The following is a 53,358-nucleotide window of genomic DNA, read 5'->3' as shown; positions in this document are numbered from 1 at the left end:
GCCGGCTTCGGCTTGTTTGAGGATCGCCATGATCTGGCTGTCGGTAAATCGGGATTGCTTCATTGCTCGAATTTCCTTGTTGTGGAAATTCTACTTCAGCTCACTGCGGTTCTATGGGGGGATTACCCAACAAACCCTCATCTTGCTCAAAAGAGACTTACCCGATCATTCGGTCAACAAAGAGGCAAAGGAAACAATACGAGCGCGGCCCATCAGGCTCGTACGCGCCTCTTACTAAAAGACTGGACGCCTGCATTATCGATATAATTCAGGCGCTTCACAGGGGCATTCACGTTGGATCCGCCCATTTCACCCCTCGGAGCAGCGGCTTCTAACATGACTAAAGAGAAAGATGAGCTTACGACTCGAACGATGATTGCACTGCTCAGGCTAATCGAGCAAAGAAACTACGCGCCCGGCGAGCGCCTACCGTCGGAAAGAGAACTCGCCGAACGCTTTGGCGTAGGACGAGGAGTGCTGCGGGAAGTACTATCAAAACTGGAAGGCCTACGCTACCTGGAACGCCGGCCTAATTCAGGCATTTACCTGAATATTACCCCGGAATGCATCAGCCTCGAAACCCTCAGTCTGTTCTCGGGGCTGGAGCTGGCGCTCTCCGACGAGCGTCTAGCGCAAGCCATTGAAGTGCGCCGGATTATCGAAATTCAAGCCGTCATACTGGCTGCACAACGCCGCACTGAGCAAGACATTGCCAACATTGAACTGATTATTCAACGCTTTGACAATGCCATAGAGAACTCGAACGAGCCTGTGGGCAACCTGGATTATGAATTCCACATGGCAATATTCCGCGCGACCCACAACTTGGTGCTTATGCAACTGGTCAACCCTTTCTACATAATGTCAGAAAGCCGGAGAAAACATTTCTTCCGAGATAAAGAACGCAGCCGTACATCGAACGCTGAACATAAATTAATCTTTTCTGCTTTAGTAGACCAAGACACAAAGCTTGCTGAAGAGCTCATGACAGAGCACATAGGGAGGGTGCAACGCCATTATGGGCTCTAACCTCCCAAATCGCCTCTAGATTCCCTACGTCTAAGGAGAAGCCGCTGTCGAGATGTCGGAATCTTGCAGGCAGCGGTCATTGAGGGAAAAAAGATCGGGTTTAACGGAAGAGTTGCCCAAGCGAGCGTCTATAACCCGTTGTTGCATGCGCTCGTAGTTCCGTTGAGGCAGTCGGCCATATTGCCGACTACCGCATACACGCGCTCAGCCATTCGGCGAGCTACCGACTTAAGCCATATAACGCATTTGATGCCTAGGCGTTCCTCTCTATCATTCATCCATGCGTGTCTGTATCCAGACATGAAAAATCCTGACAAGCTCGAGCTCTCCGCCAGATTTCCATAACTGGTGGTGGAGCCCTCGTTGCCTTCAAATTCAGAGAAAAATCCAGGGAAAGGAATGCCATGTGCCCATCCGCAAGACGAATGATGCTGTCCGCTCAAGGCTGAATGGATCATCATGAAGACAGCTTTTACTTGCCTTTTTTCATTGATACTGTCCACGACAGCCAACGTCGCCGACGCGAGAATATCGCGCGCTGATTATGATGCACTGATACATGGCGCGCGCGCCGGAGAGTATGAACCGGCGCTGATCATGCTGCGCCAGCATAGCGCCGAACATCCTAGGGATTGGCGCGCGGCCTACGACCGTATCCTTATCGCCGGCTGGGCCGGCGCCCCCGACGAGGTGATACTCGTCTACGAAGGCCTGGATCCCCCCCCCAACAGGCTACCCGCCGACGTACTAAGGACAATCGCCCAGGCCTATCGCGACACGCAGCGTTGGGATGACGCCTTGGCGCGATACCGCCAAGGCAGACAGCTGTATCCACGCCAGACGTCGTTTGTCGTAGGCGAGATCATGGTCTTGACGGATGCGGGAAATATCGACGCTGCTGTCTTGCTCGGCCAGCAACAGGTGGAACAGCATCCGGGAGACGTCGACCTGCGGCTGGCCCTCGGCTATGCCTATAGAGGGACGAACTCCCCTTACGCCGCCCTTCAACTGGCAGACCAGGCCAGATCCATTGCCCCTGGCAAGAACTATGTCACCCGCGAATATATCAAGAGCCTTGAGCGAGCCGGGATGCCGCTGGCCGCCTTGAACGCGGCTCGCGGGCATCCGGGGCTGCTCAATGACAAGGAGATCCGCAATTTGCAGGCAGACTATGCCGCCGAACTGGTGCGGCTGGCGGAGATGCCCAGCCGGCAAGAGTCCGAAAGGTTCGTTATTGTCGATCGCTCTTTGGCCGAGTACGACCGTCTGATCCAGGCCTGGGAAGCATTGGGGCCCGTGGCGAACGACGAGCTTTTGCGGGTCCGTATGGACAGATTACAGGCCCTGCAGATACGCATGCGCATGCCGGAAGTCGTCAGCGAATATGAGGCGATGAAAGCCCAGGGTGTCGAGGTGCCGCGCTACGTACTCAACGATGTTGCAAATGCCTACCTTTACTTGCGCCAGCCGGAAGTCGCGGCGCATCTTTACAAGCAGGTGTTGAGCGACAGTGCGAGCAAACTCGACAGTCCTGGAGAACATCTAAGCAATCAAACCAGGCTGTTCTATGCCTTGATTGAAAGCGAACAGTTCGACGAGGCGTCGCAGGTCATCGAGGCCGCGAGGAAAGAGCAGCCAATATGGCGCCGTATAAGGGGCGTCCCTCAATCGGTTCCCAACGACCTGCATCTCTATGCAGAGGAAACCGCAGCCCTGTCCTTGTATTACGCGGATGACACGCCTGCCGCGCAACGACGCCTGGAAGAGCTTGTCGACCAGGCTCCAAGAAACGTGGGCCTGCGTGCGGCGCTGGCCGGCGTGTATCGCGGGCGCAGCCTTCCGCGAGCGGCCGAAACGCAACTCAAAATGGCTGAGCCTCTGGAACCACGGGGTGTGGAAGTACAGGCTGGACAAGGCCTGACCGCGATCGACTTGCAGGAATGGCGTCAGGCCAACTCACTGGCTCTTGACCTGGCCGCCCGATTCCCCGAGGCAAAACCAACCGACACCCTGGCCCGCCGTTGGGCAATTCATAAAAAAGCTGAACTCAGGGTATCGGGCAACCGCGGTATTGCGTCCGACAGCCCAGTCGTCGGCAGTGGGGACTTCAATATCGAAACGGTGCTTTACTCGGCGCCGTTGGATTACAACTGGCGCGCGTTTGGCGGCGGCGGCTATGCCACCGGGGAGTTCGAAGAAGGAACCGCTCACTATCGGTGGCTGCGTACTGGCGTCGAATACCGTGCCCGCGACATTACCGCGGAGCTTGAAGTATCAAGTCACAACTACGGATACGGCACCAAACCAGGAGCCCGCGTAAGCGCCGCGTACGATCTCAATGATCATTGGCAAGTCGGAGGATCGGCCGAGCTGCGTTCACGGGAAACGCCTTTACGCGCATTGCGTAGCGATATCTCAGCGAACAGCCTGGGTGCCTATGTGCGCTGGCGCGCCAATGAGCGGCGCGAGTGGACGTTTTCCGTGGCGCCCTCCCACTTCAGCGACGGGAACAATCGGTGGACCGGGGTCATTTCCGGAACTGAGCGGATCTACACAACGCCGACGCTGAAGGCTGACCTGCAGATGAACATCGCCGCCTCACACAATTCGATTGAAGACGTGCCCTACTTCAATCCCCGGTCAGACCTTGAAGTGCTTCCCACGCTGAACCTCACCCATATCCTTCATCGCCGCTACGAGACGGTATGGGAACAGCGCTTTCTCTTCGGTGCGGGGCTGTATGCACAAAAAGGCTATGGCACCGGCGCGATTGGGGCGCTGGGGTATGGCATGCGCTACCAGTTCAACGATGCATTCGATATCGGCGCGACAGTAACCGGCGTGAGCCGGCCGTATGACGGCGTACGTGAACGTGAACTGCGCATCATGTTTGAAATGAATCTGCGTTTTTAGAGAGCCAACATGTTTGTCAACCTTACCTCCATACGTTCAATGGCCAGCCTCCTTTGTTCTCTTTTACTGTTGAGCGGATGCTCCAAGAATATCCCGGCATTCGTTCCGCCGGAACAACGTCCCAGCCATAATTTCAATGAACCCTGGCCCAAGAACAAGTACTTGGCACTGGGCTACCATGATGTCGAAGACAGTGATCCTGACCAGTCCTTCGTGAGTGTCACGACAGAGCGCCTGGAGGAGCAGTTCTCATGGCTGCGGGAAAATGGCTATCAGCCCATCACGGTTGACCAGATTCTGACGGCCAGCGAGGGAGGTGAGTCACTCCCCGAAAAAGCGGTACTCCTTACCTTCGATGATGGATACCGCAGCTTCTATACACGGGTATTTCCGCTACTGAAGGCTTATAACTGGCCGGCCGTCCTGGCGCCGGTAGGCAAATGGGTAGATACCCCGGAAAATGAGAAGGTGAATTTCGGCGGCCAGATGATCGAGCGCGAACGGTTCCTGACGTGGGACCAGATCAGCGAAGTGGCACGCTCGGGACTCGTGGAGATCGGGGCTCATACCGACGATCTGCACTACGGAATTCCCGGCAATCCCCAAGGAAATCTACTGCCCGCCGCCGCCACACGTGCGTACGATGCCGCCACGGGAAAGTATGAGACCGATGCCCAGTTCAAGACGCGTATTGCTGAAGATGTAAAGCGAATCACTGCAAAAATCACCCGGGTGACTGGCAAGAAGCCGCGGGTGTGGGTCTGGCCCTATGGCGCAGCGAACGGCGAAGCCTTGAAGATAGTCCAGGACCACGGTTACTCGCTGATCTTGTCACTGGACTCCGGCCTGGGCTCCATCGATAACCTCATCGACACACCCCGGGTACTGGTGTCCAACGACCCACAATTGCGCAATTTCGCCAATGTCAGCACGGTCATGGAAAACAACGAAGTCATGCGGGTTGCCCATGTCGACCTGGATTACGTCTATGACGCCGATCCGGAACAGATGGACCGAAATCTGGGTGATCTGGTTCAACGCATTGCCGACATGAAGATCACCACCGTCTTCCTGCAGGCATACGCCGACCCCACTGGTGACGGCCTGGTGAAGTCGGTGTACTTCCCCAACCGTCATTTGCCGGTAAGGGCCGACCTGTTCAGTCGCGCAGCATGGCAACTGAAAAGCCGGGCGTTTGTCAACGTGTACGCATGGATGCCGGTGCTCAGCTATGACCTGGCCGCCTCAATCCCGCGGGTGACGAGCTGGAATCCCGATACCGGGGAAACAGCGGTCGACAAAAACCAGTACCAGCGCCTTTCGCCATTCGACCCGGTAGCCCGCCAGCAGATCACGGAGATGTATGAGGATCTGGCCAAACACTCTTCTTTCAGCGGTATCCTTTTCCACGACGATGCCATCCTGTCCGACTTCGAGGATGCCGGCCCGCAAGCACTGGCGGCCTACCGGGCAGCCGGTCTACCGGGCAGTATCAAGGAGTTGCGCGCGGATCCGGACACCATGCAGCGCTGGACACGCTACAAAAGCCAGTATCTGGTCGACTTTACCAAGGAGTTGACCGAGCATGTCCACGCCATACGAGGCCCACAGATTAAGACGGCCCGCAATATCTTTGCGGAACCTATCCTGCATCCGGAAAGCGAGGCGTGGTATGCGCAGAACCTGGATGATTTCCTGGCTGCTTATGACTGGACCGCGCCCATGGCCATGCCATGGATGGAAAACGTCCCCGCCGACGAGGCTGATGCCTGGCTTGACACGCTCGTCTCCACCGTTGGCACCCGGCCGGGCGCCTTGAACAAAACGGTTTTTGAGATACAGGGCCGTGACTGGCGGCCGTCCAAAGGCCAGGAAGATTCGGGTCACATCGACTCCGCGTTGATGGCTCGCTGGTTAAAACGCCTGCAGTTGAGCGGCGCCCGAAGCTTTGGTTATTACCCCGATGACTTCACGAAGAACCAACCGGAATTGGACGTCATCCGGCCCGCAATCTCGAACGCCTGGTATCCCTTCCATGATTGATCGACTCATCGCCCTGTTAGTGTTGTGCATTGCACTTGGCGCCCCGTTTGGGCTCACTCTTGTGCTGACAAGCAGTGTCTTGCTCAACTTCGTATTTTTTTATCCCTTGTTCATGTCCGGGATCTGGATTGCCGGCGGGCTGTACTTCTGGTTCCAATGGGAACGGCACTGGAAGTGGCGGCCATACCGCTCGCCGGAGCTTGTCGGCCATCCGCTGATCACCGTAATCGTACCTTGCTATAACGAGGAGCATCACGGTGAAGAGACCATCCGGGCCGCGCTGAACCAGGACTACGCGAATATCGAGGTGATCGCGGTGAACGACGGCTCGTCCGACACAACGGCCGCCATCCTGGATAGGTTGACAGCCGAAAACCCCAGGCTGCGAGTCATACACCTGGCGCAAAACCAGGGCAAGGCGATGGCCCTGCGCATGGGAGCCATGGCGGCGCGCAGCGAATACCTTGTCTGCATTGACGGCGATGCGCATCTGGATCCGGACGCCATACGTTATCTGGTTGCTCCCATGCTCCAGGACCCGAATGTCGCAGCGGTGACGGGCAATCCGCGCATACGTACCCGGTCAACGTTGATCGGGCGCATACAAGTCGGGGAGTTCTCGTCCATTATCGGCCTGATTAAACGCACCCAGCGTGTCTATGGGCAGTTGTTTTCCGTATCCGGCGTCGTGGCTGCGTTCCGGCGCCAGGCACTGGACCAGGTTGACTATTGGAGCCTGGACATGATCACGGAAGACATCGACATCACGTGGAAACTGCAGCGCGAAAACTGGACCGTTCTTTATGAGCCTCGGGCACTTTGCTGGATCCTCATGCCGGAAACACTGCAAGGACTATGGAAGCAGCGAGTGCGCTGGGCCCAGGGGGGGGCAGAGGTATTCCTGAAAAATCTCGTCAGCATCTGGAACTGGAAGTATCGCCGGTTGTGGCTGTTGATGGCCGAATACTGCTTGTCTATTGCCTGGGCGTTTGCGCTGGCACTTTCAATCGTTCTCTGGGTCCTCGGACACATTACGACCTTACCGCCCAATGTACAGGTGTCGACCTTTCTCCCTCCGGCCTTTACCGGCATGGTGCTCGCGATGGTATGTCTGCTGCAATTCTGCGTCAGCACCCTGATTGACCGCCGCTACGAACCCGGTCTGTCCCGCTCGTTGTACTGGATCATCTGGTATCCATTTGCCTACTGGATCATCAACTTTTTCACCACCCTTTTCAGTTTCCCTAAAGTCATGCTTCGTATCCGGCGCCAGCGTGCTCGCTGGTCCAGTCCCGATCGCGGCATAAAGGAGTTGTCATGATTATTACGACGCAGCGCTCAAGTGTTTCCCTGGCTATTGACACCACACTTACGGCCATAGGCTGGATGGGCTTCTTTTACCTGTTTACCCGAGGCGTAGTCAGCGTGATGGACAAGGCCTCTTATGGAAGCGCGCAAGTATCCATGCTTGACCCCTATTTGCCTACCATGACGACTCTGGCCGCCTATCTGTTGGTCGGTGCAGCCAATGCCCTGGTGCTGGTGCTCTGGGCGCGCTACCACGACCTTTTTTTCAAGGATCTTGACGTTCCCAAAGCGCTGCCGCGTATCGATGAAGTCACGGTTGCGGACCACTTTCAATTGACGTTGAACCAGCTCAGGGAAATACAAAGCAGCCGCGTGACCGTCATCTATCACGCCACCGATGGCGCCATTGCGCATCTCGAAACCGACCAATTGCAGATGCAACCCGCACTCAACGGGTCGACATTGACACAGGTAAAAGTCGCCTGACGGCCTAGGCCGTTTGGCTACGGCCATAGAAATTCGTCCTATGACAAAAAGCCGGACACGGCTTACGCCATCTACCGCATGTTTCGCCCGGCCTACGCCTCTAAGATACATCCATGCAATTCGTTTCTTTAAGTTAAGAAGATTCGACATAAAGATACAAAGGTAGACGGGAAGAGGAATCAAAAGGGTACGCCCTATTGCGTCAGCCTCGCCCCGCAGCCTTACGAATAAAACCAAATCGTTGCAGGGAGAGGATTCGATGCGTTTGCTGACCTTACTGTGCCCACTGGCTCTTGCCCTGAATGGCGTCACTGCCTTCGCCGCCGTTACTTCTGTAACAAAAAACGCGGAAAAAGTGACACCAGTGGTATCAAAAGCCGGACTGCCTCAAGCTGCGGCGACCGGTTCGGACCAGCCCAGGCGCTCCGTATTCGACGACCCCTTGGGCGGCATAGTCGTAAACCGAACGGTCACGGTACTGGGCAAAGACTTCTATCAGTATTTCAGTTCGCGATGGCGCCAAAAAGACATCAGCGGCCAATACACGATATCCATACACGAGCGCCCCTCAGCTCGATTCGGCAGCGAAATATGGGTGCAGTTCCGGCAGAAAAGAATGTTCCACGCTTTTCTGCCGCCAGCGCGAGCTGCAACCAAGAAGATCAGCTGGTCAGCCGTTGAACTGGTCTACCAGAACATCAATGACAGTGAAATTGAACGGATCATGGTGAAAACACCAGATCTAGGACCCGAGGAGATGTAAATGAAAGGAGATATCGTGGCAAAAACAACAGAACACCGCATACGCACTGCGCTATTGATTGTGTCAGCCGCCCTGGCAGGCCAGGCTGCCGCCTCAGAGTTGGTGTATTACCCTCTCAACCCGTCATTTGGCGGCAACCCCCTGAACGGAGCGGTCCTGTTGAACTCCGCCCAGGTGACCAACAAGCACACTGATCCTACGGCAGATGCCTACGGCATTGAAGATAAAACACCCGCGCAGTTACTTAACGAGACCATTGAACGCACCGTGATAAATCGCATGGCCACCGCTGCCAGCGGCCAGATCATGGACGCAAACGGCAATTATGTACCGGGCACCCTGGAGACCAACAACTTCACCATCACGGTTGCCGTGTCCCCCAGCAACCCCAACAACCTGACCATTACGACGCTGGACAAGCTTACAGGCGCGACCACGGTCTTTAATGTGAGCAACCAAGGATGAATACTACAAAAAAAAATGGCGCTGCCTATAAGCGCATGGCCCTGGCTGGGGTGACAACAATTCTTTGCGGTGCATTGGGTGCGTGCGCCGTGCCAAGCACGCCGGTCCAGGTGACTACTGCAGCACAGTTGACACCCCCCACACCGACCTCACATGACTTGCGCAATCTTCCACCGCCAAAAGGCAAAGTCGTGGTGGCTGTCTATGGATTTCGCGACCAGACCGGGCAGTACAAACCCTCCCCGGACAGCTCATTCTCGACGTCGGTAACCCAAGGCGCGGCGTCGATGCTGGTGAAGGCGTTAAGGGAGTCCGGCTGGTTTACTCCCGTCGAACGTGAAAGCCTGCAGGAATTATTGACGGAACGCCGTATTGTCCGGGCTCTGGACGGGTCCCAGGCCAAGGATGCGCCGGAAATATACATCCCTGCCCTCGTTCCCGCCTCCATCCTGATAGACGGAGGAATCATTTCCTACGAAAGCAATGTACGGTCCGGCGGTTTGGGCGCCAAGTTCCTGGGCGTGGGATTGTCCACCCAGTATCGCATGGACCAGGTAACCATAGGCCTGCGCAGCGTCGACATTCGCACAGGCCAGGTACTGCAGACTGTCTCGACCACCAAGACGATTTTCTCGTACGAGGTACGCCCCAGCGTCTATAAGTTCGTGAATTTCAAAGATCTTCTTGAAATCGAGGGCGGCGTCACGACTAACGAACCTGCACAGTTGTGCGTCAAGGAAGCCATAGAAGCAGCCGTCGTGCACCTGACCGTCCAGGGCCTCAAAGACAGAAACTGGGTGCTCAAAAATGAGAACGACTGGAATTTGCCGGTCATCCAGAACTATTTGCGCGAAGCCACGAATTACGCATCAGTCCCGATCAGCATCCCCGGGGACTCCAATAACACAACTGTCTCATCGGCCCCAAAAGACCTGTGAAGATAGGACAACCGTAGCGTCGTACCGCAGTCCGGTATCAAAGACCGCCGGACTGGCTTGCAATATTTGGTCTTTATTCTGAGGAGAAATATATGAGTATCAAATTGTCTGCACTCGCCATTGGCATCACCCTGGCTTACGGCGCCACTGCGGCCATGGCAGCTGATGAAGCCAGCATCTACCAACAAGGCTGGTTCAACGACGCATCCGTTGAGCAGTACGATAACAGCGGTGCTGTCTCAACGATTTCACAAAGCGGCTTCGCCAATGAAGGCGTGATCCTGCAACAGCGTGTCACCAACTCGCTGGCTACCATCACGCAGGATGGCAGCGCCGGATCGGCCACCATAAACCAAGGAGGCCAGATGGGACAAGGCCAGTGGGTACGTACCGGTGGACGCCATGGTGGCGGCTGGCAGTATGTACCAGGACAGTGGTCGAATGGTGTAAACCAGACCGCGCATATCGAACAGGCAGGTGGTTATAACAACGATGCGTGGATCACCCAGACCGGCAGCAATGTCGACGCCAACATTTTCCAGGACGGCACGCGTAACACAGCCGGTATCGTACAACACGGCACGGGCGGCGCCCACAACGAGGCAAGTATCGCTCAACGTGGAAAGTATAACGACGCCTACATCACGCAAACCGGCAGCAATTTGGTAGCCACGGTCAGCCAGCGCGGCACGGGACATGAAGCTACCGTGATGCAGACCGGCTCCGACAAGATCGCGACGGTATCGCAGTCCAGCGGCTACCGCAACGTGGCGTATATCAACCAGCGTTAAATCAGTAGATCGGGACGGCCACAGGTTGGAACTAACCTGCCTGTGGCCCAGAGGAAAACCTCTCGCTACGCCGGGCTTCGTTGCGAATTTGACACAGATCAAAACTACTGGAGAAGTAAAATGGTAGGGGATAGCAATATACAGGTTTGGCTTGAAACGTTTGCCAAATCTCAACCTGCGATTGTTGTGCCGTATGTGCGCAGCAGCGCCGACATGACGTTACGCTACAAATTGCGTACCGTAAAGAAGAGCAATAGCGGGAAATCGGTGATAGGACAAGGCGGTGTCGTGACAGTGCTGGCAAATGTACCGGCCGCGTTGTCACAAATGTCATTAAGCCGGTCGCCCAACGATGAATGTGAAATAGATTTGGTGCTTTCGCAAGCCGGCGTGGCCGACCGAAACTACCATTTCAAGTGCCCAGACTAAAGGCATCCAGGGATTTTGTCTATTTAAAGTAATGACTTACAACGCTCTTTGCTTAGCGGATGCTTGCTTAATCAGCGCTGTGCCAATACCATAAAGAAACGATCCAGTTGGATATTCGTTTCGCTACCCGCGAAACTAGACAGATGGCTGCACCGCGATGGACCGTAATACCGGCTCCGCCTTGCCAGGTTGCAAATAGGAAAAGCCGGCCAACGATCCAAGTGCTTCAGCCTCTCGATCGACGCTCACAAAAGGGCGACGAGGAACCTAGGAAGAAGAAGAATGCCGACTATTATTGTCATCGAGCCCCACCCATTGCTACGGCTCGGTATCTTGCAGCTTTTGTCAGACGTCGTACCCGGCGTGAAACTGGAAGGCGGCGAATATGCCTCTCCTCCGCAAGAAGTTCACAAATCCGGCCAGTGCGCCCTTTTACTTCTATCAATATCGTCGCAAGACGATGTACACGACCTGGTGACGGCCGTCGATCGTTCTTATTCGCCCAAGACAGTACTCTTGCTGTCCGAAAGCAGCGATATGCCAACGTCTACAAAAGGTTTGCCAGCATCTGTAGCCGGCTATGTGCCCAAGAATGTCCCACCAGAAGTTTTGCAGGCATCGGTACGCCTGATTCTGGCTGGTGGCACTTGCTTTCCCTTGCGGCCCAATGTCAGCAAACCGCCCCAGGCCCTGACGCCATTATATGAGTCGGTCAAATGGCCTCCCCCGCCCGAAGCCAAGCCCAAGGTGTCCTCGGATGCCAATTCAGAATGCCAGATGTTGGGTCTCACCCCGCGCCAATACGAAGTGCTGGTATTGCTTGCCCGAGGCTACCCCATGAAAACGGTGGGCCGCTACCTAAATATCTCGGTCGCTACCGCCAAGGCCCATACCGAAACGCTATATCAGCGCCTCGATGTGCACAACCGGAACGCAGCGGTCTATGCCGCTGTGTCGCGGGGTGCCACGCTAGGTTGGGCGTCAATCAGCGGGCAACAGGAATCCGGCTCGGCGCCCGTCAAGCCCGAGCTTGAAGCGCACAGCACGGTCGAGTTCATGCCCGGCACGACCGCTCGGCAACGCGCAGGCATCCGACCTTGAAAATACTCCGGCCTGCACGCGTGCAGGCCGGAGTGAACAACATAACGACGAAACCAGAGATCAGGTTTCGAGTGTGGCGTCCATTGTTATCTTGGCATTCAGCACCTTGGATACCGGACAACCTGCCTTGGCCTGGTTTGCAATTTCGTCAAACTTGGCTTGGTCCGCGCCTGGTATGCGGGCGACGACGGTAAGATGACTGGCCGTAATGGCAAAGCCATCGCCTACCTTTTCCAGGGTAACGGCCGCACTGGTGTTTATGCTTTCGGGGGTCAGGCCGGCTTCGCCCAGCATCAACGATAAGGCCATGGAAAAGCAGCCTGCATGGGCGGCGCCAATGAGTTCTTCCGGATTTGTTCCAGGGCCGTCCTCAAACCGGGCTTTAAAGCCATACGGGGCGCTATTCAATACGCCGGTCTCGGTGGAAATTGTGCCGCCGCCTTCCTTGATACTTCCCTTCCAGACTGCCGATGCATGTTTAATCATCACTGCTCCTTATATGGATGGATGTAGCGTTACAACAAACCCATCTGCAAGCGCGCTGGCTCGCTGATCATTTCACGACTCCACGGTGGGTCCCAGACCAGATCAACCGTCGCCTCGTCCACACCGTGTATGGATAACAATTTGCTGCGGGCCTCGTCGGCAATCATGGTGCCCATGCCGCAGCCCGGCGCCGTAAGCGTCATTTGCGCTTCGATGCGGAACTTGTCTTCACCCACCGGCACGACCTTGCAGCCGTAGACCAGACCCAGGTTGACGATATCGACCGGAATCTCGGGATCGTAGCAAGTCGCCAGCAGGCTCCATGCCGCGTCTTCAATCGACTGGGCAGTTATTGGTCCTTCCGGCACATGCGACTGCGCCTCAATGGGATCGAACCCCAGCGCATCGCCATCTATGCCTTCAATACGGTATAGATTCCCTTCCACGACAACGGTGTAGCTTCCACCCAACTGCTGGGTAATGGTGGCCGAACACCCTTCCTCGATGGTGACGGGCGACCCGTAGGGGACGGTCACAGCGGGGCAGTCCCGATTTACTATCACTTCCTGGCGTGCATAACTCATGATGAACCTCTTTACTCGGTGCGGGCGATGTCTCGGGCCTGCGTAATGGCGTTGTGCAAGGTATGCCACGCCAACGTGGCGCATTTCACCCTGGCGGGAAACTCGCGAACGCCCGAAAGAACTTCCAGCTTGCCGAAATCGCGGCCCTCTGGATGTGCTTCGGTAAGCATGGCGTGCATATCGCGAAACAGCGACTCCACTTCGTCTATGGCCTTGCCCTTGACCGCTTCAGTCATGAGCGAGGCGGACGCCGTGGAAATGGCACAACCGTGTCCGACAAAGCTGGCTTCATTCACTACACCATCCTTGACTTGCGCATAGATGGTGAGCTGATCGCCGCACAAAGGGTTGTGGCCCACCGCGGTGTGGCTGGCATCGTCCATTGCGTGAAAGTTGCGTGGATGGCGGTTGTGATCGAAGATCACTTCCTGGTAAAGCTCGCGTAAATCGCCGTACTGTTCAGTCATCCCGGGGTCCTGTTCCAAACAATTTCTGTGCCTTGCGCAAGCCGGCGACCAGCGCGGCAACGTCGGCCTGCGTGTTATATAGGGCGAACGATGCACGCGCCGTGCCCGGTATGCCGAAACGGGTCATAAGCGGCATGGCGCAATGGTGTCCGGCCCGGATGGCGACCCCTTCCATATCGAGAATGGTGCCAAGATCGTGCGGATGTATGCCGTCAACCACAAACGATACGATGCCTGCCTTGCGCCGGGCGGTGCCGATCATGCGGATGCCTGGCAACGCGGCCAGCTCTGCCGTGGCAGCGTCCAGCAGGGACTGCTCATGGGCCGCGATAACATCGAGTCCGATTTCCTGCATGTAGCGTATGGCGGCATCCATACCGACGACTCCCGCTATATTCGGCGTACCTGCCTCAAAGCGCTGGGGCACATCCGCATAGGTGCTGCGTTCGAAGCTGACCGTATGGATCATGTCGCCACCGCCCTGCCACGGGGGCATCTTGGAGAGAATATCGTAACGCACGTACAGGGCGCCAATACCGGTAGGGCCATACAGCTTGTGCGCGGAAAAGGCATAGAAGTCGCAATCGAGCGCCTGGACGTCGACCACCTGATGCGCAACCGCCTGTGCGCCGTCGACCAATACTTTTGCGCCGACTTCGTGCGCCATCTTGATCATTTCGGCGACGGGATTGATGGTGCCCAGTGCGTTCGAAATATGAACCACGCCGACCAGGCGTGTGCGCGGGCCGAGCAAGGCGCGGTACGCGTCGAGATCGAGTTCGCCCGAATCCGTCACTGGAACAACGCGCAGGACTGCGCCTGTTCGCTCGCACAACAGTTGCCACGGCACGATATTGGAGTGATGCTCCATGCCGGTAATGACAATTTCGTCGCCCTGCTTCAATTCCGATTGTGCCCAACTCCAGCACACCAGGTTGATGCCCTCGGTCGTACCACGGGTGAAGACGATTTCTTCGCAACGTGCAGCGTTAAGCAATTGTCGGACGGACTCGCGGCCTTGCTCGTAGAGATCGGTGGCATGTTGCGAAAGCCAATGTACGCCCCGATGTATATTGGCGTTCGACTGTTCGTAGAACCGGGATTCGGCCTGGATGACCGCTGCGGGTTTCTGTGTCGTGGCGCCATTATCAAGGTACACGAGACGACGACCCTGAACCGGGCGCGACAGAATGGGGAAGTCGCCGGCGCGATCTAATACAGGCGCCTGGCTTGCAACGGACAAGGGCGCGTTCATGCGAGGACTCCCAGGCTGGCGCCGCCGGGCAACAAGGAACGAATGGCATGCGCCACCCGATGGCGCACGGACTCGAGCTCGATACGCTCAACGGCCTGTGCCGCAAACGCGTACGTCAATATATTGCGTGCATGGACTTCGTCCATACCGCGCGCACGTAGGTAAAACATGCTGTTCTCGTCGATCTGGCCGACTGTGGCGCCATGGGCGCACTTGACATCATCCGCATAGATTTCGAGCTCAGGACGGGCGTCGGCCTTGGCCATGCGAGACAGCAACAGGCTGTCGGATCGCTGGACGGCGTCGGTGCCATCGGCACCGGGCGAAACCAGAATACGGCCGCCAAACACACCCCGCGCCTTGTCGGCGAGTATGCCGCGGTAGTACTCACGGCTGACGCCATGCGGCTGGGCATGGCCGACCAGCGTATGGTGGTCGACGTGACGGCGTCCATCAACGTAGTACAAGCCGTTCAACAAGGTTTCGCAACGCTGTCCGCCAAATGTCGTGGCAATATCGTGGCGCGCCAGGCGTGCGCCGAACGACATGGAGTGGGAGTTGAATACGGAGCTCTTGGCCTGCTCGATATTCAAGGCGCCAAGGTGGAATGCCTCTTCGCTTTCCTGCTGCAGCTTGATGTGCGTGATGCGCGCATCTGTTGCAAGGTTCGCACGGGTTACCGTATTGGTAAGGGTCGCGCTGCTGCCCTGCCCGACGTAATGCTCGACGATGGTTGCCTGCGCATTGGCCTCGGCGCTGATCAAGTTGCGCGGGAAGCTGGCGGCCTGTTCGCTTGCGGCGATAAAAAGCAGGTGCACCGGTTCTTCGAGTGCGACGCCGCGCGCCAGATGAATGAAGGCGCCGTCCGAGGCCAACGCCACGTTCAGTGCCGTCGCGCTCGAACCCTGGATTTCAGTGCCAAAGGCGTCCTGGACCTGGTCCGGCGAATCGACCAAGGCCTGCGAAAGACTGCGCACGTCGGCGCCAGCCGGCAAAGCGCCAATTTTGGACAATTCGGGCGCATAGCGGCCATCGACAAAAACGAGCCAATGCCCAGTGTCGGTGCCGCGCACCTGGCTGGCCAGTTCGCGAACGGACACTTCGATAGCGGGCGCGAACGATTGCTGCTCGAGCGTCGCCAGCGACGTATGGCGCCAGCTTTCTTGCTTGGCGGTGGGCCAGCCTTCCTCGGCGAACCGTTGGATGGCGTTTTTCCGCATGGCGGCGAGCCAAGGCACGTTGGCGCCTGTCAAACCCTGCTCGCGAACCGCAAAGTCGGCCACCCAGGTTTGTACAGTGCTCATGCCGCGGCTCCTTTTGCGGTGGCGGGCGATTCGCCTATCCAGCTGTATCCGCGCTCCTCGAGCTCCAGGGCCAGTTCCCGCCCGCCGGAGCGGACGATCTGACCGCCGGAGAGCACGTGCACGAAATCGGGCACGATATAGTCAAGCAGTCGCTGGTAATGGGTGATGACGATCAGGGCCCGATCAGGCGAACGCAAGCGGTTCACTCCGTCAGCCACGACCTTCAAGGCATCGATATCGAGCCCCGAGTCGGTTTCGTCCAGAATGGCAAGCTTGGGTTCCAGCAAAGTCATTTGCAGGATCTCATTGCGTTTCTTCTCGCCGCCCGAAAAGCCTTCGTTTACGGAGCGATACAGGAATTCTTCCTTCATGCCCACGGCCTTCATTTCGCTTTTTACACGCTTGAGGAAGTCCATGGCGTCAAGCTCGGGCAGACCCTGATGACGACGTACGGCATTGACGGCCGCCTTGAGGAAATAGGCATTCGACACACCCGGAATCTCGATTGGATACTGGAAAGCCATGAACAAGCCCGAACGCGCGCGCTCTTCGATCGCCATTTCGAGCAGGTTCTGGCCCATCCAGTCGACCGAGCCACTTTCGACGGTGTAGCTTTCACGTCCGGCCAGCACTTGCGACAGGGTACTTTTTCCAGAGCCGTTGGGCCCCATGATGGCATGCACTTCGCCCGCGTTGACCGTTAAATTCAGGCCGCGCAGTATCGACTTGTTCTCGACCGAGGCGTGCAGATCTTTGATATTCAGCATTACGATTTCTCCTTAACCTACGCTGCCTTCCAGACTTACGCCGAGCAGGTTCTGAGCCTCGACTGCAAATTCCATTGGCAATTCCTTGAAAACTTCCTTGCAGAAACCATTGACGATCATGGAAACCGCATCTTCGGCCGTCAGGCCACGCTGCATGGCGTAAAACAATTGATCTTCCCCGATGCGCGAGGCAGTCGCTTCGTGTTCCACGCTGGCCGAGGGGTTCTGCACCTCGATGGTGGGAAACGTGTGTGCCGCGCACCGCTTGCCGATAAGCAGCGAGTCGCACTGTGTGTAGTTGCGCGCGTTTTCTGCCTTGGGCGTCATGCGTACCAGGCCTCGGAAGGTGTTGCTGCCATGGCCGGCGGAAATACCTTTGGAGATAATGGTGCTGCGTGTATTGCGGCCCATGTGTATCATTTTCGAGCCTGTATCGGCTTGCTGGCGATGATTGCTGAGTGCCACGGAGTAGAACTCGCCGGTGGAATCGTCGCCGCGCAGGATCACGCTGGGATACTTCCAGGTGATGGCCGAACCGGTTTCCACCTGCGTCCAGGAAATACGCGAGCGGGCTCCGCGACAGTCGCCGCGCTTGGTCACGAAGTTATAGATGCCGCCCTTGCCGTCTTTATCGCCGGGATACCAGTTCTGTACGGTGGAATACTTGATCTTGGCGTCGTCCAGCGCGACCAGTTCCACGACCGCGGCGTGCAACTGGTTTTCATCGCGCATGGGCGCCGTACAGCCTTCCAGGTAGCTGACCGATGCGCCCTCGTCGGCAATAATGAGGGTGCGCTCGAACTGCCCCGTATCCTGCGCATTGATGCGGAAATAGGTGGACAGCTCCATGGGGCACCGCACGCCCTTGGGTATGTACACGAACGACCCATCCGAAAACACGGCGGAGTTCAGGGCTGCGTAATAATTGTCGTTGGTCGGTACTACCGTACCCAGGTATTTGCGTATCAGTTCGGGGTGGTCTTTGACCGCCTCCGAGAACGAACAGAAGATGACACCGACTTCGGCCAGCTGCTTGCGAAACGTGGTGGCGACCGATACGGAGTCGAATACGGCATCCACCGCCACGCCGGCAAGGCGGGCTCGTTCGTGCAGGGGAACACCCAATTTCTCGTAGGTACGCAAAAGCTCGGGATCGACCTCGTCCATGCTTTTGAGGCCCTCTTTCTTCTTGGGCGCCGAGTAGTAGCTGATATCCTGGAAGTCGATGCGCGGAAAACTGACCTGCGCCCACTCGGGTAGCGTCATGGTGAGCCAGTGACGGTAGGCCGCGAGGCGCCATTCCAGCATGAATTCGGGTTCGCCTTTTTTTTCCGATAACAAACGTATCGTGTCTTCGGACAAGCCCTTCGGTATGGTGTCCGACTCTATCGACGTGACAAAACCGGCCGAATATTCACGGTCCAGAAATGAGTCGATGCTGTCGTTTACGGTATTCATTCGGGAAAACTCCATGTCGTGGCCTGGACGGCCCTTGTTCTTGCTTGCGTTTCGGGCAAATGGCGGGGTACCAGCGGAAATTCAATAGGTGTGGGACTGAGCATATCGGCTACGCTTACGTCTTCGAGCGTATGGCGGATAATGGAGTTGATGCGCTGCCAGTTGGTGCGTATGTGGCAGCCCGCCTCGACGCTGCAGGCACCCGGCATCGACGTGCATTCGGTCAGGCCGAATGGCTGATCCTCCAAAGCGTCTATAATGTGCGCGATGCTGATGGTGCCGGCGGGCCGGCCAAGCATATAACCACCCCGGGCGCCACGGCTGCTTTTGACCAGCTCGTGCTGGCCCAGCAGCTTGAGCACCTTGCTGACGGTAGGCTGACCAAGCCCCAGCGTAGCGGCCAGGTCGGCAGCGCTGAACACCCGTTCAGGCGCGCTAGCCATGTGGGTAAGCACCAAGGTGCCATAGTCGATAATCTTGCTGATACGCAGCATCTGCGTACTCTCCGATAATTTCTTGCGAGTCAATCCATATAGTACCGTTTCGGTACTATATTGTCAAATTGCGTCGCCGCCATCAGATGGTGGATCCGGATCCTGCCCGCTTTGTTGCAGCGCCCACATCTGTGCATACCGACCATCCTGCTGGATCAGTCCGCGGTGCGAGCCGCGTTCCAGAACCCGGCCGTGATCCATGACGATAATCTCGTCCGCATCTACGATCGTGGAGAGACGATGAGCGATGATCAGCGTGGTGCGGTCCCTGGCCACCAGACGCAACTCGTCCTGGATCACACGTTCGGTGCGTGTGTCGAGCGCGCTGGTCGCTTCGTCCAGGATCAGGATGGGCGGATTCTTAAGGATCGTACGGGCAATGGCCACACGCTGCTTTTCGCCGCCCGACAGTTTCAGGCCTCGCTCGCCCACCTGTGTCTGATAGCCGTCTGGCAAGCTCATGACAAAATCATGAATGCTTGCCGCCTTTGCGGCCTGGACAATTTCCTGTTCCGACGCATCCGGTTTGCCATAGGCAATGTTGTACAGGATGCTGTCATTGAACAGCACGGTGTCTTGTGGAACGATGCCGATATGCTGGCGCAGGCTGGCTTGGGTCAGGTCGCGTACGTCGGTGTCGTTGATCGTGATCGAGCCGGAATGAACGTCGTAGAATCGGAACAGCAGCCGGGATAAGGTTGACTTGCCCGCTCCAGACGAACCGACCACCGCCAAGGTCTTGCCCGCGGGTATCGAGAAACTGACATCGAACAGTATCTGGCGGTTGGACTCGTAGCCGAAATCCACATTATTGAAGCGGATCGCCGCCTGCGATGTTTGCAATGGCCGGGCATCAGCTCGATCGGCGACTTCCTCGCCCTGCTCCATCAAGCCAAACATGCGCTCCATATCGGCCAGCGCGTGCTTGATCTCGCGGTATACAAAGCCCAGGAAATTAAGCGGTGCGTAAAGTTGCGTCAGGTACGCCGAAACGAGGACCACATCACCCACCGACATGGTGTTGTTCACCACTCCTTCAGCCGATAGCCAAAGCAGCAAGGTGATGCCGGTCGTGATGATGACGCCCTGCCCCATGTTAAGGAAATTAAGCGAAACCTGATTCTTGACGGCGGAATCGACCCACTTTCCAAGGTTGGTGTCATAGCGATCCAGCTCGTAGCCTTCGTTACCGAAGTACTTCACGGTTTCGTAGTTGATCAAGGCATCGATGGCCTTGCTATTGGCCTTGCTGTCCAGATCGTTCATGCTGCGCCGGTAGACCATGCGCTTTTCGGTCACCAGCAGTGTGAATGCGATATAGGCGGCAATCGTACCGAGCGTCACAACAGCAAAGCGCCAATCGTAGCGCCACAACAAGATGGCAGTGACCATGCCGATTTCAAGCAGCGTCGGCAAGATATTGAAAACCATGAAGTTCAGCAGGAAGCCTATGCCTTTGGTCCCTCGTTCTATATCCCGGCTCAAACCTCCGGTTTGGCGCTGCATATGAAAGCGCAGCGACAATGCAAACAGGTGCTTGAACAATTGCGCCGCAATACGACGTATGGAACCTTGGGTTACCCGTGCAAACAGCGCATCGCGCAGTTCGCCAAAGACGCTGGAGGCCAGGCGCGCGAAACCATAACCCAGCAGAGCCGCCACGGGAAGCACCAGCAAAGTGCCCGGCAGGCTTAGCTTGTCGACAATGTCCTTCAAGAACAGCGGCAGGATCACGCTGGCGACCTTGGCAGCAATCAGGCAGGCCAAGGCGGCGGCGACACGCCGCTTGAATTGCCATACATAGGGCAGCAGCGACTTAATGGTCTTGATATCGTCGCGTCCGCCGGGCGCAGGCCCCTGGTGATGTATTCTCATTTAGCGGGTTCCTTCAAAAACCGGATGATCTGTTCCAGCCATTCCTGCGACACTTCCAGCGAACCGGCGACCGACAGGTGCGACGTATCGGAATATCGGACATTCTGGCCGCTCATGGCTGAACAAACGCCTTGCCGGCACAGGACATCGTACGGGTCCAGAAAAAGCACCTGGGGATTTGCCTGAAACGCACGTGCCAGTTGTCGGTTGATGTCGTATCCTAGCCCGCGTTCTGACGGTAGTTGCAATGATTGCAGGCACATCATGGTCACATAGTCCGGACGCTCCAGGCAGGCGCCGGCACCGCCCGCGGCGCGGATGCCGGGCTGATTGCCGATCACGACCAGCTTGCGCTCCGGATTATCGGCGACAAGGGCCATGACATTGTCAATCAGGAAGCGGCCATAGTCGGCGTCACTTGCGAATTCCAGTCGGGTGCCATCAGGGCGCGCCAACAGATGCCGGTACCCCGTCCAGCTCATGGCGTAAACCAGGGGAAGGTCATTATCGTCAAGCAGGCCCTGGAGCCGCCTGCTGGTGTCAAGGCAATCCTGACGCGGACGACCGGCCAGCAGACGCGTAACGTCATGGCCAAGTATGCAGCCATGATGGAACACACCCTGCATGCTCGCCTCGCTCTGCTTGAGCCAATAATCAAAGCCCGCCGCATACTGCAAGGCAAAGCTGTCGCCAGCGAAAATGGCCAGCGGCTTGCCGGTTGCGACATTGCCCAGCGTGGCGTCCAGTGCGTAGCCCTCGCCGCCGAAAAGACTGGCTTGCGTTATCGCTGGGTTGGCGACACGCTTTTCGTACTGATCATTGACCCTGAACGGCAGCCCTTGCTGAAAATAGACATAGGCGCCTGGCGCAAGCACCAGCGCAACAGCCCCGGCACAGGAAGCAGCCTTGATCCCGCTCCAGCTTATGAGATCGATTTTCCGGTATCTATGCTCCACCCATCGATACATGGGATACGCCAACACGAACGGGAAACTGAAAAGAAAGAGCTTGTCCCAGAATTCCAGCGGACGGTAGACGTGATATTTATAGAAAACGATGAGCGGCCAATGCACCAGATACAGGGAATAGGAAGTCAGGCCAATAAATACCGCGATACGGTTACGCAGCAGGACTCCCAGATATCGCGCCCGTCCGGCATAGATACACAGCGCCGCGCCAACCACGGGAACCAAGGCGTTTACCCCCGGAAAAACGGTGTTGCTGTCAAATGCCAATACGCTATAGATCAGCAACAGCAGACCGATGCCGAGCAGGCCTTCCTGCACCTTGTTGCCCGGCATGGACCGGCGTTCCAGCCAGGGCAGCAACCCACCCGCGGCAAACTCAAACATCCGGAACGGCATAAGGAAATAGTTGGCCGATGGATCGCGCACGGTGAACCACTGGGATGCCGCAAGCGACAATACACCCACAAACAGTATGGCCCAGGGCAACTGGCTTGGCCGCCATCGCCAGGCACCATAAATGATCAAAGGCCATACCAGGTAGAACTGCTGCTCGACCCCCAAGGACCACGTATGGAGCAAGGGATTCAACTCCGACGATGTATCGAAGTATCCAGCTACCTGCCAGAAAACAATGTTGGACGCCGACAAAAAGGCAGCGATGGTGGAAGCCCCCAGCGTCCGGAATTGCGTGGGATCGAACAAGACAAAACCCGCAGCCATGACCAGCAGCAGGGTAGCGATCAGTGCCGGGTACAGGCGTGCCACGCGCCGGGCCATGAAAGGCACCAGGCCAAACCGTTGACGTTCGCAATCCGAATGGATGATTTGCGTGATGAGATAGCCCGAGATGACGAAGAAAACGTCCACGCCGACAAAGCCACCGCCAAACGGAGCAAAACCCGCATGGAAAAGCAGCACGCTGATTACGGCGAATGACCGCAGGCCGTCGACGTCGGGACGATAGGACTTGGGCGCGGCCGTCGGTACGGTGGCCGTCACTACGGCGGCCGCCGGCGCGGTGGCCATCGCTACGGCAGGAGAGGAACTACCAGACATGATTCCGCTATGTTGTTACGGGAAGAGGTGGCGAAGTGTAGCAAGCGCGGCCGGCCTGCGTATCTAGGGAGCGGTTCAGTGTTTTCCGGCATAGCCCAACTGAAAGATTAAACCAGTATACTTGTTACTGAATAACACCTGACGTGTTTCAGCTTTACTTGCAAGTCAAGGGCACACCGGCAAGGCCGGATCGTTGATACGGCGCCCAAAGTGCGAACTTCCGGCCCCGAGCAGGTCCAAAAATCGCCAAGGAGACACCTTTGCTCGCAAGCAGCTACAACGATTTGCTCGTACTGAGTTCACTGCTCGTTGCCATCCTGGCATCCTATACCGCACTGGACATGGCGGGCCGGGTCTCCACCGCGCAAGAGCGCGCAGTGCATTGGTGGCTTGCCGGCGGCGCCTTCGCCATGGGCACCGGCATCTGGTCGATGCATTTCATTGGCATGCTGGCCTTCGACCTGCCCATTCAACTGGGCTACGACCCTGCCATCACCCTGCTATCGCTGCTCATCGCCGTTCTGGCTTCCGCGCTCGTGCTCTGGCTCGTCAGCCAAAAAACCTTGCCGTTTGCGCGCCTGATTTTAGGCGCGACAATCACCGGCCTGGGCATTTCGGGCATGCATTACACCGGCATGGCGGCCATGCGCATGAACCCCGCCATACAGTACATCCCCGCGCTGCTTATCCTGTCCGTTCTTATCGCCATCATTGCCTCGGGCGCCGCGCTGTGGATTGCCCACCACCTGCGCCAACACTCGCCCCGAGTCAGGCTGTTGCGAGTTGCTGCTGCCACCGTCATGGGCGGCGCCATCGTCAGCATGCACTACACCGGCATGGCCGCCGCCGAGTTTCCTATTGGAAGTATCTGCGGCGCCGTTCGCGAGGGCTTCAGCAACGGGTGGCTTTCGCTCATCATCATCGTTATTACGCTTGCCGTACTGGCCATTGCCCTGATTACTTCCGTGCTGGACCTGCGCCTTGAGGCGCAAACCTCAACGCTCTCCTCATCGCTGACCACGGCCAACCAGAAGCTGACCTACCTGGCTCTGCACGACAACCTCACCAAGCTTCCCAACCGCGTGCTGCTGGACGACCGGCTTAACCAGGCCATCCAGAATGCCAGCCGCGAAAACGGCTGCTTCGCCCTGATGTTCATCGATCTGGATGGCTTCAAGGCGGTCAACGACGCCTATGGTCACCACATCGGCGACCGGCTGCTGTTTGAAGTAGCCCGACGCATCGAGGAAAACATCCGTGTACCCGACACAATCGCACGCGTGGGCGGCGATGAGTTTGTACTGCTGGCCAGAGTAGGCGAACCTGCCGATGCCGCCACTGTCGCCGACAAGCTATTGACAGGGATTCGGGAACCGTTCCAAGTCGCTGGCCACGAGCTGCGCGTATCGGGCAGCATTGGGATTGCCATCTACCCTGGCGACGGCGAGCGCGCTACGCGCGAAGACGCAGCCATTGTCTCGGCTATCGTGGCATTGGGCCATACGCTGAATATGAGCGTGGTGGCCGAAGGCGTGGAAACGGCCGTGCAGCAAGAGTTTCTCGCCGGCCTTGGCTGCGATTCAATGCAAGGATATTTGCTTGGCCGCCCCATGCCGGCAGACCTGATCGACATCATGATGCAAAAGATAAAGGCGCTGGCCGAGCCCGCAAGTATTCCCGCCTGCGTATAGCGCAGTGAAAATTCTGCGTTTTCGGCTTTTACTGAAGCTGCTTGCGCTGCTCCAGCAGCAAATCGTAGAAAGCTTGTGCAGCGCTGGAAAGGGTTTTTTCCTTGCGGCGAATCAGAAATAATGAGCGCTTCACAGTGTCTTTCGCCGACAGCGGCACGATGCTGAGTTCGGGATGTTGAAAGTGAAAAAGCGTCATGGCCGGGACGAGGCTCACTCCCAGTCCCGCCACGACCAGGCCTGTGACCGTTGCCAAATGATCGACTTCCAGAAGCGAATCAAAGCGGGCTGAAACCGGGTTGCCAGCCAGGCTTTGCCGGATGCTGCTGCCCTTGCCCAACTGGATGATAGGACGGCTCTTGAGCTCGGCCAGATCAATGGATGCCCGGGACGCTAAAGTATCATCACGGCGGCACACGACAAAAAAAGCGTCTTCGCACAAAGGCTGCACCATGAGGCCGGTCATGTCCTGTCCCCTGGCAGCTACGGCAATATCTGCAAAGCCGCGCCGGACCAGGTCAAGACAGGGCTCCAGCAACGCATCGTGCAGTTGCAGGTGAACGCCTGGGAATTCGGCATGGAATTGGGCATAGATGGCGGGGAGCCATCCAGCGGCCAATGACGGCAGCGCCGCGACTGAAACCCGTCCGCGACGCTTGGCCACATGGTCCTTCAGGTCGCCCATGACCGCATCCATATCGTTCAACAAACGCAAGGCCGACACGTTGAACAAGCGCCCTTCCGGCGTGAGTTCAACGCGACGCGTAGTGCGGTCGAACAGGCGGACGCCCATTGCTTCCTCCAGCGATTTGATGAGTGCGCTGAAGGCCGGCTGCGTCTGATGGCAGCGTTCCGCCGCCTTGGTGAAGTGTCGTTCCTGAACCAGGGCGACGAAGGCCCGCAGCTGCCGTGAAGAGAGATTCATGGGAATACCGACTGAATGAATAAGATATTTCTATTTTACTTATTAATATCCTGCTCCTATAGTGGACGTCCACGTTATACACACAGGCGGATTCATGGGCTCGGGCACATTGAACATAGGTTGCGCCACTGGTTTCTCCGGGGACCGCAGCGACGGCGTCCTGCCTGTCGTCAACACACTCATTCAGAGCGGTGGCCAGGCGCTCATTTTCGAAACGCTGGCGGAACGCACGCTTGCATTGTCCCAACTCGCCAAGAACCGTGATCCGGAGCTTGGCTATGAGCCATTGCTCGTCGACCTGGTGGGGCCCGCCTTAGGCTTATGCTTGCAGCACGAAATCAAAATCGTCAGTAATTTCGGCGCCGCCAATCCGCCGGCGGCCGGGCGACGCATCAAAGCCCTGGCGCGGGAACAGGGCCTGCGAACGCCGCGTGTAGCCGTCCTGGCAGGCGACCAATTGAACGACAGTGCTCAACGGGATTTCCTGCGCCAACGCATGGGCCCGGAATTTGATCGACTCGATATAGTAAGCATCAATGCTTATCAGGGTGCGGCCGAAATAGCCCAGGCCTTGCTCGCCGGCGCCGACGTCGTCGTGGCCGGGCGCGTCGCCGACCCCTCACTGGTGGTTGGGCCGGCGCTCGCGCATTTCGGCTGGCGGCACGACGATTGGCACCGCCTGGGCTGCGCCACCATGGCGGGCCACCTGCTCGAATGTGGCACCCAAGTCACCGGCGGGTATTTTGCACTGCCAGGCTTGAAAGAAGTCCCCGGCATGCACAATCTTGGTTACCCCATCGCCACTATCGAAGACTCGGGCGATTTCTCGATTAGCAAGGCGGCGTCCACGGGGGGCTTGGTAAGTGAGCAAACAGTCAAAGAGCAGTTGCTCTATGAGATGCACGATCCCGCGGCCTATCTCACTCCCGACGTTATCGCCGACATCAGCCGTGTGACCGTCACCGAAACAGGGCCAGACGTCGTACGCATTGAACAAGTCACCGGACATGCCAGACCGGATACACTCAAGGTCAATATCTGCTATCACGGTGGCTGGCTGGCCGAGGCGGAGATTTCCTATGCCGGCATACAAGCGGAGGCCCGTGCCAGGCTGGCCGCCGAAACGGTGCAAAAGCGCTTGGGCACGCAACTAACCTTGCGCATCGACCTGATCGGGACCAGCAGTATTTTTGGCGACGATGGAGGCGAATACTTGCGTAGGCAGGCCCCCGGGCGCTCCAGGGACGTACGCTTGCGAATCGCGGGCGCACATCCGCAGAAAGACATCGCTGAAAAAATCCTGCGGGAAGTGACAGCGCTGTACACCTGCGGGCCGGCCGGCGGCGGCGGTGTGCGTACATCGTTGCGCCCGCGCCTGAACACCCTGTCCAGTCTTGTGCCTCGCGACATAGCACCCGCCAGTTGGCACTTCCTTGAGTAAAGCATCATGATGACGACCCTGCCCGCTTGCATTACCGTCCCCTTATATCGGCTTGCGCACAGCCGCACGGGCGACAAAGGGAATATCTCTAACATCAGCGTCATCGCCTGGCTGCCTGACTACATCCCGATACTGGAAGAGCAGCTTACCGAAACAGCCGTCCGGGAATGGTTTGCCTTCCGGCACCCCACCTCGGTCAAGCGCTATCTGGTCAGGTCCATCGCCGCGATGAATTTTGTGCTGGACGGCGTGCTCGATGGCGGCGTCAATGATGCCCTGAACCTCGACACGCACGGCAAAGCGCTGTCTTTCCATCTTCTCGATTTTCCCATCCGCGTAAGCACCGAGCTTGCCGACACCCTGCCTGACATCCAAGGCTAAAACAATTCAAATCTTAGGAGACTCAACATGTTTAACGCAAAGATCAAAAGAACAGTACTCGCAACTGCCATCAGCCTGTGCCTGCCCTGGGCTGCACAGGCCCAGGATACATTCCCCACCCGTCCCATTACCTTTGTCGTGCCATTCGGCCCGGGAAGCGCCACCGACCAGTTGGCACGCGCCGTAGCCCAAGGGGTAACGGAACAATCCGGCCAGACGGTGGTCATCGAAAACAAGCCTGGGGCAAGCGCAATGATAGGGGCCAGCGACGTGGCCCGCGCTACGCCGGATGGCTACCGCGTGCTCATTACGACCAACACTTCGCAATCCGCCAACCCGCATCTCTATAAGAAACTCAGCTACGATCCGGTCCAGGATTTTGCGCCGATCACGCTCTTGGGAACTGGCGGGCAGATCATGGTCGTGAACCCGTCGTCGCCCGCCAAGACGGTGGGCGACTTTATAAAAATCGCCAAAGAAAGCCCAGGCAAGCTGACCTTCGGCAGCGGCAGCTCCAGCAGCCGGGTGGCGGGTGAGCTGTTCCAGCAGATGGCCGATGTACAGCTGCTGCACGTTCCTTACAAGAGCAATCCATTGGTCATCACCGATCTATTGGGTGGCCAAATCGACATGATGATGGCGGACATGGCCACCGGGCTGCCGCAGGTCAAGGGGGACAAGCTGCGAGCGCTGGGCGTAACGACGATCGAGCCATCGCCGCTGGCGCCGACCGTGCCCACCATTGCTTCTGCAGGGGTACCCGGCTATGAAATGGGATACTGGTTCGCCGCATACGTTCCTGCCAAGACTCCGGACGCCGTCGTCAGCCGCCTGAACGATCTGTTGATCGGGGCAACCACACGGCCTGCCGCAACACAGTTCTACGCCACCACCGGCACCAAACCGGCGACATCGACGCCCGCCGAACTGGCAAACTTCCAGAAACAGGAAACCGAGAAGTGGGGAGCCATCATCAAGAAGGCTGGTATAGAGCCGTCCTGATCCGACCAACTAATTTTTACTAGCGCTCTATCGGCCCGCCGCTCGTATCGCTCGGAAACACTAATACAATAACGTTGCCCCGGACAAACGGTGCCCAGGACAGAAAACGGAGAATGTATGGTTGTTTCACCCTTCGACTACGAAGCGGCGCTTCTTGCGTGCGCGCAAGGCGATGAAGATGCACTTCAGGATTTGTACCAGCATGAGTCGCCCCGCATGCTGGCCTTGTGCCTTAAAATGCTCGCCCAACGCACTATTGCCGAAGACTTGATGCGGGATACCTTTGTATCGATCTGGAAACACGCGAACAGCTACGATCCCCAGCTCTGTGCGGCCCGCGCCTGGATATACAGCATCTTGCGACACAGGGCGCTTCATCGCTTGCGGGTCACGCGCCCGGCTCAGTCCCTCGATATGGGCTGGACCGACAACCTGCCCGCCGCAGACGGCAGCCATAAACCCACCTCCACCATGATCGAGGCCATTACGGGCCTCGACGAAGCACAGCGGCGTCCCCTATTGATGGCTTTCTATAACGGCTATACCTACGAGCAAATTGCCGCACGCCTCCAGGCACCGGCTGCGCATATCAAGGGATGTGTGCAGACGGGCTTGAATCGCATCCTGGAGCAGCAGCCAGCATGAGCGCCACGCCGACTTACGACCGTGAAATCCTGATTGCAGAATACACGTTGGGCCTCCTGAATTCGCACGAAACATCGCAAGCGCAACAACTGCTGGGCGAAGACGCCCTGGCCGCCGCGATCGCCTTGAAGTGGGAAAAAAACTTCCTTGACTTGGTCGACTTGCTGCCTCCCGTCAATCCCGGGCCTCAGTCACTGCAGCGGCTGCAAGCGACGTTGGGGCACACCGCCAAGAGCGCTTCAAAGCCATCCCCCACGGCTCCCGCCGCCGCAGTTCCACCATCGGTCCCCGCCAGTCCACCATTGCGCCCCGCTACGATGCAAGCGCCACCAAGCCCCCGCGAAAAAGAGCACGAGACGCTCACCGTGGCCGCGGCGCTGCGCACCAGGGAAAAATCCGTAGAACATCGGCAGCACGAAGCCAGCGTCCCCGCGCCCGAAAAGAGCAAGCCCGCAGGCACGCCCGGCGCTCAGTCGGCGACCGCCTCAACGCCGAAAGCCCAAGCGGGGACAAAGCCCGTACCGGAACCGGCGTCCGAAGTAAAAAAAGGCAATATATGGCTCTGGCGCATCGCCAGCGGCGTCTTTGCCTCGGTTGCCATCGTACTGGGGCTGATGCCCAGCGAACCCGTTGCTCCGCCCATTACCGTGGTTGAAGTCGCACCGACCCGGGCGGCAATCATGCAGGCACCCGGGCAAAGCTCGACGCCCGGCTGGGTCGTCACCGTGGATCCCCAAGGAAACGTCCTGATGAATCCACAAGTGCGCAGCGACATTCCAGCCGACGCATCGGTACAGCTGTGGACCTATAACAAAACAATGGCTCAGCCCCGGTCGCTTGGCCTGATAGACGTAAATCAACCTGTGACGGTGCCCGCCACACTCATGGGCGAAATCGGGCCGGATCAATTGTTTGAAATGACGCAGGAACCAGCCGGCGGATCGCCGACCGCCAGCCCCAGCGGACCCATCCTGTTCATAGGGCGCATCGTTACCTTTGGCAGGCCCGCCGTCAACCGGCCTGCCGACGGGTTGGCGCCCGGCCAATAACGCAACCGCCTGCCAGTATGCTGTTTGGCTAGCAAACCACCACGTTGACAGCCAGGCCGCCGCGTGAGGTCTCTTTGTACTTGCTGCGCATGTCGGCGCCGGTCTGGCGCATGGTTTCTATCACGGCATCCAGCGATACATGGTGCTTGCCATCGCCTTGCAAGGCGAGCCGCGAAGCATTGATGGCTTTTACGGCCCCCATGGCGTTGCGCTCGATACAGGGTATCTGTACCAGGCCGCCTATGGGGTCGCACGTAAGGCCCAGATTATGCTCCATGCCGATTTCAGCGGCGTTCTCGACTTGCTGCGGGGTGCCGCCCAATACGGCCGTGAGGCCCGCGGCCGCCATTGAACAGGCCACACCGATTTCGCCCTGGCAGCCGACTTCGGCGCCGGATATGGACGCATTTGTCTTGTACAGGAAGCCGATAGCGGCTGCCGTAAGCAAAAAGTCCACGATACCGTCGGGGCTCGGTGCAGGCGTAAACACCTGGTAATAGCGCAATACCGAGGGCAGCAGGCCCGCCGCACCATTGGTCGGGGCAGTAACGACCCGCCCGCTTGCTGCATTTTCCTCGTTCACCGCCATTGCAAACAGGTTGACCCAATCCATCGCCGACATAACGTCTTCGTTGCCGGAATCACGCTGCAGTTCGCGGTACAGGGCGGGTGCGCGCCGACGCACCTTCAGGCCACCGGGAAGCAACTCGTCGGCCTGGTCGTTGCCGATGCCGCATCCGCGATCAATACAGGCGTTCATGACGTCCGCAATATGCAGAACATCGCGTCGCACCTGCTCTTCCGGCAGCAGCGTGGCCTCATTAGCCATCATGATCTGTGCCACGGACTTTCCGGTTTCCTGACAGAGGTCGAGCAATTGCCGGCCGGTGGAAAACGGATGAGGAATGGGATCGTGCTGCGGTACGGTTTCGTCGGTATCGATGACATCCAGGGCACGGATGAATCCGCCGCCTATCGAAACATAGCGCTCGGTAAGAACCGCCAGGCCCTGCCCGTCGAAAGCCGTGAAGCGCATGCCATTGGGATGTTCCACCATGGGGCGTATGCGATAGCTGAAGGCCTTGTCGGGGTTGAACCTTATTGACCGGATTCCCCACAGCCGCAGTTCTTGCGCAGCCTTAATCTGCCCGATAAGGCTGCCAATATCCGAAGGCACCACGGTGTCGGGCGATTCACCGGACAAGCCCAGCATGATGCCCGTATCGGTCCCGTGGCCCCGTCCGGTTTCAGCCAATGAGCCGTATAGCTCGACCGCGAGCGAAACGACGTTATCCAGTACCCCGCGCTCGTGAAGGTTGCGGGCAAAATTACGTGCTGCCCGCATCGGGCCCACAGTGTGCGAGCTGGACGGTCCGATGCCAACCTTGAATATATCGAACACCGAAAGCGTCATGGCATTGGCACCTGCTTGGATTAATGGTTACTGACGCTGTTCGTTCCTTCAAGCGCGCTGGACAACATTTCCTTGACCACGATCAGATCGTTGCGCAAGCCCTGCAGTTCCGCGCCTGATAGACGTACGGCGGCATCCTGGTCATGAGGAACTTCGTGGGTGTCACCCAGTCGATTCCGGGCGCCGCTGATGGTGAAGCCTTGCTCGTAGAGCAAGTCGCGTATGCGGCGAATCAGCAATACTTCATGGTGCTGGTAATAGCGTCGATTGCCTCGCCGCTTGACCGGCTTGAGCTGGGTGAATTCCTGTTCCCAATAACGCAACACATGGGGCTTGACACAACACAGGTCACTGACCTCGCCTATCGTGAAATACCGTTTGGCAGGGATGGGGGGCAAGGTGACAGGATTTTCGCTAGAGCTCATGGGCAGATTGTAGGCCGGTTAATTGAGAATACCAATTTGTAGGGAAATATCCAGCATTGGCGGCGCATATGCCGCTCGTACTGAACTATTCGTTTTCCGGGGTGGCGAACTTGCCGCTATGTTCGACAGCACCTTTCAACTTCTGGCTTGCGTGAAAGGTCACCACCCTGCGCGCTGCAATCGGTATGACCTCGCCAGTCTTGGGATTGCGTCCCGGGCGGGGGGGTTTGTCCCGTACCTGGAAATTACCGAATCCCGACAACTTGACCTCGATGCCGCGCGCGAGGGAATCACGAATTTCCTCGAAAAACGTGTCGACGATATCTTTGGCTTCGCGCTTGTTCAGTCCCACGCGGTCAAACAATAGCTCGGCAAGCTCGGCCTTGGTCAGGGTGTGGTCAATCGTCATTACTCTGTTACTCCTTTAAGCACGCGGGCGCACGCCGTGCTGGCTGACAAGCGCCTGCAACAGGCAGCTGATGCACTGCTCGACCGTGCCATCGTCCAGCGTAGAGTCGTGCCCCTGCAGCCAGAAACGGAAGGCCATGCTTTTTTCCCGGGTTTGCGCGGATTTATCGCGCCACACATCGAACAGCTTGATATCTTTGACTATTTCAAGAGTAGCATTGGATGCTATCGTTTGGGTAAGCGTGTTCAACAAATCCTGATACGATGCGTCGTCGTGTGCCCATACGGCCAGGTCGCGGATGACGACCGGCTGGCGGGACAGCTCCATGGGCGCCGGCATGGCGTTGACCGAAATGGCGGCAACATCGACCTCAAACACCACCGGCGCATGGACCAAATCGCTTTGCTGCGCCCAGCGCGGATGAAGCTCGCCCATCCAGCCAACGGCTACACCGTCCAATTCCAGTCTTGCCGAACGGCCCGGATGCAACGCAGGATGGCCGGCGGGCACGCATACCAGTCCGGACGCCTGGGCGCCCAATAGCGTTTCCAGGTCTTTCTTCACATCGTAGAAATCAACTTGTCGCGTGGGTAGACCCCACTGCTCCTCGACGGCCGGGCCCCATGCCGCGGCAGACAGGTATTGCGGCTGACGCACACCGGCGACAGTAAGGTCGCCATCAGGTACGGCCGGGTCGCGCAGGAATACGCGTCCCAGTTCGAAGACCCGGACGCGGCTTTGCTTACGATTGGCGTTGTGCTCGATATTGGCAAGCAAGCCGCCGATCAAGCTGGAGCGCATAACGGCCAATTGGCTGGCTATCGGATTCAGCAGTCGGATAGGATTGTCGTTGCCGGCGTAATCGCGCTCCCAGGCGTCTTCCACGAAGGCAAAATTGATCACTTCCTGATAATCGAGACCGGCCATACGTGCGCGCAAGGCGTGCGGGCCACGTAAAGCTTCGGGGCTTGCGAGCATCTTTGCCTGTGCAATGGGGGGCACATCGGGCATGCGTTCAAAGCCGTAAATACGTGCCACTTCTTCGATAAGGTCTTCTTCGATGAACAGGTCGAACCGGTACGATGGCGGATTTACCGTAAATACACCCTCTTCCACCTGGAACGGTAGGCCCAGGCGCGTGAAAATTTGTTCGACTTCCTGCTGCGCCACGGGCACGCCCAGAACACGATGACAGCGTTGCAAACGCATTTTGACCGGTTCGCGTGCAGGCAACTTAATGACCTGGTCATCAAGCGGCCCGACTTCGCCGCCGCAGATGTCCACAAGCAAGCGGGTCATGAACTCAAGGTGCTCGGTTACCGATTCGAAGTCCACGCCGCGTTCGAAGCGATGGCTGGCTTCGGAGCTGAATTTATAGCGCCGCGCCCGGCCCATGATGGCTTCGGGCCACCAGAACGCCCCTTCAAGGTAGATGTCGGTGGTGTCGAGCGTTACGGCAGTCGCTTCGCCGCCCATGATGCCCGCCAGGCTCTCAACGACACTGCCCGCGGCAATGATGCCGACGCTTTCGTCGAGCTCTACCGTCTGGCCGTTCAGCAACTCAAGGGTTTCGCCCTTCTTGCCCCAGCGTACCGACAGACCGCCCTGTATGCGTTTCAAATCAAATACGTGCGTTGGGCGTCCAAGCTCAAGCATCACGTAGTTGGAAATATCGACCAGCGCCGAAACCGAGCGCTGACCGGCGCGTTCGAGGCGGGTTTTCATCCATGACGGCGTCTGCGCCCGGGCGTTCACACCCCGGATCACACGTCCGGCAAAGCGTCCGCACAGGTCGGGTGCCTCGACGGTGACGGCCAGACGGTCCGCCAGGGTGACGGCAACCGGCTCGAAGGAAGGCAAGGTCAGCGTTGCGCCGGTAAGGGCGGACACTTCGCGCGCAACGCCCAGGATCGACAGACAGTCGGCGCGATTGGGCGTGAGCTTAAGGGTAAAAAGTGTATCGTCAAGGTCGAGCGCCTGGCGCAGCGACTGGCCGACGGGCGCATCGGCATCCAGTTCCAGCAAGCCGGCGTGATCCTGCGACAGCCCCAATTCGCGGGCCGAGCACAACATGCCGGCCGATTCCACGCCGCGCATCTTGGCGGTGCCGATTTCCATGCCGCCGGGCAGCTGTGCCCCGACACGCGCCAAAGGCACCTTGATGCCGGTTGCTGCGTTAGGTGCCCCGCACACGATCTGCAGGAGCGCACCGCTACCGTCGTCCACCTGGCAAACCCTGAGTTTGTCAGCATTGGGATGGGGCGCCACGTCGACAATATGCGCGACGACTATGCCGCTGAACGGCGGCGCCGCGGACGTCGTTTCCTCGACCTCAAGGCCGGCCATGGTCAATTGATGCGACAAGGCATCCGTATCGAGGTCGGGATTGACAAAAGCACGCAGCCAGGACTCGGGGAATTGCATAAGATACTCGTTGGATTCGTTTAACTACTGCAAGGGCTTGATCGCAGGAATTGTAAGGCAGTACACACCGACAATTCAGCGTAATAAACGGCTTGTTCGGCTAGCGGTTGAACTGGCGTAAAAAGCGCAGGTCGCCTTCAAAAAACTGGCGCAGGTCATTGACGCCATACCGCAGCATCGTGAGGCGCTCGAGTCCCGATCCGAAAGCAAAGCCAATGTAGCGTTCGGGATCCAGCCCGTAGTTGCGGATCACCTCGGGATGCACCTGCCCCGAACCGGAGATTTCGAGCCACTTGCCTTGATTCGGACCGGAGCTGAACATCATGTCTATCTCGGCCGAAGGTTCGGTGAACGGGAAGAACGACGGGCGAAACCGCAGCGTGAGCTCGTCGGTTTCAAAGAACGCGCGAAGAAAGTCGGTATAAACGCCCTTCAGGTCGGCAAATGAAATGTCCTCGGCGATCCACAAGCCTTCCACTTGATGGAACATCGGGGAATGAGTGGCATCGCTATCGACCCGATAGGTTCGCCCGGGAGCAATCACCTTGATAGGCGGCTTGTTCATGCGGGCATAGCGCACCTGCATGGGGCTGGTATGGGTACGCAACAGCAGCGGCAAGCCTTGCTCATCGTGCATATCGACGTAGAACGTATCCTGCATGGACCGTGCCGGATGATTCTCGGGATTATTCAATGCCGTGAAGTTCATCCAGTCGTTTTCGATTTCGGGACCATCGGCCACGTCGAAACCGATAGAACGGAAGATCGCTTCCACGCGTTGCCACGTCTGGATAACGGGATGTATGCCGCCAAACGCCCTACCCCGGCCCGGCATGCTTACGTCTATCGTCTCCAGGGCCAGTCGCTTATCGAGCTCGGCCTGTGCCATTTGCGCGCGGCGGGCATTGAGCAGGCCTTCGATATGCTGCTTCAGTTGATTGATGCGCGCGCCTTCCGCCTTTTTCTGCTCGGGATCCAGCTTGGCCAGTCCTTTCAGCATCGTGGTCAAGGCGCCCTGCTTTCCCAGGAATTTGGCTTTGGCGTTCTCCAGCGCTGCTGCATCGGCAGCCTGGGCAAACTGTTCTTCAGCCTGAACGATCAGGTCATCAACCGGAGGAGTCATAGTGTCGCTTTTCCAAATACAAACGGAGCCCAATTGAGCCCCGTTTGCAGCAATACAGAATCGAAATCGATCAGGCAGCCAAGGCAGCTTGTGCTTGAGCAACCACAGCCGCAAAGCCGGCTTTATCGTGCACAGCCATGTCGGCCAGTACCTTGCGATCCAGTTCGATCGAGGCTTTCTTCGTGCCAGCGATAAACACGCTGTACGAAACACCGAGTTCGCGGCAGGCGGCATTGATACGCGTGATCCAGAGTGCGCGGAATGTCCGTTTTTTGTTGCGACGATCGCGATAGGCATATTGCCCAGCTTTCATTACCGCCTGTTTGGCGATACGGAATACATTACCGCGGCGACCGCGATAACCTTTAGCTGCTTTAATAACTTTTTTGTGACGAGCACGGGCAGTTACGCCGCGTTTTACGCGTGGCATGGTATGAGATCTCCGTTAATCAAGCGAAAGGCAACATTGCCTTGACCGAGGCGACATCAGACTTGTGCACCGCGGTTGAGCCGCGCAGTTGGCGCTTGCTCTTGGTTGTTTTCTTGGTGAGGATGTGGCGCTTGAACGCCTGGCCCCGCTTGATCGACCCGCTACCACGAACCTTAAAGCGCTTGGCAGCGCCTTTCTTGGTTTTCATCTTAGGCATGATGTAACTCTGTTGTTTATGAAAGTAGGTGATTGCCAGACTACATGGCAATGCTTGCATGACCCAACATTCACTTATTAGGGTGTTGCTGTGTTCTCCGAAATATCCGGAAAAGCCCTTGATTATACGATGCTTATTAAGCCGCTGTCCATTCCGGGCGGCTAACTGCCCCATGGCTGCCGGTATTGTATGGCTTCTGCAACATGCCGGCTGCCGATGGAGTCTTCTTCAGCTAGGTCGGCCAGGGTTCGGGCAACACGCAGGATGCGATGCATGACGCGCGCCGACCAGGCCCATCGGGCCATGCCTTGCTGCAACAACAACTTTGCGGCGGCATCCAGCACGCAATACTGATCCAGCTCGCCTACATGCAGGGCGGCATTAAGCCGTTGCTGGCGGTCCGCCTGCCGTTGCCGGCATCGCGCAACCCTGATACGTATGGATTCCGAGGTTTCACCGCGCGGAGCATCCATCCAGTCGGAATCGGCAGCAGGCAATGCTATCTGGAGATCCACGCGATCGAGCAGCGGCCCCGACAACTTGCTGCGATATTTTTGGATTTGCTCAGTACTGCAGGTGCATTGCAGTTTCTTGTGGCCCAGCCAGCCACAAGGACATGGATTCATCGCCGCAACCAGCTGGAATGCCGCCGGAAACGTCACGGTTCCCGCCGCCCGCGCGATGCATACAGAGCCGGTCTCCATAGGCTCACGCAATGATTCCAGCACTCGGCGGCCAAACTCGGGCAGCTCATCAAGAAACAAGACACCGCGATGCGCGAGGCTGATTTCTCCGGGACGGGCACGTGCACCGCCTCCCACCAGGGCAGGCGCCGACGCTGAATGATGCGGAGCCCGGAATGGAGGTAAATCGCTGAACCCGGAGTCCTGCCCGCAGATACTGGCTATTGCCGCGACCTCCAATGCAGGATGGCGATCCAGGGGCGGAAGCAAACCGGGAAGTCGATGCGCCAACATGCTTTTACCCGTTCCCGGCGGCCCAGCCATTAACAGGCTATGGCCACCCGCTGCGGCGATCTCGAGGGCGCGGCGCGCCAGCGGCTGTCCACGCACTTCGGACAGGCAACGTACGGCCGAGCGGGCGGGCTCGGCCTGCGCAGGCTGCGCCGCAAGCAAAGGTGCGCGCCCCGCGAAATGATCGACCACCTGGCACAAGGTTGCGGCGCTTAGCACGACAAGCCCTGGAACCCTTGCCGCAACGCGGGCACAATCGGGCGGCATCACCAGTTTCACATCGGGACCACTACGCGCAACAGCCAGCGCAATGGCAAGCGGCGCGCCTACCGAGACAACAGCTCCGGTCAGGGAAAGTTCGCCGGCAAACACATAATGCCGCAGGTCAGGCAGAGCGGCACCCGCTTCAGGTTGGACTTGTCCGGATGCAAGCAGTACCCCGAGCGCAATTGGAAGGTCGAAACGTCCAGATTCCTTGGGTAGGTCGGCGGGAGCCAGGTTGGCGGTGATCCGTCCTGCAGGAAATTCGAAACCACTGCTGATGATCGCCGACCTGACACGCTCGCGGCTCTCGCGAACGCCCGTGTCCGGTAGGCCTACGACATGAAAGGCGGGTAGTCCCGGCCCGACATGCACTTCGACCCGCACCGGGAAGCCGTCCAGGCCGCATAGCGCGCGGCTGGCCATGATTGCCAATGACATCCTCCCTCCCCGTCCAATGAAATCCCTGGAAAGGGAAGTATGCCGTCTTTGGCGAGTCCGAGCCGACCCGGAGTGCTTGATTGTCTATGGGAGAACTACTGAAGGGCGGCCGCGAACGGCGGCACGCACACTGGATTAAATGGCGTCCTTCACCGGTCCTGAATGCAAAGGAGTATCTGGACGGCCTTCCAGCGCCTGCACTCTCGATTCAAGCGCCGTAATCCGCGCCATGGATCGTTCAAGCAACTGGGCCTGAATATCGAATTCCTCCCGGGTGACCAAGTCAAGCCGGGTAAAGGTCTGGGCCATCATTGCTTTCACGTTGCGCTCGATGTCGGCGGCCGGGCTTTTAGCAATAAGGTCCGACATATTCTTTTGAAAATCTTCAATCCAGTCAGTTTTGTTGATCATGGCAGCCTCCGTTAGATTTAAGTGTCCAGTGTAATAAAAAAACGGACCGCGACTGAGCGACGGCCCGTTTTATTTACACCGCAGCCTGCGATGCTACTGATTCATGCCCTGCCGGAATCAGGGCTTCGTGGTTGACCCGGTAGCGGTACTCGAACTGGCGGAGTGGCTCACGGAGTCCTGGATAGCCTTGTCAGCTTCGGCCGCTCCACCTCTGATGGCATGTCCCATCTCGCCCATTTTCTGGGCGGTGGCGTCTTTGAGGTCTCCGGCTTTGGCACTAACGTTCGCCGCCACTTGCTTGGCGTCTTCCTTCAACTCGGTCCCGAAACTGGTCGGGGACTGGGTCGCGGGCGCAGCACCACTGGATGGCGACGTCGATGGTGCCGTATCCGGAGCCGGGGTCGTGTCTGGAGCCGGGCTTGGAGTGGGCTCCGGTGCGGGCGTTGGTGCTGGCGTAGGAGTTGGCATCGGCTGTGGGGCCGGGGCAGGAGTTTCTGAACCAGCAGTGCCTTCAACGGCAGCATCATCGCCATCCGAGCATGCGGCAAGCAGACTCATGGAAGCGACCATTGCGATAACGGCAAGATTGATACGAGTCTTTTTCATAATATTCCTCACTAATCCTAAGTCGCGGTGCTATTTGCTGACCCGGTGCGACTAGCAGGTTCAGCAGCGAGCTTGTTACAACTTGCTTAGGATCGATTCTAGCGACAGACCGGACAAAAGCCCCGTGGCTAGTGTAAATACTGATTTCAATAATAATAATCTCCGGGTTCATATTTTTTCGAAACGCCCATAGACATCAGCCGCTTCGACTCCCCTGAGGGCTCTACGTGTTTCTACATAGAGATACAAAACCCTTGGAGCACCAAGGTATCGTTACAGTTTTGTGCGCTTCCGGCCATGTGCGGCGCGCTGTTTTGGTGCAACGGCTGCGGTCAAAAGCACCAGAACGGGGCTAGTCTGCGCACTTTTCGCGACCTATCCGCCCACTTCCGGCGCATGTCGACAGCACCATGCGGCATGACAAGGATTTGAAGACCGGCTTTCAATCTCTATGGTTGGCATGGGTTTTGCGTATGTCCTGACGTCAACCTCACGAGGACATTGCAATGAAGCTCATCACCGCCATCATCAAACCCTTTAAGCTGGATGAAGTCCGGGAAGCCCTTTCCGAAATAGGCATACAGGGGATGACCGTCACTGAAGTCAAAGGTTTCGGCCGTCAGAAAGGCCATACGGAACTTTATCGGGGCGCCGAATATACCGTGGATTTCCTGCCCAAGCTGCGCCTGGAAATGGCGGTCTCCGACCATATGGTTGAACAGGCCATCGAGAATCTGTGCGCCGCGGCCCATACGGGCAAGATCGGAGACGGCAAGATCTTTGTCACGCCTGTCGAACAAGCGATACGAATCCGCACCGGTGAGTATGGCGAAAGCGCCCTATAAGCCGCAGGCTCAGCCTTACATCATTCGAAAAATCATTGTCGCGCCAGGCCTGGCGTTAGACACTCAGGAGTAAAAAATGGATAAAGCCGATTTGGCATGGGTAAGCGTTTCCACCATGCTGGTACTACTAATGGTTGTGCCTGGCTTGGCGCTCTTCTATGGCGGCCTGGTTCGGGCCAAAAATGTGTTGTCTGTATTGATCCAGGTCGTGTCGACCTTTTCACTGGCCATCGTTGTCTGGTTCATCTACGGTTATTCACTGGCCTTTACCGAAGGCAATGCCATCGTCGGCGGGTTCTCCAGACTGATGTTCAGCGGGATGTTCGACCTGAGCAGCATGAAGTTCGAGCTGTCCGGCACGATCCCGGAATTGAGCTTTGCCGCTTTCCAGGCGACTTTTGCCGGCATTACCTGCGCACTGATTGTCGGTGGTTTTGCAGAACGCGCCAGGTACTCGGCCGTAATGGTCTTTACCGCAATCTGGTTGACTTTTTCCTACATTCCGATTGCCCACATGGTGTGGTCGCCAGGCGGCTGGCTGTTTGAGCGCGGCGCCCTGGATTTCGCCGGCGGCACCGTCGTTCACATCAACGCCGGGGTAGCCGGCTTGGTTGGCGCTTATTTCGTCGGAAAGCGGGTGGGCTACGGACGTGAATCGATGCAGCCTCACAACCTGCCCATGGCCATGATCGGCGCGGCGCTTCTGTGGGTAGGCTGGTTCGGCTTCAATGCGGGCTCGGCGCTCAGTGCCAACGAAACCGCCGCCCTGGCATTTTTCAACACCATGGTGGCTACGGCAGGCGCCATTCTCGCCTGGTTGCTGGTCGAGTGGAAATACAAAGGAAAACCCTCGTTGCTGGGTGCCATATCGGGCGCGGTGGCGGGCCTGGTCGGTATCACGCCGGCAGCCGGTCTGGTCGGTCCCGGAGGCGCATTGATTATCGGTGTGGTGACCGGTGCAGCCTGCGTCTGGGGCGTTAACGGTTTGAAGCGCATGCTGCGCGCCGATGACAGCCTTGATGTATTCGGCATCCATGGTGTGGGCGGAATCGTAGGCGCCCTGCTTACGGGCATCTTCAATGCCCAGGCATTGGGCGGTCCTGGCCTGGCAACGCTGGGCGACATTCCCCATCAGTTGTGGGTACAGTTCGAAGGCGTACTTATCACTATCGTGTGGTCGGGCGTGGTTGCCTATATTGCCTACTTCGTGGCCAATAAGGTTTGCGGACTACGCGTGAGCACGGAAGTCGAACGCGAAGGCCTGGACATCAACTCCCACGGTGAAACTGCTTACCACTACTAATTAGTTGGACAAGGTCGCTAAATCGATGCGTTCCGCACGGTTTAGCGCCGATGCCACCTTGACCCTCAGTGCATTCGAATGCGCCTGCCGCACTTCCTTTTTTACATCGAGCATTTGCTGGGGATGCATGGAAAATTCGGTCAGGCCCAGCCCCAGCAACATTCGGGTGACACGCGAATCCCCCGCCATTTCTCCGCACACCGCCACCGGTTTACCAGCGCGTTCCGCTGAATTGATAGTATGCGCAATCAAGCGCAGGACGGCCGGATGCATGGGATCGTAGAGATCGGCAACGTCACTGTCACCCCGGTCTATGGCAAGCGTGTACTGGATCAGATCATTGGTGCCGATGGACAAGAAATCCAATGCTTCGGCGAAAGGCTCGACAGCAATCGCCATTGCGGGAATCTCGACCATCGCACCCAGCGATATGTTTCGCGCGAATGGCACGCCATCGGCTTCGAGACTTTGGCATGCCGCCTCGATAGCCTGCTTGGTGGCCTTCACTTCATGCATGTGGGAGATCATCGGAATCAGGATTCGGACATGGCCATGCATGGATGCGCGCAATAATGCCCGCAACTGCGTGGCAAAAAGCTCCGGATTGGCCAGGCAGTAGCGGATAGCCCGCAGGCCCAGGGCCGGATTCGTGGCAACGGTGACATCGCCATCCAGCGTCTTGTCAGCGCCCAGATCCAGTGTGCGTATGGTCACCGGCCGGCCGGCCATGGTCTTGACGACCGAGGCGTACGCTTGATATTGCTCGTCTTCACTGGGCAAGTCGCGACGGCCCATGAATAAAAACTCACTGCGGAACAGGCCGATGCCATCGGCGCCGGCCTGCATGGCGGCGATGGCCTCTTCCGGCAATTCGATATTGGCATCGAGCCTGATCCGGATTCCATCCAGTGTCAGGGCGGGAGCATCGCGCAGCAAGGCCAGCTCGGCGCGATCGCCAGCGTAAACGGCCTGCCGCCGTCGATACTCCTGAAGCACTTGTTCAGAAGGATTGACCAGCACCGCGCCCGTGAAGCCATCGGCGATCAACATATCGCCATCGCGCACCAGCATGCGGATATGGCCCAGACCCACCACTGCCGGCACGTTCATGCTGCGCGCGACAATGGCGGTATGTGATGTGGGGCCACCAAGGTCAGTCAGGAACGCAGCAAACCGCGCGCCGCGCAGCCGCAGCATATCGGCAGGCGAAATGTCGCGGGCCACAACAATAAGCGATTCACCCGCGTCGCCGGCTTCGAGGCTGGGCAACAAGGCGGTGGATCCGGACAATACCCTTAATACGCGTTCGATCACCTGGCGTATGTCGGCGCCCCGCTCGCGCAGATACTCGTCTTCCATGACGGAAAACTGCTCTGCGAGCAGTTGACCCTGCGTCGTCAGCGCCCATTCGGCGTTGTAGTGACGATGCATGATGAGATCGCAGGTCTCTTGCAGGAGCATGGCGTCATCGAGCAGCAGGCTATGTACGGTAAGCAGAGGGCCCAGTTCGCGCGGCGCATCTTCAGGCAAGGACACTGCCATGGCCTGGAGCTCGCCACTGGCCGTTGCCAAGGCTTTTTTCAAGCGCTCGCATTCGGCTTCGACATCTTGCTCGGCAATACGGTAGTGCACCACCTCGAGCGCCGCCGCGCTCATGATTGCCGCCCTGCCTATGGCATAGCCTTTAACCACGCCTTGTCCCTGCATGCACAACATGGATTCAAATCCACAATTGTCGTGAGATGAGCGTGAGGTCATTAAGCGGTATCCCGGCTGTTGCGGCGTGTCTATTCGTGCTCGCCGAACTTGTTGTTGAACAAAGACTGGATATCGAGCAGAGCTTGCTCGGCGTCGGTTCCCGTGGCATCCACCTTGACCGTAACGCCCAGGCCGGCGGCAAGCATCATGACGCCCATTATGCTTTTGGCGTTGACGCGTTGAGCGCCACGGGCGATGAAAATCTCACTGCTGAACTTGCCGGCCAGCTGGGTAAGCTTCGCGGCCGCGCGGGCATGCAGACCCAGCTTATTACTAATCACGATATCGATGGATGGCATAAGATTCTTTTTGGTTAACGGCATGCACGGCAGGCAGGGAAATCAGCTTGTCTGATCAGCGTTGACGATGCCTCTTAGGGCGCCAAGCCGAACGCTTTCGCTTAATTTATCCGGATTATCCTGCTGGTCGGTCAGCGCCTTCAGGACCATGCAAAGATTCGTGCCGGTGATCAGGTGCGCTGTGAGCCCCTGCTTGCTTGCCAGTTTAAGGGCTTGCTTGGCAATGTTGAATGGGGTTGCGCCAAATATATCGCATAAAACCAGCGTTGCTTCGTCGACATCCTGCAAAAGATGCCGCGTAAGTTCAGGGATCAGTTCGGATGGCTCAGCGTCGGGCGCGACATCGAAGACTGTCAGCTCGGGCTTCTGCCCCAGAACATGTTCGGCGCACGCTGCGAATCCTGAGCCTAGGGGTTCGTGCATGACCAATACGATGCGTGTCATTCAAGTACCTACGGCCTGTTCGAGTGCGGTCGCGAAATAATCTGCGACATCAAAATCGGTTTGCTCTGTAATTTCCACGAAGCACGTAGGGCTGGTGACGTTGATTTCGGTGACGTAATCGCCGATGACATCGAGGCCGACGAGCAGCAAGCCGCGCGCAGCCAGCTTTGGACCTATGGCATTTGCCACTTCAAGGTCGCGCGCCGACAAACTCTGCGCCACGCCCCGCCCTCCGGCTGCCAGGTTGCCGCGAGTCTCGCCTGCGAGCGGGATGCGCGCCAGTGCATACGGCACCGGCTTCCCGCCAATAAGCAGGATGCGCTTGTCGCCCATGAGTATTTCAGGAATATAGCGTTGCGCCATGATGGTGCGCGTGCCGTTGTCAGTCAGTGTCTCGAGGATGGCACCCACATTATGCTCGGCCTCGCGCAGGCGGAAGATACCGGTTCCGCCCATACCGTCCAGCGGCTTGACGATGACGTCCTGATACCTGCGATGAAACGCACGCAGCCTGGCCATGTCGCGCGTAACGATAGTCGGCGAGGTAAACGAGGCAAATTCGGTAATGGCCAGCTTTTCGGGATGATTGCGGATTGCCGCCGGCGAATTGAATACGCGGGCACCTTGGGCTTCGGCGTACTCGAGCAAATGCGTCGCGTACACGTATTCCATGTCGAAAGGCGGGTCCTTGCGCATCAGGACCGCATCGAATTCGGCCAATGTATTCTCGGTTGCCGGTCCGCGGTCGCGCCACCACGCATTACCGTGCAGGTCGGCGCCATCGACCAGGACAATACCCGTCGTTACCGCCTTGACCGTTCCTTCATCAATATACAGATCGCCTTGATGGGCGACGCTCAGGGTGTGGCCCCTGGCAGTCAAGGCACGCATCATTGCTACTGAAGAATCTTTGTAGGCCCTTAACGAGAGTAAGGGGTCAATAACAAATAGGACGTGCATAAGGCACCTGCAAGCACCTGCCCGCGGCACAGGCCGACGGACAGGATTGAAAGGTTCAGATCAGGAAGTAGCGTCGCCGGGCTTGCCCGGAGTTGCCTTTTTACGGGGTGCCAGCACCATTACCATTTGCCGCCCTTCAAGCTTGGGCATGGCCTCGACCAAGCATAGTTCGACGAGATCGTCGCGTACGCGCTCGAGCACGCGCATGCCGAGTTCCTGGTGCGCCATTTCACGGCCACGGAAACGCAAGGTGACCTTGGCCTTGTCGCCTTCTTCTATGAAGCGGCGCAAATTACGCAGTTTGACCTGGTAATCGCCTTCGTCGGTTCCGGGACGGAACTTGACTTCTTTTACCTGGATGATCTTTTGCTTTGAGCGTGCTTCTTGCTGGCGCTTTTGTTCTTGATACTTGAACTTGCCATAATCCATCAGTCGGCAGACCGGTGGCTCCGCATTGGGTGCAATCTCGACCAGGTCTACTTCGTGTTGTTCTGACAGAACGAGGGCGTCGGCGGTTTTGACAACCCCCAACTGCTCACCCTCTACGCCGATAAGACGCACCTCGGGGACGCGGATTTCACCATTGATGCGATGTGGTTTTTCGGTTGCGATGTCTGAGACTCCTAGAATTAATAAAAAATCAGGCCTGTGCTGGCTTGCCCGGTATTACGCCCGGGCGTTGATTTCGTTTTGCAGCAGTACGGAAAAATCATCGAGGGACATTACCCCCAGATCGATTCCCCCCCTGCCGCGTACCGCCACACTGCCGGCTTCGCGTTCTTTTTCGCCAACCACCAGAATGTACGGTATTTTCTGCATACTGTGTTCTCGGATTTTACGGGTGATTTTTTCAGCACGCAAATCGGAGCTGGCCCTAAAGCCTTGTTTTTTCAAGCCTTGAACGATTTCGGCGGCATATTCGGCCGAGGGCTCGGAAATACAGCAGACGACGACATGTTCGGGCGACAACCATGCAGGCATGGCACCAGCATGATTCTCGATGAGCATGCCTATGAAGCGTTCGAACGACCCCAGGATGGCACGGTGGAGCATGACTGGCGTTTTACGTTGGTCGGCTGCATCGACGTACTCGGCACCCAGTCGCTGGGGCATGGAGAAATCAACCTGGATTGTGCCACACTGCCAATGGCGTCCGATAGCGTCTTTCAGCGTATATTCGATCTTGGGACCATAGAAAGCACCCTCGCCAGGCGAGACTTCGTACTCGCACTGGGTGTGATTCAAGCTGTCCATGAGCGCCTGCTCGGCCTTGTCCCACACTTCGTCGGACCCTATGCGTTTTTCGGGACGAGTTGCAACCTTGTACAGTATCTCTGTAAAGCCAAAGTCGGCATATACCTTCTGCAACAAGGCGGTAAAGGCGACGCACTCTTCCTGCAACTGGTCTTCCGTGCAAAAAATATGACCATCGTCCTGGGTGAAGCCCCGTACACGCATCATTCCATGCAGCGAACCGGACGGCTCGTTACGATGGCACTGGCCGAACTCGCCGTAGCGTATGGGCAGTTCGCGGTATGAGTGCAGGCCGGCATTGAATATTTGCACATGGCCCGGACAATTCATGGGCTTGAGTCCATACGTACGGTTCTCGGATTCCGTCGTGAACATGTTCTCGGCGTAGTTGTCCCAGTGACCGGTCTTCTTCCACAGGGACAAGTCGAGAATTTGCGGCGCCTTGACTTCCTGGTAGCCATTGTCGCGATACACGGCTCGCATATATTGTTCCACTTGCTGCCATAGCGTCCAGCCCTTGGGGTGCCAGAAAATCAGGCCTGGTGCTTCATCCTGGAAATGGAAGAAGTCGAGCTCGCGCCCCAGCTTGCGGTGATCGCGTCGTTCCGCCTCTTCCAGCATGGTCAGGTAATTGGATTGTTCGTCCTTGGACGCCCACGCCGTTCCGTAGATACGCTGCAGCATCTCGTTTTTGCTGTCGCCCCGCCAATAGGCGCCCGCAACCTTCATGAGCTTGAACACCTTCAGGTGTCCGGTGGACGGTACGTGAGGCCCTCGGCATAAGTCAATGAAGTCGCCTTCACGATACAGACTGATAGGCTCGTTGGAAGGAATGGAGGCGATGATCTCGGCCTTGTAATGCTCGCCGATACCCTTGAAGTAGGCAACGGCATCGTCGCGTAGCCATTCTTCCCGTGTTACGGGCTCATTCCTGCGGACGATCTCGGTCATTTTCTTTTCAATGGCCTCGAGGTCTTCAGGTGTAAAAGGACGCTTATACGAGAAGTCGTAGTAAAAGCCATTTTCAATGACCGGCCCGATAGTGACTTGCGCATCAGGAAAAAGCGATTTGACGGCGTACGCCAGCAAGTGAGCCGTTGAATGGCGAATCAAGTCCAGGCCATCGGCGTCCTTGGCGGTTACGATACCCAGCCGGGCATTGTGCTCTATGACATAGCTTGTGTCGACAAGACTGGTTTCGCCGCCTTCTACCGACACACGACCGCCCAGGGCGGCGCGCCCCAATCCGGCGCCGATGGAATGAGCAACGTCGCTAACGGATACGGGACCGGGGTACTCGCGCTGCGAGCCATCGGGCAAGGTAATTTGAACCATGGGCTGTCCTGAAATGCAAAAACGCGGCAGTCGCCGCGTTTTGGTTTTTTGATTTACGTCCAAACTGCACAATACGCGGGAACATTAGGCACAACAAGTCGTAGTTCGCGTAAAGATGGAGTTCATGTCTATCAAAATAAGTAATGGAATCGTTGCGTTAGTGTAACACCTCGACGCACGGAGCAGCTCTCATCGGCACGGAAATCGGCCTTGACGCAGGCAATGTAAAAGCAGTGTGTTGTGAAAATACCAAACCATTGCACAAGCTCTTCTTACCTTTCTGGACCATGACCACCAGTATAAGAAAGAGGTGAAAAAAGATCGTTTTGACAAACACCAAATAACTGCGCTAGAATGCTGTTCTTCTTAGGCGGTTAGCTCAGTTGGTTAGAGCGCTACGTTGACATCGTAGAGGTCGCTGGTTCGAACCCAGTACTGCCTACCAGATTTAAATTGCTGCTCAACCCAGCAGTTTTCAAAGACCCGCAAAGCCACATGCTTTTGCGGGTCTTTTTTCGTGTTGAATCAATAGCTGCGTTACACCTTCAGTACCTGACCCAGCACCGATCAGGCTTTCATTTGGGCTTGTTGCCCTGCAACCGCCACACCGCCACCCCGAAAATCAGCAAGCCGCCGGCGGCCAGCCCCGCGCCGACCCAGGCCGTAGAGGTCCAGCCGTAACCCGCAGCGATCGCCAGCCCGCCCAGCCAGGCGCCCAAAGCGTTCGCCATATTGAACGCAGAGTGGTTCAGCGACGCGGCCAATGTTTGCGCATGCGGCGCGGCGTCCATCAGGCGGATTTGCAGTGGCGGACCGATGGCGACACCGCTGCCTATCAGGAAGACCCCTGTCATCGCCGCCCAGGGATGGTCCGCCAACACGGGAAAGATAGCCAGCATTGCTACATTCCAGACCAACAACAGGCCTATGGCCGGCATCAAGGCCTTGTCGGCCAACCAGCCGCCCACTATATTCCCGACAATCATGCCCATGCCCAGGAATGACATGGCGAATGGAACCCATGCAGGCGATACACCGGACACTTGCGTCAAGGTGGGAACGATATAGCTGACCACGCTGAACAAGCCACCGAAACCGATGGCTCCAATACCCAGCGTCAACCAGACCTGCTCTATACGCAACGCGCTCAGCTCGCGCATCGGGCTGTTCAGGCGCGACGCCGGGGCATCCGGCAGCGTGTTTCGCAACAGTATGGCGGTAAGCAGCCCTATTGCGCTGACGGCCGCGAAGGCAGCGCGCCAGCTGCTGACCTGCCCCAGCCAGACGGCAAGGGGATTGCCGACCAGCACAGCCACCGTCAAGCCCAGCAACACGCGGCCTACGGCCTGTCCGCGACGAGCCGGTTCGACCATGGACGCGGCCACCAATGCCGCGACGCCGAAGTAAGCACCGTGGGGCATGCCGCTCAGAAAGCGGAATATCATCACCGAGCCATATGAGGGTGCCAACGCACTGGCAAGGTTGCCGGCGGCAAATAAGGCCATCAAGATGATCAGCAACAGGCGTCGCGGCAACTGGGAGGCCACGACGGCAATAAGTGGTGCGCCAATCACAACACCCAGGGCATAAGCACTGATCAGGTGGCCGACTTCAGGCGCGGTCAGATCCAGGTCGACCGCGATGTCGGGCAGCAGGCCCATTATCGCGAATTCGCCGGTGCCTATGCCGAAGCCGCCCACGGCAAGGCTGAGCTCGGCCGCAATGCGGCGTCCCTTGGAAAGCGGCCGCTTATGAACCGGGTCTGGGCGTGACATGCAAGCAGAAGATTAGGAGTGTGTTGCGTCGAACCATGCTACGTGACGGCGACCCTATCCTGGTCTGGACGATAAGCGGCGGTATCGAGAATATCAAGCAGGATATCCACGGCGTCCCATACGTCGCTAAAGCGCAGGTACAAGGGCGTGAATCCGAAACGCATGATATGCGGCTCGCGATAGTCGCCGATGACCCCACGCTCGATCAGCGCCTGCATGACAGCATACCCGTGAGGATGCTCAAAACTGACGTGACTACCACGCAGATGATGCGGGCGCGGCGTTACAAGCTTGAGCGGATGCGCCGCGCAACGCGTTTCAACGAGGTCAATGAACAGATCGGTCAGGGCGAGCGACTTCTTGCGTATGGCCTCCATATCGGTCTTGGCGAATATATCGAGCCCGCATTCCACAAGCGCCAATGAAACGACGGGCTGCGTACCGCAAAGCGCCCGCTTTATACCCGAACCGGCCTGGAATGAAGGCTCCATGGCAAACGGCGCCGCGTGACCCCACCATCCGGACAAGGGCTGGGAAAAGCCAGCCAGGTGCCTGGGCGCGACCCAGATGAAGGCCGGCGAGCCGGGCCCGCCATTCAGGTATTTATAGGTGCAGCCGACGGCAAAGTCAGCATTGGCATCGTTCAGTGCGACGGGAAGCGCACCTGCCGAATGTGCAAGATCCCAGATGACCAGGGCGCCCTTCTGATGCGCATGCGCAGTGATACCCCCCAGATCCAGCAGATAAGCGCTGCGATAATTGACGTGCGTCAGCATGACAACGGCCGTATCGTCGTCGATGGCTGCGTGGAGTTCCTCGGGAGCGTCTACGAGCCTCAGCAGGTAACCGCGATCGAGCCATTGAGACAGCCCCTGCGCGATATAAATATCGGTGGGAAAATTGCTCCGCTCGGTGACGATGATCCTGCGCTGGGCCTTTGCCGGATCGAGGCCCTGAATACGTAATGCGGCCGCAAGGGCTTTGAACAGGTTGATGGACGTCGAGTCGGTCACCACGACTTCTCCGGCGTTCGCCCCGATCAATGGAGCAAGCTTGTCGCCTAGCTTTACCGGCAGGTCAAACCATCCCGCCTTGTTCCAGCTGCGTATCAAGTCGGTGGCCCACTCCTGCTCGATCAACTCGCGGGCCCGGGATGCCGACGCCTTGGGACTGACGCCAAGCGAATTGCCATCCAGGTAAATTAGTCCTTCAGGCAGAAAAAACTCGTTCCTTAGGGGCGCCAGCTCGTCGTGCTGATCCAGCGCGATGCAATCATTACGACTCGACATCCGATACACCAAATAGTTAGGGACTTTGGACAGCAGCGATAAATTGCCGGATTTTCTCGGGCGATTTCATGCCAGGCGCCGTCTCGACACCGCTGCTGACGTCAACGGCATAAGGCCGTACTTGTTGTATGGAATCAGCCACGGACTCCGGTGTCAAGCCTCCTGCCAGGATCAGGCTGCGGCTGTCGTCGGCCTCTTGTACCGCTTTCAATAACGATGTATCGAGCCTGCGGCCACTTCCGCCGTAGCCCTCGCTATAGCTGTCGAACAGCCAGGCGCTGGCCGATTGATATAGCCGGCACTGCTGCAGGACACCTTCCGGGCTGTCCAGGTCAGGCGCGCCGACGCGAAACGCGCGTATGTAGCGATGACCGAAGCCCTGGCAATAGTCGGTAGACTCGTCGCCGTGGAATTGCAGCAAGTCTGGCCGCACCTGCTCGATGGTTTCCAGGACCTCGCTTTTCGGAGCGTTGACGAACAGGCAAACGACCGACACGAACGCGGGAACCGCTGAACGCAATGCACGGGCCTGATCAACTGTGACCGCCCGCGAGCTTTTCGAATACATGACCAGGCCGATCGCGTCGGCGCCGGCCTGTACGGCCGAAAGAACGTCTTCAGTCCTTGTCAGGCCACATATTTTGATGCGAGTGCGCGCAGCCGCCAACATACTGAAATACTCCCTGATTACTGGAACGCGGCGCCAGGGTCGGGCGCCGTTTCAAAGCCGGAACCGGAATCGTAGGAATCGGATCCATAGGCGTCCTGGTTGCCGAAGTTGATGGTGGCCGGGTCCACCACCACGACGTCATCTTTATAGTGCGTGACCATGCCTGGAAAAAGCATGACGGCGACGACCATCGTAATCTGAATGCAAATGAACGGCACCGAACCCCAGTATATTTGACCGGTGGTCACCTTGGGAATGAGTTTGCCCGTAACGCGGTCATGATAGTCGTCTTTAGGGGCTACCGAACGCAGATAGAACAGGGCAAAGCCAAACGGCGGATGCATGAACGACGTTTGCATATTGACGGCAAGCAGCACACCAAACCAGATCAGGTCGATGCCCATTTTATCGGCGACGGGCCCCAGCAGCGGAACAATAATAAATGCAAGCTCAAAAAAGTCGAGGAAAAACGCCAGGAAGAACGTGAGAAGGCTCACAACGATAAGAAAGCCCCACTCGCCGCCAGGCAGGCCGATCAGCAAGTGCTCCACCCAGAGGTCGCCATTGACGCCCCGGAAACTCAAGGTGAACACCGTGGAACCGACCAGGATGAAAACCACGAAGCACGACAACTTGGTCGTGGTGTCCATGGCTTGCTTGAGCAACGCCCAGGTAAATCGGCCCCGGGAGACCGCCATGACCAATGCACCCACAGCGCCCATTGCACCGCCTTCAGTGGGCGTGGCGACGCCAATGAAAATAGTACCAAGCACCAGGAAAATCAGGAACAAGGGCGGGATCATTACAAAGGTGACACGCTCGGCAATCTCGGAAAGCAAGCCCAGACGAAGCACTTTGTTCACCAAGGCAATGATCAGTGCCGTAATGCCCCAGCCCACCAGGTAGATAACCACGCGCTCATCCACGGGCACCTGGGTGTGGTCGCTGAAGTAATACTGTGCCCCGAAATAGGACACGATGGAGGCAATGATGGTCAGGATGGCCAGTGAGCGCAGGCCACGACTGCCGTCAGCCTTGACATAGATACGCGCTTCTTCGGGCAGAGCGGGAGCCTTTGCCGGCGTGAGCAAAGACACGATCACGACATAAGCGATGTAGGAAAACGCAAGCAGCATCCCCGGAATCATGGCACCGCGATACATGTCGCCGATGGAGCGGCCCAGCTGATCTGCCAGGATGATCAGCACCAGCGAAGGCGGGATGATTTGCGACAGTGTGCCGGACGCCGCAATGACGCCAGTGGCCAGTCGCCGGTCATAGCCATAGCGCAACATGATGGGCAGCGAAATGAGCCCCATCGAGATGACGGATGCGGAAACCACGCCGGTGGTGGCGGCAAGCATGGCGCCTACCAGCACGACCGCAATGGCGAGCCCGCCACGTATGGGCCCGAATAATTGCCCAACGGTTTCAAGAAGGTCCTCCGCCATGCCGGACCGCTCAAGGATCAGGCCCATGAGCGTAAAGAACGGAACGGCCAGCAAGGTGTCGTTGGCGACAATGCCAAACACCCGTTGGGGCAAAGCCTGGAACAAGGCAGGCTGCATCAAGCCAAGATCGATGGCCACGAGTCCATAAAGAATGCCGTTGGCAGCCAGGGAAAACGCAACGGGAAAACCTAACAATAGGAACACGATCAAGTTGATGAACATGATCGGGGCCAGGTTATCGACAAAAAACTCCATGATTAACGGCCTTTTCCGGTTGCTATGTTTTGCTCTGCTGCGGTGGCAGCTTCTTCGTCGGCGAGCCGTCGAATTTCATCGGCCAGTTCTTCTTCCGCGCTTTTCCCCCTGGGTCGGGCGGTAGGATCGGGACAAATCCCCATCAGGAAGCCGATGCATTTAATCAAGTGTGAGAGGCCCGCAAGTATCAACAAGCCGAAGCCTATCGGTATTAGCAGCTTTGCCGGCCAACGGATCAGGCCGCCGGTATTGGACGACAGCTCGTGCAGGACGAGGGATTCGTAGAAAAACGGCAGGGACAGCCAGAAAATGAGAATACAAGCGGGGAACAGGAAAAAAATCACCCCGAAAATCTCGATCATGATCTGTGTACGCTTGGAGAGCTTCTGAGAAATCACATCGACGCGCACATGTTCGTTACGCAAGAATGTATATCCTGCTGCCAGCAGGAAAATCGCGCCAAACAGATACCAT

52 protein-coding genes and 1 tRNA gene (1 of these 53 cut by a window edge) are annotated in these 53,358 nt (G+C 57.6%); 21 read left to right on the top strand and 32 right to left on the bottom strand.

Features of this window, described 5'->3' with window-relative positions; all coding sequences use genetic code 11:
• The 12 genes from CR159_RS21890 to CR159_RS13140 all read left to right on the top strand — a co-directional run.
• The coding region (locus CR159_RS21890; protein ID WP_233208305.1) for a hypothetical protein at nucleotides 1–267 on the top strand (267 nt) is incomplete at its 5' end.
• Nucleotides 268–336: 69 nt separating this feature from the next.
• Nucleotides 337–1,029: a FadR/GntR family transcriptional regulator gene (locus CR159_RS13190; RefSeq protein ID WP_102074420.1), complete on the top strand. Its 693-nt coding sequence runs from the start codon at nucleotides 337–339 to the stop codon at nucleotides 1,027–1,029.
• Nucleotides 1,030–1,488: 459 nt separating this feature from the next.
• Nucleotides 1,489–3,942 (top strand): poly-beta-1,6 N-acetyl-D-glucosamine export porin PgaA, encoded by a 2,454-nt coding sequence (gene pgaA, locus CR159_RS13185; protein ID WP_102074419.1) that lies wholly within the window; start codon nucleotides 1,489–1,491, stop codon nucleotides 3,940–3,942.
• A gap of 9 nt (nucleotides 3,943–3,951) precedes the next feature.
• Nucleotides 3,952–5,985 carry a poly-beta-1,6-N-acetyl-D-glucosamine N-deacetylase PgaB gene (gene pgaB, locus CR159_RS13180; protein ID WP_102074418.1) on the top strand — a complete coding sequence of 678 codons (2,034 nt, stop codon included), beginning with the start codon at nucleotides 3,952–3,954 and terminating at the stop codon, nucleotides 5,983–5,985.
• Nucleotides 5,978–7,306 carry a poly-beta-1,6-N-acetyl-D-glucosamine synthase gene (pgaC, locus tag CR159_RS13175; protein WP_102074417.1) on the top strand — a complete coding sequence of 443 codons (1,329 nt, stop codon included), beginning with the start codon at nucleotides 5,978–5,980 and terminating at the stop codon, nucleotides 7,304–7,306. The genes pgaB and pgaC overlap by 8 nt, the downstream gene beginning before the upstream one ends.
• The gene (pgaD, locus tag CR159_RS13170; protein ID WP_102074416.1) at nucleotides 7,303–7,779 is read left to right on the top strand and encodes a poly-beta-1,6-N-acetyl-D-glucosamine biosynthesis protein PgaD; all 477 of its coding nucleotides are present in this window, start codon (nucleotides 7,303–7,305) and stop codon (nucleotides 7,777–7,779) included. The genes pgaC and pgaD overlap by 4 nt, the downstream gene beginning before the upstream one ends.
• 259 nt (nucleotides 7,780–8,038) lie before the next feature.
• Entirely contained in the window at nucleotides 8,039–8,542 is a 504-nt protein-coding gene (locus CR159_RS13165) for a curli production assembly/transport protein CsgE (RefSeq protein ID WP_102074415.1), read from the top strand.
• Complete coding sequence (locus CR159_RS13160) at nucleotides 8,543–9,007, top strand: curli assembly protein CsgF (RefSeq protein WP_102074414.1); 465 nt, start codon at nucleotides 8,543–8,545, stop codon at nucleotides 9,005–9,007. It abuts the gene before it with no gap.
• Entirely contained in the window at nucleotides 9,004–9,945 is a 942-nt protein-coding gene (locus CR159_RS13155; RefSeq protein ID WP_102074413.1) for a CsgG/HfaB family protein, read from the top strand. The genes CR159_RS13160 and CR159_RS13155 overlap by 4 nt, the downstream gene beginning before the upstream one ends.
• 92 nt (nucleotides 9,946–10,037) lie before the next feature.
• Entirely contained in the window at nucleotides 10,038–10,736 is a 699-nt protein-coding gene (locus tag CR159_RS13150; protein WP_102074412.1) for a hypothetical protein, read from the top strand.
• A gap of 120 nt (nucleotides 10,737–10,856) precedes the next feature.
• Nucleotides 10,857–11,165 carry a curli-like amyloid fiber formation chaperone CsgH gene (gene csgH / locus CR159_RS13145; RefSeq protein WP_102074411.1) on the top strand — a complete coding sequence of 103 codons (309 nt, stop codon included), beginning with the start codon at nucleotides 10,857–10,859 and terminating at the stop codon, nucleotides 11,163–11,165.
• A gap of 282 nt (nucleotides 11,166–11,447) precedes the next feature.
• Nucleotides 11,448–12,266, top strand: a complete 819-nt coding sequence (locus CR159_RS13140; RefSeq protein WP_102074410.1) for a response regulator transcription factor — start codon at nucleotides 11,448–11,450, stop codon at nucleotides 12,264–12,266.
• Between the two features lie 60 nt (nucleotides 12,267–12,326).
• Here CR159_RS13140 and CR159_RS13135 read toward each other — a convergent pair whose 3' ends face one another.
• From CR159_RS13135 to CR159_RS13090, 10 genes are all read right to left on the bottom strand, one after another.
• Nucleotides 12,327–12,752 (bottom strand): OsmC family protein, encoded by a 426-nt coding sequence (locus CR159_RS13135; RefSeq protein ID WP_102074409.1) that lies wholly within the window; start codon nucleotides 12,750–12,752, stop codon nucleotides 12,327–12,329.
• Between the two features lie 29 nt (nucleotides 12,753–12,781).
• On the bottom strand, nucleotides 12,782–13,336 hold the full coding sequence (gene sufT, locus CR159_RS13130; protein WP_102074408.1) for a putative Fe-S cluster assembly protein SufT: 555 nt from the start codon (nucleotides 13,334–13,336) through the stop codon (nucleotides 12,782–12,784).
• An 11-nt stretch (nucleotides 13,337–13,347) separates the two neighbouring features.
• The gene (sufU, locus tag CR159_RS13125) at nucleotides 13,348–13,803 is read right to left on the bottom strand and encodes a Fe-S cluster assembly sulfur transfer protein SufU (protein WP_102074407.1); all 456 of its coding nucleotides are present in this window, start codon (nucleotides 13,801–13,803) and stop codon (nucleotides 13,348–13,350) included.
• Nucleotides 13,796–15,058, bottom strand: a complete 1,263-nt coding sequence (locus tag CR159_RS13120; protein WP_102074406.1) for a cysteine desulfurase — start codon at nucleotides 15,056–15,058, stop codon at nucleotides 13,796–13,798. The genes sufU and CR159_RS13120 overlap by 8 nt, the downstream gene beginning before the upstream one ends.
• The gene (gene sufD, locus CR159_RS13115) at nucleotides 15,055–16,362 is read right to left on the bottom strand and encodes a Fe-S cluster assembly protein SufD (protein WP_102074405.1); all 1,308 of its coding nucleotides are present in this window, start codon (nucleotides 16,360–16,362) and stop codon (nucleotides 15,055–15,057) included. Before sufD ends, CR159_RS13120 begins: the two co-directional genes overlap by 4 nt.
• Nucleotides 16,359–17,129, bottom strand: a complete 771-nt coding sequence (gene sufC, locus CR159_RS13110; RefSeq protein WP_102074404.1) for a Fe-S cluster assembly ATPase SufC — start codon at nucleotides 17,127–17,129, stop codon at nucleotides 16,359–16,361. Before sufC ends, sufD begins: the two co-directional genes overlap by 4 nt.
• Nucleotides 17,130–17,141: 12 nt before the next feature.
• Complete coding sequence (sufB, locus tag CR159_RS13105) at nucleotides 17,142–18,587, bottom strand: Fe-S cluster assembly protein SufB (RefSeq protein WP_102074403.1); 1,446 nt, start codon at nucleotides 18,585–18,587, stop codon at nucleotides 17,142–17,144.
• Nucleotides 18,584–19,081 (bottom strand): SUF system Fe-S cluster assembly regulator, encoded by a 498-nt coding sequence (locus tag CR159_RS13100; protein WP_102074402.1) that lies wholly within the window; start codon nucleotides 19,079–19,081, stop codon nucleotides 18,584–18,586. Before CR159_RS13100 ends, sufB begins: the two co-directional genes overlap by 4 nt.
• Nucleotides 19,082–19,144: 63 nt before the next feature.
• The gene (locus CR159_RS13095; RefSeq protein ID WP_102074401.1) at nucleotides 19,145–20,956 is read right to left on the bottom strand and encodes an ABCB family ABC transporter ATP-binding protein/permease; all 1,812 of its coding nucleotides are present in this window, start codon (nucleotides 20,954–20,956) and stop codon (nucleotides 19,145–19,147) included.
• Nucleotides 20,953–22,980, bottom strand: a complete 2,028-nt coding sequence (locus CR159_RS13090) for an acyltransferase family protein (protein ID WP_102074400.1) — start codon at nucleotides 22,978–22,980, stop codon at nucleotides 20,953–20,955. The genes CR159_RS13095 and CR159_RS13090 overlap by 4 nt, the downstream gene beginning before the upstream one ends.
• A 260-nt stretch (nucleotides 22,981–23,240) precedes the next feature.
• Here CR159_RS13090 and CR159_RS13085 point away from each other — a divergent pair, with 260 nt between their 5' ends.
• A complete protein-coding gene (locus CR159_RS13085) occupies nucleotides 23,241–24,671 on the top strand; it encodes an MHYT domain-containing protein (protein WP_102074399.1) in 1,431 nt (476 codons plus the stop codon).
• A gap of 28 nt (nucleotides 24,672–24,699) precedes the next feature.
• Here the strand turns inward: CR159_RS13085 and CR159_RS13080 are convergent, their stop codons facing one another.
• Entirely contained in the window at nucleotides 24,700–25,593 is an 894-nt protein-coding gene (locus CR159_RS13080) for a LysR family transcriptional regulator (protein WP_102074398.1), read from the bottom strand.
• 94 nt (nucleotides 25,594–25,687) lie between these two features.
• Here CR159_RS13080 and CR159_RS13075 point away from each other — a divergent pair, with 94 nt between their 5' ends.
• The 5 genes from CR159_RS13075 (at nucleotide 25,688) to CR159_RS13055 (ending at nucleotide 30,111) form a co-directional block, all read left to right on the top strand.
• Nucleotides 25,688–27,034 (top strand): acyclic terpene utilization AtuA family protein, encoded by a 1,347-nt coding sequence (locus CR159_RS13075; RefSeq protein ID WP_102074397.1) that lies wholly within the window; start codon nucleotides 25,688–25,690, stop codon nucleotides 27,032–27,034.
• Nucleotides 27,035–27,043: 9 nt separating this feature from the next.
• Nucleotides 27,044–27,415, top strand: coding sequence for an AtuA-related protein (locus tag CR159_RS13070; protein ID WP_102074432.1), 372 nt, complete (start codon nucleotides 27,044–27,046; stop codon nucleotides 27,413–27,415).
• A gap of 27 nt (nucleotides 27,416–27,442) precedes the next feature.
• A complete protein-coding gene (locus CR159_RS13065) occupies nucleotides 27,443–28,417 on the top strand; it encodes a Bug family tripartite tricarboxylate transporter substrate binding protein (RefSeq protein ID WP_102074396.1) in 975 nt (324 codons plus the stop codon).
• A gap of 117 nt (nucleotides 28,418–28,534) precedes the next feature.
• Nucleotides 28,535–29,062 (top strand): sigma-70 family RNA polymerase sigma factor, encoded by a 528-nt coding sequence (locus CR159_RS13060; protein ID WP_102074395.1) that lies wholly within the window; start codon nucleotides 28,535–28,537, stop codon nucleotides 29,060–29,062.
• Nucleotides 29,059–30,111 (top strand): anti-sigma factor, encoded by a 1,053-nt coding sequence (locus tag CR159_RS13055; RefSeq protein ID WP_158238543.1) that lies wholly within the window; start codon nucleotides 29,059–29,061, stop codon nucleotides 30,109–30,111. Before CR159_RS13060 ends, CR159_RS13055 begins: the two co-directional genes overlap by 4 nt.
• Before the next feature lie 28 nt (nucleotides 30,112–30,139).
• On the opposite strand, the gene CR159_RS13050 is transcribed toward CR159_RS13055, so the two are convergent.
• The 10 genes from CR159_RS13050 to CR159_RS13005 form a co-directional block, all read right to left on the bottom strand.
• Nucleotides 30,140–31,525 carry an L-serine ammonia-lyase gene (locus tag CR159_RS13050; RefSeq protein WP_102074393.1) on the bottom strand — a complete coding sequence of 462 codons (1,386 nt, stop codon included), beginning with the start codon at nucleotides 31,523–31,525 and terminating at the stop codon, nucleotides 30,140–30,142.
• A 20-nt stretch (nucleotides 31,526–31,545) separates the two neighbouring features.
• The gene (locus CR159_RS13045; protein ID WP_102074392.1) at nucleotides 31,546–31,950 is read right to left on the bottom strand and encodes a MerR family transcriptional regulator; all 405 of its coding nucleotides are present in this window, start codon (nucleotides 31,948–31,950) and stop codon (nucleotides 31,546–31,548) included.
• An 85-nt stretch (nucleotides 31,951–32,035) separates the two neighbouring features.
• The gene (locus tag CR159_RS13040) at nucleotides 32,036–32,359 is read right to left on the bottom strand and encodes an integration host factor subunit alpha (RefSeq protein ID WP_102074391.1); all 324 of its coding nucleotides are present in this window, start codon (nucleotides 32,357–32,359) and stop codon (nucleotides 32,036–32,038) included.
• Nucleotides 32,360–32,374: 15 nt separating this feature from the next.
• Nucleotides 32,375–34,783, bottom strand: a complete 2,409-nt coding sequence (gene pheT / locus CR159_RS13035) for a phenylalanine--tRNA ligase subunit beta (protein WP_102074390.1) — start codon at nucleotides 34,781–34,783, stop codon at nucleotides 32,375–32,377.
• 100 nt (nucleotides 34,784–34,883) lie between these two features.
• Nucleotides 34,884–35,906 (bottom strand): phenylalanine--tRNA ligase subunit alpha, encoded by a 1,023-nt coding sequence (gene pheS, locus CR159_RS13030; RefSeq protein WP_102074389.1) that lies wholly within the window; start codon nucleotides 35,904–35,906, stop codon nucleotides 34,884–34,886.
• A 70-nt stretch (nucleotides 35,907–35,976) separates the two neighbouring features.
• Nucleotides 35,977–36,336 carry a 50S ribosomal protein L20 gene (gene rplT / locus CR159_RS13025; protein ID WP_102071330.1) on the bottom strand — a complete coding sequence of 120 codons (360 nt, stop codon included), beginning with the start codon at nucleotides 36,334–36,336 and terminating at the stop codon, nucleotides 35,977–35,979.
• Nucleotides 36,337–36,355: 19 nt separating this feature from the next.
• Nucleotides 36,356–36,553 carry a 50S ribosomal protein L35 gene (gene rpmI, locus CR159_RS13020; protein WP_073101588.1) on the bottom strand — a complete coding sequence of 66 codons (198 nt, stop codon included), beginning with the start codon at nucleotides 36,551–36,553 and terminating at the stop codon, nucleotides 36,356–36,358.
• A 161-nt stretch (nucleotides 36,554–36,714) separates the two neighbouring features.
• The gene (locus CR159_RS13015; RefSeq protein WP_102074388.1) at nucleotides 36,715–38,229 is read right to left on the bottom strand and encodes a YifB family Mg chelatase-like AAA ATPase; all 1,515 of its coding nucleotides are present in this window, start codon (nucleotides 38,227–38,229) and stop codon (nucleotides 36,715–36,717) included.
• Nucleotides 38,230–38,364: 135 nt separating this feature from the next.
• Nucleotides 38,365–38,640 (bottom strand): accessory factor UbiK family protein, encoded by a 276-nt coding sequence (locus CR159_RS13010; protein WP_102074387.1) that lies wholly within the window; start codon nucleotides 38,638–38,640, stop codon nucleotides 38,365–38,367.
• Between the two features lie 117 nt (nucleotides 38,641–38,757).
• A complete protein-coding gene (locus CR159_RS13005) occupies nucleotides 38,758–39,246 on the bottom strand; it encodes a hypothetical protein (RefSeq protein WP_102074386.1) in 489 nt (162 codons plus the stop codon).
• A 506-nt stretch (nucleotides 39,247–39,752) separates the two neighbouring features.
• Here CR159_RS13005 and CR159_RS13000 point away from each other — a divergent pair.
• Together CR159_RS13000 and CR159_RS12995 are read left to right on the top strand one after the other, a co-directional pair.
• A complete protein-coding gene (locus CR159_RS13000; protein WP_102074385.1) occupies nucleotides 39,753–40,091 on the top strand; it encodes a P-II family nitrogen regulator in 339 nt (112 codons plus the stop codon).
• 76 nt (nucleotides 40,092–40,167) lie between these two features.
• On the top strand, nucleotides 40,168–41,394 hold the full coding sequence (locus tag CR159_RS12995) for an ammonium transporter (RefSeq protein ID WP_102074384.1): 1,227 nt from the start codon (nucleotides 40,168–40,170) through the stop codon (nucleotides 41,392–41,394).
• Here CR159_RS12995 and ptsP read toward each other — a convergent pair whose 3' ends face one another.
• The 6 genes from ptsP to thrS are packed head-to-tail and all read right to left on the bottom strand — an operon-like array spanning nucleotide 41,395 to nucleotide 47,444.
• Nucleotides 41,395–43,152, bottom strand: coding sequence for a phosphoenolpyruvate--protein phosphotransferase (gene ptsP, locus CR159_RS12990; RefSeq protein ID WP_233208304.1), 1,758 nt, complete (start codon nucleotides 43,150–43,152; stop codon nucleotides 41,395–41,397).
• A 29-nt stretch (nucleotides 43,153–43,181) separates the two neighbouring features.
• Nucleotides 43,182–43,451: an HPr family phosphocarrier protein gene (locus CR159_RS12985; protein WP_102074430.1), complete on the bottom strand. Its 270-nt coding sequence runs from the start codon at nucleotides 43,449–43,451 to the stop codon at nucleotides 43,182–43,184.
• Between the two features lie 42 nt (nucleotides 43,452–43,493).
• On the bottom strand, nucleotides 43,494–43,895 hold the full coding sequence (locus tag CR159_RS12980; RefSeq protein WP_102074383.1) for a PTS sugar transporter subunit IIA: 402 nt from the start codon (nucleotides 43,893–43,895) through the stop codon (nucleotides 43,494–43,496).
• Entirely contained in the window at nucleotides 43,896–44,855 is a 960-nt protein-coding gene (gene gshB, locus CR159_RS12975) for a glutathione synthase (RefSeq protein WP_102074382.1), read from the bottom strand.
• Between the two features lie 60 nt (nucleotides 44,856–44,915).
• The gene (gene infC, locus CR159_RS12970; protein ID WP_233208310.1) at nucleotides 44,916–45,485 is read right to left on the bottom strand and encodes a translation initiation factor IF-3; all 570 of its coding nucleotides are present in this window, start codon (nucleotides 45,483–45,485) and stop codon (nucleotides 44,916–44,918) included.
• A gap of 36 nt (nucleotides 45,486–45,521) precedes the next feature.
• Nucleotides 45,522–47,444, bottom strand: coding sequence for a threonine--tRNA ligase (gene thrS, locus CR159_RS12965; RefSeq protein WP_102074380.1), 1,923 nt, complete (start codon nucleotides 47,442–47,444; stop codon nucleotides 45,522–45,524).
• Between the two features lie 368 nt (nucleotides 47,445–47,812).
• Here thrS and CR159_RS12960 point away from each other — a divergent pair.
• A tRNA-Val gene (locus tag CR159_RS12960) sits at nucleotides 47,813–47,889 on the top strand.
• A 130-nt stretch (nucleotides 47,890–48,019) separates the two neighbouring features.
• Here CR159_RS12960 and CR159_RS12955 read toward each other — a convergent pair.
• The 5 genes in view from CR159_RS12955 to CR159_RS12935 are tightly spaced (at most 38 nt apart) and all read right to left on the bottom strand, a layout consistent with a single transcriptional unit that may run on beyond the window.
• The gene (locus CR159_RS12955; protein ID WP_102074379.1) at nucleotides 48,020–49,219 is read right to left on the bottom strand and encodes an MFS transporter; all 1,200 of its coding nucleotides are present in this window, start codon (nucleotides 49,217–49,219) and stop codon (nucleotides 48,020–48,022) included.
• Nucleotides 49,220–49,257: 38 nt separating this feature from the next.
• The gene (kynU, locus tag CR159_RS12950) at nucleotides 49,258–50,508 is read right to left on the bottom strand and encodes a kynureninase (RefSeq protein ID WP_102074378.1); all 1,251 of its coding nucleotides are present in this window, start codon (nucleotides 50,506–50,508) and stop codon (nucleotides 49,258–49,260) included.
• Between the two features lie 16 nt (nucleotides 50,509–50,524).
• Nucleotides 50,525–51,178 (bottom strand): phosphoribosylanthranilate isomerase, encoded by a 654-nt coding sequence (locus CR159_RS12945; protein WP_102074377.1) that lies wholly within the window; start codon nucleotides 51,176–51,178, stop codon nucleotides 50,525–50,527.
• Between the two features lie 17 nt (nucleotides 51,179–51,195).
• Nucleotides 51,196–52,884: a TRAP transporter large permease gene (locus tag CR159_RS12940; protein ID WP_102074376.1), complete on the bottom strand. Its 1,689-nt coding sequence runs from the start codon at nucleotides 52,882–52,884 to the stop codon at nucleotides 51,196–51,198.
• 2 nt (nucleotides 52,885–52,886) lie between these two features.
• Nucleotides 52,887–53,358: the 3' portion of a TRAP transporter small permease subunit gene (locus CR159_RS12935; protein WP_102074375.1), read on the bottom strand. 161 nt of this gene lie beyond the right edge of the window; the window shows 472 of its 633 coding nt (coding positions 162–633); its start codon lies off the right edge, out of view; it ends in the stop codon at nucleotides 52,887–52,889.

The sequence above is a fragment of the Pollutimonas subterranea genome (genome assembly GCF_002849655.1).
Lineage (GTDB): Bacteria > Pseudomonadota > Gammaproteobacteria > Burkholderiales > Burkholderiaceae_B > Pollutimonas > Pollutimonas subterranea.
The sequence above is the reverse complement of the archived record's forward strand: the minus strand, read 5'-3'. Positions and strand labels throughout refer to the sequence as shown.

Bases quoted from the DNA above. Each gene is read 5' to 3' on its own strand.
- CR159_RS13190 (WP_102074420.1), top strand. From the start codon at position 337: ATGACTAAAGAGAAAGATGAGCTTACGACTCGAACGATGATTGCACTG.
- pgaA (WP_102074419.1), top strand. From the start codon at position 1,489: ATGAAGACAGCTTTTACTTGCCTTTTTTCATTGATACTGTCCACGACA.
- pgaB (WP_102074418.1), top strand. From the start codon at position 3,952: ATGTTTGTCAACCTTACCTCCATACGTTCAATGGCCAGCCTCCTTTGT.
- pgaC (WP_102074417.1), top strand. From the start codon at position 5,978: ATGATTGATCGACTCATCGCCCTGTTAGTGTTGTGCATTGCACTTGGC.
- pgaD (WP_102074416.1), top strand. From the start codon at position 7,303: ATGATTATTACGACGCAGCGCTCAAGTGTTTCCCTGGCTATTGACACC.
- CR159_RS13165 (WP_102074415.1), top strand. From the start codon at position 8,039: ATGCGTTTGCTGACCTTACTGTGCCCACTGGCTCTTGCCCTGAATGGC.
- CR159_RS13160 (WP_102074414.1), top strand. From the start codon at position 8,543: ATGAAAGGAGATATCGTGGCAAAAACAACAGAACACCGCATACGCACT.
- CR159_RS13155 (WP_102074413.1), top strand. From the start codon at position 9,004: ATGAATACTACAAAAAAAAATGGCGCTGCCTATAAGCGCATGGCCCTG.
- CR159_RS13150 (WP_102074412.1), top strand. From the start codon at position 10,038: ATGAGTATCAAATTGTCTGCACTCGCCATTGGCATCACCCTGGCTTAC.
- csgH (WP_102074411.1), top strand. From the start codon at position 10,857: ATGGTAGGGGATAGCAATATACAGGTTTGGCTTGAAACGTTTGCCAAA.
- CR159_RS13140 (WP_102074410.1), top strand. From the start codon at position 11,448: ATGCCGACTATTATTGTCATCGAGCCCCACCCATTGCTACGGCTCGGT.
- CR159_RS13135 (WP_102074409.1), bottom strand. From the start codon at position 12,752: ATGATTAAACATGCATCGGCAGTCTGGAAGGGAAGTATCAAGGAAGGC.
- sufT (WP_102074408.1), bottom strand. From the start codon at position 13,336: ATGAGTTATGCACGCCAGGAAGTGATAGTAAATCGGGACTGCCCCGCT.
- sufU (WP_102074407.1), bottom strand. From the start codon at position 13,803: ATGACTGAACAGTACGGCGATTTACGCGAGCTTTACCAGGAAGTGATC.
- CR159_RS13120 (WP_102074406.1), bottom strand. From the start codon at position 15,058: ATGAACGCGCCCTTGTCCGTTGCAAGCCAGGCGCCTGTATTAGATCGC.
- sufD (WP_102074405.1), bottom strand. From the start codon at position 16,362: ATGAGCACTGTACAAACCTGGGTGGCCGACTTTGCGGTTCGCGAGCAG.
- sufC (WP_102074404.1), bottom strand. From the start codon at position 17,129: ATGCTGAATATCAAAGATCTGCACGCCTCGGTCGAGAACAAGTCGATA.
- sufB (WP_102074403.1), bottom strand. From the start codon at position 18,587: ATGAATACCGTAAACGACAGCATCGACTCATTTCTGGACCGTGAATAT.
- CR159_RS13100 (WP_102074402.1), bottom strand. From the start codon at position 19,081: ATGCTGCGTATCAGCAAGATTATCGACTATGGCACCTTGGTGCTTACC.
- CR159_RS13095 (WP_102074401.1), bottom strand. From the start codon at position 20,956: ATGAGAATACATCACCAGGGGCCTGCGCCCGGCGGACGCGACGATATC.
- CR159_RS13090 (WP_102074400.1), bottom strand. From the start codon at position 22,980: ATGTCTGGTAGTTCCTCTCCTGCCGTAGCGATGGCCACCGCGCCGGCG.
- CR159_RS13080 (WP_102074398.1), bottom strand. From the start codon at position 25,593: ATGAATCTCTCTTCACGGCAGCTGCGGGCCTTCGTCGCCCTGGTTCAG.
- CR159_RS13075 (WP_102074397.1), top strand. From the start codon at position 25,688: ATGGGCTCGGGCACATTGAACATAGGTTGCGCCACTGGTTTCTCCGGG.
- CR159_RS13070 (WP_102074432.1), top strand. From the start codon at position 27,044: ATGACGACCCTGCCCGCTTGCATTACCGTCCCCTTATATCGGCTTGCG.
- CR159_RS13065 (WP_102074396.1), top strand. From the start codon at position 27,443: ATGTTTAACGCAAAGATCAAAAGAACAGTACTCGCAACTGCCATCAGC.
- CR159_RS13060 (WP_102074395.1), top strand. From the start codon at position 28,535: ATGGTTGTTTCACCCTTCGACTACGAAGCGGCGCTTCTTGCGTGCGCG.
- CR159_RS13055 (WP_158238543.1), top strand. From the start codon at position 29,059: ATGAGCGCCACGCCGACTTACGACCGTGAAATCCTGATTGCAGAATAC.
- CR159_RS13050 (WP_102074393.1), bottom strand. From the start codon at position 31,525: ATGACGCTTTCGGTGTTCGATATATTCAAGGTTGGCATCGGACCGTCC.
- CR159_RS13045 (WP_102074392.1), bottom strand. From the start codon at position 31,950: ATGAGCTCTAGCGAAAATCCTGTCACCTTGCCCCCCATCCCTGCCAAA.
- CR159_RS13040 (WP_102074391.1), bottom strand. From the start codon at position 32,359: ATGACGATTGACCACACCCTGACCAAGGCCGAGCTTGCCGAGCTATTG.
- pheT (WP_102074390.1), bottom strand. From the start codon at position 34,783: ATGCAATTCCCCGAGTCCTGGCTGCGTGCTTTTGTCAATCCCGACCTC.
- pheS (WP_102074389.1), bottom strand. From the start codon at position 35,906: ATGACTCCTCCGGTTGATGACCTGATCGTTCAGGCTGAAGAACAGTTT.
- rplT (WP_102071330.1), bottom strand. From the start codon at position 36,336: ATGCCACGCGTAAAACGCGGCGTAACTGCCCGTGCTCGTCACAAAAAA.
- rpmI (WP_073101588.1), bottom strand. From the start codon at position 36,553: ATGCCTAAGATGAAAACCAAGAAAGGCGCTGCCAAGCGCTTTAAGGTT.
- CR159_RS13015 (WP_102074388.1), bottom strand. From the start codon at position 38,229: ATGTCATTGGCAATCATGGCCAGCCGCGCGCTATGCGGCCTGGACGGC.
- CR159_RS13010 (WP_102074387.1), bottom strand. From the start codon at position 38,640: ATGATCAACAAAACTGACTGGATTGAAGATTTTCAAAAGAATATGTCG.
- CR159_RS13005 (WP_102074386.1), bottom strand. From the start codon at position 39,246: ATGAAAAAGACTCGTATCAATCTTGCCGTTATCGCAATGGTCGCTTCC.
- CR159_RS13000 (WP_102074385.1), top strand. From the start codon at position 39,753: ATGAAGCTCATCACCGCCATCATCAAACCCTTTAAGCTGGATGAAGTC.
- CR159_RS12995 (WP_102074384.1), top strand. From the start codon at position 40,168: ATGGATAAAGCCGATTTGGCATGGGTAAGCGTTTCCACCATGCTGGTA.
- ptsP (WP_233208304.1), bottom strand. From the start codon at position 43,152: ATGACCTCACGCTCATCTCACGACAATTGTGGATTTGAATCCATGTTG.
- CR159_RS12985 (WP_102074430.1), bottom strand. From the start codon at position 43,451: ATGCCATCCATCGATATCGTGATTAGTAATAAGCTGGGTCTGCATGCC.
- CR159_RS12980 (WP_102074383.1), bottom strand. From the start codon at position 43,895: ATGACACGCATCGTATTGGTCATGCACGAACCCCTAGGCTCAGGATTC.
- gshB (WP_102074382.1), bottom strand. From the start codon at position 44,855: ATGCACGTCCTATTTGTTATTGACCCCTTACTCTCGTTAAGGGCCTAC.
- thrS (WP_102074380.1), bottom strand. From the start codon at position 47,444: ATGGTTCAAATTACCTTGCCCGATGGCTCGCAGCGCGAGTACCCCGGT.
- CR159_RS12955 (WP_102074379.1), bottom strand. From the start codon at position 49,219: ATGTCACGCCCAGACCCGGTTCATAAGCGGCCGCTTTCCAAGGGACGC.
- kynU (WP_102074378.1), bottom strand. From the start codon at position 50,508: ATGTCGAGTCGTAATGATTGCATCGCGCTGGATCAGCACGACGAGCTG.
- CR159_RS12945 (WP_102074377.1), bottom strand. From the start codon at position 51,178: ATGTTGGCGGCTGCGCGCACTCGCATCAAAATATGTGGCCTGACAAGG.
- CR159_RS12940 (WP_102074376.1), bottom strand. From the start codon at position 52,884: ATGGAGTTTTTTGTCGATAACCTGGCCCCGATCATGTTCATCAACTTG.